A 57671-nucleotide genomic window follows, 5' to 3' on the forward strand; every position below is an offset into this window, starting at 1 on the left:
TAGAACCTTGATTTGCTCAATGGCTTGATAATAGGTCATACTCTAAAAAATTGTCCTTTGATAAAATTATGCGTGTGTTGTCCATTTTGGTAGACCATAATCCGCTCTACGTCTTGATTCCAATATTGAGCAACTTCTTCTATTGAATCAATCGAGATACTCAAGCCTTTGGTGCGACCTGTTCGCCGTCTATAAGCAGCCGTATAAATCAAGTATAGTTTTAAAGAAGATCTCCCCAAGGCTTTGTAATACCTTGTTTTATCGAGTTGTTCGGTGCCTGTTGTTGGGTGGTAATAAGCCAAAATTTTGCCCGTTTTATTATCATACAAAACCGCCCATTCAAAAGGCTTTTGTTGTAAAAATACTCGCTCCAAACGGCTAATTCCTCGTTGTGGGTTGTTCGGTGTTTTATGATCCATTGAATAGCGTTTAAAAGCATCTTTTTGATGGGGATATTTAATCGCTAAGTAGGTCAAAGAATCTCGACCTAGTTTGAATTGGTTGCTTACTGTTGGCATGTCTTAAGAGATTTGATTGGAAAAAATTGGTTGTAAACGGTCTTTAAATTTTCGAATAAGTTTGTCTTTTTGAGCTTGGCTCACTTCAGGTGGTGCTTGAGCAATTAGACTTCTAATTTTTCTCCAGGCTTTTTCTGTGACATTCATCGCATATTGAGGCGTTGTTCCATCCTTTAGAGCCTGTAAGGTGGCGGTATGTGATTTGTGAATGTGTTCCATCACCATTTGATAATAAGATAAGCTTCTATTTTGAGCACCAAATTGGGTGTACAGCTTCATAAAATCGTCTTTGGAATAATCCAAGGCTTTGGTCCAATTCTCTGAAGTAAAATAGTACTGGGGGGCATAAAGCTTGTTCAAATAGCCTCTCTTTAGCCCATTTTCTCGCTGTTTCTGGATCGCTTCGGCCACTATTCGAACCGCTGACAGCTCTGTTGGGGGAAGTTTGGAGACAAACCACTCGTTTAATATCTTCCATTGACGTTTAGGATTTTTGCCTTGTTTTTGATAATAATCGGAATCTTTAAAGGCTTCAATCTTTTGTTTTCTAAAGTGTTGTACAAAATCTCGAGTTAATCTCAAGTGGGATCTCAAAAAGTCAATGGCTTGTATTTGTTGAAGCGCATTGAAGTTTTTGCCGCCCCAAAGTGCCACTCGAGCTTGTTCGAACAGCTGTTGAGCAAAAAATTCTTCTTTATCCGTGGTTTTGGTCGGAATAAATACTTTTGGCGCAAAATTAACAGGCAAATTAGTTGGAACAGTAGGCAAGTTCAATTTGCTTCCTTGCTCTGTACTCTCATTAGCCAAAGAATTCAACTCTGCGACAGCAGAAGCCTTATTCACAATTGCAGCTGGTGTTTTATATTGTTTTAATGTATCCTTATTATCTAATATAGAATACATCTGCGGAAAAGATGGTACAGTATTAGTATTTATCGGGGTTCCAGGACTGTCCGATTGAGCCGCTTCTCCCGCCACTTCTGCCATTGTTTCGCCCCAAACCAAGATGTCTTTATTTACAACTAATTTGAAATAACCTCGCCCGTTAGGATCTTCATGCATCGGCTCTGGATAGTTCTTTCCTGTGTGCACAAAATTCACCTTTTGTGTCAAAATTTGAGCTTCTAAGAGCTTTTTAATACAATTTCGAACCGTACGACCACTGATTTGTAAAATAGGTCGAGCCGCTTGTTTATTAACCATCGAAGCCAAGTATTCGTTGTTCGTAAAACAGAAAAACTCTTGGCTATATACTGCCCATCCAAATACATTGGGCTGTTCTTTTTTCATGTCCTCCATCGTACGAGGCAGAATAGAAAGAATGGCTTGTAAAACATCGTGAACACTGGCTACCATGCCACCTCGTTTGTGTGTGCGCAGCCATTTTCGTTGATAGATTTCCATCAAGTCGTAGGCTTTTTCTAAGGTTGCCTTTCTGTCCAATAGATCATACATTGACCATTCATGAAATTTTGTTAACTGGGGTTCTCCAACCATTTGTGTGTTTGTTATAATGTATGGTTTAAAAATAGGGTGCCGCTCAGAGCCGCACCCATCGGCATATAAGTCGCCGTAACTCGCAAGTCATACTTGCTTCCTTGGGCTAGGGGAGGGGTCGAACCTCCATCGTATCCAACATCTATACACCTAGCTTAACTTCGTGTTTTGTTTCTTATATTGTTGTTATGCTTCTGCTTGTTTGAGATATTGAGCTTGATAGATTTCCAAGTCTACTTTTTTGAAATATAGACTGCCATTGCGTTTATATTGAAATGCCCTTACTTTTTCTTCTTTGTATAATCTTCGAATAGTAGGCACACCAATGTTTAAGAACTTAGCTGCTTCATGAATTTTTAAAACACTTTTGTTTTTAATGTCTAGATGATTTGCAATTTCTTTGTTTTGAATTTCAATACGAATACTTAGTGTTTCTACTAAATCATAAAGTCCTTGAATTTGTGCTTCTAAATTTTCCATTTTTTATTTGTTTTGAGTTTGGCAAAAATATTGCTAATTTTAGTTCCAATGCTTGGGTATAGGCAAAGCTCCGCCTAACCGTCTTTTGATGGTTAATTAGGTCTATAAGCCTTTTGGATAATATTGTGATTTTTTGAAGGCGCAAAGGAGTCGAACCTTTGATAAATAAGTAGCATCCCCATGAAACTTATTACCGTTTACCTGTACTAAACACGCCTTGACCATTTTGGATTTTCATCCACCCACAGAGAACCTTTTGTTCTCTAATACTTAGCTTCTTTTATTTATTTCGTGAAAAAGACATACTATATTTAATATTTTCTGCTATTATTTAATATTTTGTATCAAAAAAGTGCTTTTTATTTGTCTATTTGGTAATTATTATGTTACAAATGTAAATGTAAGATAATTAATAAGCAAGTTTTGGTAATATTTTTTTGTCTTTTTGGTAATATTTTTTTGTCTATTCGGTAATAATTACTCTGATGTTAGGAATTGAACGTGTGCAGGTACTTTATAAGGCTTTGGAACTCAATAGAAAAAGCTTTTGTGATAAGATAGGTATAGGATATCAAGCTTTAACTAATATGGAACGTAGAAAATCAGATCCATCATTTAAGCTTTTACAAAGTATAAAAGAAACATTTCCTCATGTAAATATTGATTGGTTATTATTAGGAACAGGTGAAATGTTTACATCAGATGAACCAGTAAAAACACCAGAGTACATTGATAAACTTTTGGCAAGTATGGAAGAGTCGAATAAGGCACTCCAGGATAATTCAAAGTTGTTAAGAGAAAAGGTATTGTTATTGGAAAAGGAATTGGAGCGATATGATGAGGAGCTGGCTAAATATAAAGAAAGAAAAGAAGCTTAGACAAATTAAATAAGAAGGGTAGAGCCCTCCATTATATACTATTTCATTACTAAGTTAGTATATAATTCGAAAATACTTAAATGAGCTGTATTGTAGTATTTGTCGGGTGTTTGGGATATAATTAGTTTTTGAGAAGTTAGTGAAAAAGTGAATTTTTTTCACATTGTATCCGTTGATATAATACAAATTTCTTCACAATTTAAAAACGTACAAAAATTAATGAGCCAAGCACATCTGGGCAAGGCATGGAAGACTATTTTGAAGAACACACTCAAACTCCTCGACAAGCAAGATGAGCTGATAGAGGAACAACAAAAAACAGTCAAGGAAACAAAGTCTAACCATGAACTAGACAAAGACTAAAAAGGTAAAAGGCAAACACATCGCTAAAAGTGTTTGCCTTTGTTATTTACCATTGAACACCATCGAGGGCATTATCAATCATTTTATTAGATAGGTGCAAATAGACCATCGTTGTTTCTATACTAGAGTGCTGTAGAATTTCCTTAAGAATATGAATAGGAACTTTAGAAGCCAAGTGAGTAGCGAAAGTATGCCGAGCAACATGCGTTGTTAGTTTTTTGTGAATGCCCGCTATTTGAGCAATTTTTTTTAGCGTACGATTGACATACTGGTTAGTATATTTAGGGAAAAAGAAACCATCAAAGTTTTGTGCTCGCTCCCAATACCGATTAATAATCTGTTCGGGTTTTTTATTGTGAATTTTATAAAGAGGTAAAATAAGGTGTTTGCCTGTTTTTTGTGCTTTTAGCTTGAGTGTATATCCTTGATTTTCTATTTCAATTTGGTGTGAATTTAGGTTTCTTACATCCGAAAAACGGAGCCCTGTATAACAAGAAAATAAGAACAAATCTAAAATAGGTTGGTAAAAGTATTCTTGTGGTTCAAAGGTGAGCTGTTCCAAAGTTAACAGATCCCTATTTGTTAATATTACTCGAGTTGTTTTTACTTTTTTTAGTGGAAATTTTAGATAAGGATTTTTACCACTAAAAACATCTTTTTTGATAGCCAAATAGATGTATCGTTTGAGGCGTTTGTGATGCCCATGAATGGTATTGGGATTGAGGTTTTTGGTCTTTAGAAAACGATCAAACTCAAGAATAGTACTATAAGTTAGTTCTGAAAACTGGACATCGGCTCTAAAGCTTTTCCAATAGTTTAAACTTTGGTGATGTGCTTTTTGAGTATTCGGTTTGATAACATTATCGTGTGTCAGTTCATATTCCCAAAAATGAGTAAAAGATTCTGCATCCTCATACTTGAGATAATTGCCTAATTGTTCTAAGGTAATAGAGCTATTTTTTTGCACTTGGTTGAGCGCATAATTTTCAATTGCTGTAATCTGTCGACGAAGTTCAGCATTAATCTGGAGTGCATTGGGATGATAAACACATTGCTTTTGTTTTTTGCTCCAGTGTTCGGGGGAGAGGTAAATATTGGTTGTAATGTATTTATTCTTGCCAGCCATATAAGCTTTGATTTGCACTAAACCAGTACCATCTTTACGCAGTTTTTTCTTTCTATTATAAACGAATGAGAATTGAATCATAAGTTAACTCTAGTATTTAGTGTATTAGTTTGGGTACAAAAATAGTACAAAAATGTGAGTATAAAGAATGCTATAGAAGGTTAAATAAGATAATTTAAAACCAACAAAAAGCGGCTACAACAAAGTCATAGCCGCAAGAAACGTCATAAAACACCATCCTAATTAGTAGCTCCATAGGGAATCGAACCCCAATTTGCAGATTCGTATTCTGCTGTCCTAATCCGTTAGACGATAGAGCTGTTTGAGTATAGAGTGTTTGTAAATTTGAAAATGAGTCAATAGGGAATACCTCATTATTAGTCCTTTTAACAAAGCGTTGTACTGACTCACTTCAAATTTTAGATACATTCCTCCTTTTTTAATGATTCTTTCATAACTTAACTCAAGCCTAGGAAGTTAGAATCTTGGTCTGTTGACTATTTTTTGCAAAAGAGTAATTTAGAATTGCAAACAATTGTTTTATTAAGAAGAATATTCTCCAAGTGAATAATCAACAGCCAAGATGGTAAAAATAATGACCCAAAACATAGCAACTAGTTTTGTATAGAAGTATCTGTATTCCGCTTGAAATTTTTTAGAGGGGTTAGCACCATACTTCTTTCAAGTGTGTACGTGATTTGATATAAGTAGAAGAACCAATTAGGAGCTCATACTTATCTTCTATAGAATTAAGAAATAATTATTAGACGCACAGACGGGACTCGAACCCATAGCCAAGGCTTATGAGACCTTGATGTTTGCCTTTACACCACCGTGCGTTGAGTAACGATATATTTTATTAACCTTGTGGAAAAGGCGGGAGTCGAACCCGCATCCTTCTCGTTGCAAACGAGATGCTCCGCCAATTGAGCTACTTCCCCGAATAAGTGCCTTTAGTGACTGAGTAGGTTTTGAATCTACAGCCTCTTATTTAGAGCAAGTGATGAGACTCGAACTCACAATCTTCTGGGTGGAAACCAGGTGCCCTAGCCATTGGGCCACACTTGCTGTTAGTCTATGTGTTGTACTCTAGATAGGATTCGAACCTATACTACAACGGGTTTAAGCCGTTTGCCTCTTCCATTGGGCTACTAGAGTAGTAGAGCAAGTAGTGAGGTTCGAACTCACAATCTTCTGATTGGCAACCAGATGCCTTAGCCAATTAGGCCATACTTGCTAAAATTGTACGGGTGACAGGGGTTGAACCTGCATCTCCTAAGTCCCAAACCTAGTGCTTTTGCCTTGTTAAGCTACTCCCGTAAATATTGGGTACCTTCAGTGAGAATCGAACTCACACTGTATAGGGTCTAAGCCTATTGCCTCTTCCATTTGGGCTATGAAGGTAAACGAACGATTTTTGAGCTTGCCTCAAAATCAAGGTCTAGTAGACCTTGAAGAGAGTGCACCGCAAAGCGGCAAAAAAAGTAAAAGGTTATCTGAAATTTGAAGTTTAAACAAATGAATGTATACCTATAAGTCGAACGATTTTTGAGCTTGCCTCAAAATCAAGGCCTAGTAGACCTTGAAGAGAGTGCACCGCAAAGCGGCAAAAAAAGTAAAAGGTTATCTGGAATTTGAAGTTTAAACAAATGAATGTATACCTATAAGTTGAACGATTTTTGAGCTTGTCTCAAAATCAAGGTCTGATAGTTATCATTATACGTCTATTTTGTTTTCAAACATCCTGTTTGTACGGGTGACAGGGGTCGAACCTGCATCTTCTAAGTCCCAAACCTAGCGCTTTTGCCTTGTTAAGCTACTCCCGTAAATTTAATTACAAAGTAAAGATCAGGCAGTAGGACTTGAACCTACAACCTCTGGAGTCAAAGTCCAGTGCTCTAGCCAATTGAGCTATACCTGAATAATTGGTTTTATGGTTTAATCTAAACTTGTTTTAGATCATCACATTGCAGGGGCAGTAGGACTTGAACCTACAACCTTTGGTTTTGGAGACCAGTGCTCTACCAGATTGAGCTATACCCCTAGTTTTTGCGGAAAGAGTGGGAATCGAACCCACACGAGTCGTTAACTCCGAACAGTTTTCAAGACTGTGGCCACCACCTATTGGCTTGTCTTTCCAGTTTGTTTTGTAGCGGAGGATACAGGAATCGAACCTGTGTTCCATAAGGAAACCTATCCTTAGCAGGGAAGTGCCTTGCCACTCGGCCAATCCTCCATAAAACAGGCAAACAGCCTGTCCGTTGTAACATCTAAAATTATCTTGGAAGACTATTCTTATGAAAAGAATCCCAATTTTTAGTTGCATTTTAGTGTTGCAACAAGCGATTGTCAATCGCTTTCGATCATAGAACTTTTTCTGATTTGGATTAATGGTTAATCCTTGTGTCTACTCCTTGTGTTTCTCCAAGACAGCAATAGTAGCACTTGTTTGGAGGTAAGTTTTCTTAAAAACTTACTCAGAATAGGGCATCTGACAGGATTCGAACCTGCGACGGACATATTGTCCAGTAGAGTCACAATCTACTTGCTTAAGCCTCTCGCACACAGATACCATTCTGGAGAATTACTAGCATTCGTCGTAGTGGCGACGGGATTCGAACCCGCGAACTCAATAACTTGGACTAGGTTGAAAGCCTAGCTGCTTTGACCACTTGCATACACCACCAATTTAAAAATCTTAATGAGTTGGATTATGTCGAATGCGTAATGATTTACTTCAGGTTATATGTTTTGAATGATTCATTTCTGTTCAAATAAAACTTGCCTCAAAACGACATAATTATTCCTACTATTTGAAAAACTGCTTGAATAAAGTTGTATGTTGTTCATTATTTCTTTTTTTGTAAAGATGGTAGGATTTGAACCTACAACCATCCCGTTAGAAGCGGGAAGCTCTAATCCATTGAGCTACATCTTTGTTTGTATAGAGCCGATAGAGGGACTTGAACCCACGACCTGTTGATTACAAATCAACTGCTCTAGCCAGCTGAGCTATATCGGCAGATATAAAAGTAAACCGAGTGGGACTCGAACCCACGCTCCTCTGATTAAAAGTCAGATGCTTTGCCAACTAAGCTACCGGTTTGTTTCTAAGTGTTCCTCGTTGTATACTTAGCCCCTAACAGGAGCTGTTGAAATTGAACGAGCTAGTGGTATTACTTAGACTTGAACTAAGGACCTCTGGTTTTTCAGACCAGCGCTCTTACCAACTGAGCTATAATACCGTTTATTGTGGCGGACTGGGTAGGGCTCGAACCTACGACTTTCTGATTAACAGTCAGACGCTCTAACCAACTGAGCTACCAATCCGTAGTTTTGTAAAGTAAACCGAGAGGGATTTGAACCCACGCTCCTCTGATTAAAAATCAGATGCTTTAGCCAACTAAGCTACCGGTTTGTTTCCTAATGTTCCTCGTTGTATCTAGATCAAATGATCGATTGGACAGTGAACGAGCTAGTGACACTACTTAGAATCGAACTAAGTGCCTTCTCCTTTTCTGGAGGTGCTCTTGCCATTAAGCTATAGCGTCATTTGAGTGGAAATGATAGGATTCGAACCTATGACTTCTTGGGTGTAAACCAAGTGCTCTAAACCAACTGAGCTACACTTCCTTTTTTTTATGAATACTTTATTTTAGGCAATAGAATTTTATGCTGATAAAAATGATTTTTCAGTTTGGTATTCATCTATAAAGTCTTTTTGTAGAAATGATAGGACTTGAACCTATGATCTTTTGAGTATCAGTCAAACGCTTTAACCAACTAAGCTACATCTCTATATGGTGCTTTATTGTGTTATTAATTTTAGCAACCAATTTTGGCGATGGAGACGAGATTCGAACTCGCAACCTTAGGATAGACAATCCTCTGCGCTACCGTTGCGCCACACCATCGTAAAAAATAAAAACGAATGTAAAAAAAATAAGAGTGTAACAAGCCCGCTTTGCGGTTCACTTCACTGAATACCATCAAAGGTATTCCCCCTTCGGGTTCGTGCCGTTCATGCCACACCATCGTAAAAAATAAAAACGAATGTAAAAATAAGAGTATAACAAGCCCGCTTTGCGGTTCACTTCACTGAATACCATCAAAGGTATTCCCCCTTCGGGTTCGTGCCGTTGTGGAGTACAATTGCGAATGAAGTAAGTTAATTCTGGAAGAGAATAAAAATAGTATTATTCGCAGTTGTAAGTCCACCTTAGTTCAACTACGAATTCAATACTACTAAAGGAGAGAATTATAGTTGATGTATGTTATTGTTGAAGGCTGCTAGTTGCCAAAAACTTAAGGTAGCATTGGGGCAATCTTGGCCTCCAAATCTAGCGTTACCTATAGGCATTTGCCCACTTTTTTGACTCGGCAGAGTCAAGCCTTCTTTGCTTAGCTCCATCTCGATAGCGTCATTGCGCTCACTAATGCGAGTGTCTAAGACTCGTTTTTGTAAATTGGCTAGCATAATTGTTGTTACAATCGATACTGAAGTTACAAATAGTGTTCTCATAATCTGATGGTTTTAGAGAATAATTGACAGGCAATTATTCTGGTTCTTAGGTTATTTTGACGTTTCTAATAAATATCTATGAAGCGGATGAAACTTATAGAGTTTTATTAGTGGGGCGAGAGGGATTCGAACCCCCGAAGTAATTAAACGCCTGATTTACAGTCAGGCTCCTTTGAGCCGCTTGGATATCTCCCCTTATTATTTGTTTGCCAGAGTTTGGACTTTTTGTTTGTTGCTGATAAAGACAGCTTTACGTTTATAAGATTTAGTTTTTATTATAAAACAGTCAACGCATTTTGAACAATAGAATCGTCGAACTAGGCAATCGTATAGAAAGAGTTCTATCCATTCATTCTTTTGTTATACCTATATTATAATGTCAAAGAATAATAAGTTTACACTTATTTGTTTTGCAAATAACAAGGATAACAGAATTCCAAACTTGTACTGAAAGTAAATTGAACTTAGTGAATCCGTAGTTTGCTATTTGCGCAACACTACGAACTTTTTAAGTCATTGAGCTTAGGAGCGCTCGTAGTGAAGGTGTAATCTATAATTATCAAAAGAACTAAAATCTGAACTATGAACTAGTTGGGCATTCTCACCATACCCTAGTCCCTTCTCTTGGCAATCTATGACTGCTTTCGAGGCATCCCAACTGCCTAAAATGCTTGGAAGCATCGGGGCATTGGTTGGACGAATATGTGATTGAATGAATACCATTATTATTATTTTAGTTTGTTTTTGATGACCTAAATTGTAGTTTATTTATGGTTTAATTTAGGTAGGCAATGTTTTTTTGTTGTGCTTTCATTGCGCCGTTCGAGGTATATAACTTTACGGAAGGCGTTATAGTTCCTTAAGCTGAAAAAAAAATTTACTTTTTTTTAGATTTTTATTTGGAGTTTAGTTTTAATAGTTTGATTTATAATGGTTTGTAGTTTTGTTTGTAAGTGAAGTTTTTTTTGGAAAAAATAAAAAAATGGATTAAAGTTCATTTTTTGAGAAAATAATAGCCTTCTTTTTTGTTGAATGGTTTTGGGATCAGGGATTTTTCAGTCTTTAAGGTGTTTTAACTAGAGGGACTTTTGAATAAAGCGTTAATTTGTCAAGAAATGTTATTATCTAAGATGTCATCAGTGTGTATTTGAGTGCTTGAATATTGCTTTATATAAATTATCCTAATGATTAGGATAAGAATAGGGAAAAGGTATATCACCAAAAGTGGAAAAAAGACTTTTCCAAATAACCACCAAATCAGATAGTAATAGATGTCCAAAGCTGTTGTAGTGATGTATGCCAATAAATGAAATAGAGGGCTTTTATAAGATAAGGTAAGGTGGCTTTTGTTAAGAACTAAATCTTTTAAGCGTATGAAAATTGTTAATAATAATAAGATATCCATCACAATTCTTAAAGTATCATTATAATGATAAAAGGAGTTGGAGAGGAGGGGAGAGTAATGAAGTTGTATGCTATAAGCAACGAGCAGTAATGAGATACATTCAAATATACTGATTAGTATTAAAAAGCGCATGGGAGAAGATTTATTAGAACAATATTGTTTTAAATAGCTGAATGGCATATAATTTTTTCTGAATGATTACTTATATTGTCTAATCAAGTCGTATCGTGTAGTTTTAGAAGATTTTAATAAAAAAAAACAAAAACCTCTTTATCTTTGATACAAGGTACCCGAATAAAATAAGAACCCCAATATTATAAGGTAAATAAGCAATGGAAGAAAAGAATACTTCAAATAATAAAAATAAACCTCTATCGTCTCAACCAGACGATATCGCTATAGGTAATTCAACAATTTCTAAATTGATTTCTAGAGGTGTTCATGAGTTAAAAGAACTGTTTAGTTTGCATTTGGATACAGACGAAGCAGGAACAATTGAAAGTATCCGAAAGAGCATCGAATTTAAGGGAGGTAATTTGTGGGGGCTAATTTTTGCAGCATTTATAGCTTCAATAGGTCTAAACATGAATTCAGGTGCTGTTGTAATTGGTGCCATGTTAATTTCTCCATTAATGGGACCAATTGTCGGGATTGGATATGCCTTAGCAACAAATGATTTTGATACTTTAAAGTATGCTTTACAGAACTTAGTGATTTTTATTGTGGGATCGATTTTATCCGCAGTAGTTTATTTTTCTGTTTCGCCAATTAAGTCGTTAACAGATCAGTTGGAGGCAAGAACATATCCTACATTCTATGATGTTATGATTGCTATATGCGGTGGTGCCATTGGGATTGTTGCTAGCTCTCGTTTTGACCGAGGAAATGCAATACCAGGAGTAGCCATTGCAACAGCTTTGATGCCTCCTTTGTGTACGGTTGGTTATGGGATCGCCACAGGACAGTGGGCATACGCAGGCGGTGCATTTTATCTGTTTTTTATCAACTCTGTATTTATTGCAGGGACTTCTCTTATTTTTGTTCGAGCCCTTCAATTTCCCAAAAAAGAGTTTTTAGATCCTGTTAGAGAGCAGCGTTATAAAATGATTTTAGTAATAATTGTTGTCTTTACAATTATACCTAGTCTTTGGACAGGGTACAATTTGGTACAACGAGAGTTATTTAATAGTAAGGCGGCTTTGTTTGAGCGTAAGGTGGAAGATTATCACTTGGAAAAAGGAGTTATCGTTGACCAGAAAACAGATTATAGACGAGATACTCCTGCAATTATCCTAATTACATCGGGTGGAATTCGAGAAAGCGATAAGGATAATTTACTACATGAAATGAATGAGGTAGGATTGGGCTATGCTAAATTAATATTCAGAGAAGGCAATCTTGATGTAGAAGTGTTGTTGGCAGAAGTACAGAGTCTTCAATCTAAATTTACAACTATTCGAGAGGAATATTCTGGTATGTTAAAGAAACTGTACGAAGACAATGAAATTGTTCTCAAGAATAAAACGGAACGCATTAAATTTTTGGAAGGAGAGCTGTCCAAATATCAAATTCAGAGCAAACGAACGACTAAGCCTGTAAATGATATTGCATTAGAGTTTTCGACTTTATATCCAGATGCTGTCGAAATTTCTTACAACGAATTGATTAAAATGAATACCGAATCTAGAACACTAGATACTTTACCTACTGTTGTGATCAATTGGGAGGGAAGAAGGATGAGAAGCGAGCAAAAAGAGCGCATTGCCAATTTCTTCCAAACACGGATGAAGTTAGATACGATTTCTGTTATTATTTACTAATTCATTATTCTAATGGACATAAAAAAAGTCAGTCTTCAATCCAAATTGGATAGCTTTCAAGAGCATTGGTCGCCTAAAATAGTAGGTGCGCTCAACAATCAATTGGTCAAAGTGGCAAAACTGAAAGGTGAATTTGTCATGCATCATCACGAGCAAGAAGATGAACTATTTTATGTTATTGATGGAAAACTTTTTATCGAGTTGGAAGATCAAACCATAGAATTGAATCAAGGTGAATTTGTTATCATACCAAAAGGAGTGCCACACAAGCCGTACGCTCCAGAGGAAGTTAGTATTTTGTTATTTGAACCTGCAACAACCTTAAATACAGGAAATCAACAGAATGAATTGACGGTTTCCGATTTAGACGAAATTTAGTTGTTTTTTGCTGTTATTTTGAATTATAAAAAAATATTGTGGAAGAATTTTTAGAAGCAGTAAGAAAGAGTATTGCGCAAGAAGAATTTGCTAAAATTACATTGAGTAAATCTGTGCCTAAATCAGCCGATTTAAAAAACATCTATGTCCGTCGAGTAGATCTGAAAGAGGGCTTTTATTTGTCTTTTACTTATCGTTATCATACACAAGATATTGTTAAGAATTATTCGCTAGATGAGGCTGTCGATATTTTGGACCAACACCTAGGCAAAGATTTTTTAACAGGTACTTTGTTGACTATTAAAGAAGATGTTGTTATCCAATTCAATAAAAAACGAAAAGTACGCCTGCAACGTCGTCAACCAACTACTCGTCAATTGCCAAAAAGAAGCCACAACAAACAGAAAAACTACTTGATAGAAGAGAGTAATCCTTTTTTGGAACGTTTGGGAGTTGCTGCGAATGGCAAAGTGTTAAAAGCTCACCAAGATAAGTATCGTCAAATCAATAAGTACATAGAAATAATGGATGCTTTGTTGGAGCAATCCAATGTGCCAGAACAGGCTCATATAGTAGATATGGGTTGCGGAAAAGGCTACTTGACGTTTGCTTTGTACGATTATATTCAACGACAACAGGGGAAACCACCCAAAATGGTTGGGATTGAACTTCGGGAGCATTTGACAGATTTTTGCAATCAACAGGCAAAAACCTTGGGGTGGAAACACATTGATTTTGTAGCGCAAGATATTTTTGAATATGACAATGATAAAATAGACGTGTTGATTGCTTTGCACGCTTGTGATATTGCAACCGATATTGCAATAGCCAAAGGTATTCAAGCCAATGCAGCGTTAATTGTGGTCGCTCCTTGCTGCCACAAACAGATTCGTAAAGCGATGAGCAGCCAAAATATATTGGACTCTATTCTTAAAAATGGTATCCTAGAAGAGCGACAAGCTGAAATCCTAACAGATGGAATTCGGGCTTTATTGCTAGAAGCAAATGGTTATCAAACGAAGGTATTTGAGTTTATATCTTCAGAGCATACAGCTAAAAATCTGATGATTACAGCCGTAAAACAACGTCAAATTGATATAGAGCTTCAACAAGAGCGATTGAACCAAGTTGCTGATCTCAAAGAACAGTTTGGTATCAAAATGCATTATTTAGAGAAGTTGTTGGGGTAGTTTTATTTAGTCATTCTTAATGGTAGAAAATTATGAACAAATTAAAATCAAAAGCAAAATGTTTTTATTGTGATAAGTTGTTTGCAGGGGGGGGAATTTCTAGGCATTTAAAAACTCATTTGGAGAAGCTTGAAGAGGAACAAAAAAGCAGGCATAAATCTTTTCATGTAAAAGTAGTAGGAGAGCAAAATTACTTTTTACACTTATTGATTCATGAGACGGCATTATTAGACAATTTGGATTTGTTTTTGAGACAAATTTGGGTGGAATGTTGTGGGCATTTAAGCTCTTTTCAAGTAAAAGGAAAAAGCAAAATGCCAGAAGATATATGGTCATCAATGGAAGATGACTATGAATATGGGCTTGATAAGCGTACTAAAATCGGAGGTTTATTTAAAAAAGGGCTGAAACTAGAGTACGAATATGATTTTGGTTCAACAACCTATCTTGAAATTCAGGTTATGAATGAGTATTTTGTAGAAAATAAGGATAAAATTCTGTTGTTAAGCCGCAATGAACCATTGCCAATTTTGTGTGAGCTTTGCGAAAAACAGCCAGCAACAGTTGCCTGTACAATGTGGCATGAAGATGAAACGGTATTTTGTGATTCTTGCAAAAAGAAGCATGCTCAAAAATGCAGCGATTTTGAAGATTATGGAGAAATGCCTATTGTCAACTCTCCACGATTTGGTGTCTGTGGTTATGAAGGGGGGAGTATCGATACCGAGAGAGATGGTATCTGGAAAAAATAGCTTTCTAGCTTATTTGAAGGGTGGTCAAATACGAAAGGCTCATTCCTAAGCACACTGATTTTATAGGGTGCGATTAGGAATGAGCCTTTTAGTTGATTACTTTATGATCCCTATTGCAAACCAGGGGGAAGTATTTGGGCTGCATTGATCAGTTCTTGCAATTTTAAAACCGCTTCAGTATGTTGAGGACAGAATTCATCCAGCAGCTCGATACTAGGGCGATTCATGCGTTCTAACTGTTCCTGTTCGGATAAGGTGCTATCAATCTCCAAAACTACTTTCAAATCTTCTTGTATAAACATGCCTGTAAACTGATCAATTTGGTTGGTTGTCCGCTCACCAATACATTTGGATACTGTTTGAACAATACTCATAAAACCAGCCAATTTAATTTTGATCTGATACAACTCAGAAGTAGATAAATTTTTTAAATCATATTCCTTGGGAAGTTTGTTGATATATAAAATTCCTTTATTAATTTTTTTTAAGAATTCTGCTCCATAAGTATCCAAACAACTACACCGAGCCTGCTCTTGGTCGGTTAAAAAAGCAACAGTTTCAGGGCGTAATTGATCCACCACTCGGTTTTTGCAACTACTAAAAATGAAAAAAGTAAAAAAAAGTAAAAATAAAATGGAGCAATTAAAATTTTGCATAATAGACTGATTCGAAGTACTTCAATGGTAAATGACAATGATAAAGATACAAAGAATTATAGAGAGAAAACAAGTCCAAATTATTTTGGGTGTATCAGAGGGCATATTTATGGATGTTAATTAAAGTATTTCAGAATTTAATTTTGTTTTAACATTAAAAACCTTGACTTCTTAAAATAATAGTTTAATTTTGTGGCATAGTTAAGTATATAAGTTGTTTTTGTTTCCACTTAATTGTTTTGCTTTTTCTACAAAAAAAGAGATATTAAGAAGGCATATTTGGATAGAAAACAATTATTACATTGAAAAAATAAAAGCCTCCAAATAGAATTTGGTACTTGAATTTATAAGAAGATGAATAGCAATTGTTAAGCTGTATTATTCGACTAAAAATTTTCAGAAGACTTCTTTAAGTTAATGTTAAGAAGCAGAAAAAAATAAATTTCATCGATTAAAAATAGACACTAGTCGATTGCTTTTAAAATCAGGAACTTTATTCATGTAGAATGGCATTGTTCTTTATGTCACATAGATTATAACTGATAATTAATTTTTATTGTGACTATAATTATTTTGAAAATAATTTTTTATTAAAAATATAAATTTTAACTTTAAACAACACTAAAATTATGAAAGGGTCAATCAAAAGCTTAAGAAACTTTATGGTAATCATGGCTTTGGTTCTTTTAGCTATGAACACGCAAGCGCAACTAGTTGCTTACAATACTGAAACCTTGGAAGCAGCTTATGTAGCAGCTACCAAAACCGAACAGGTAGAAAATGCTGTGTTTACAAATACTGGTGCTACAATTATTAGCGAATACCAAGAAGGAGCTGCTATTATCAAGCTAGAAAATAAATACGGATTGGTAAACAAACAAGGTTACGAAATTTGTCAACCAATTTATGACGAGATCCATTTGTACAACGGCGGTTATGCTGCTGTAAAGAAACATGGAAAATGGACGTTTGTTAACAAGCAAGGCAAAAAATTAACTCCTTTGCGTTACGAGTGGGTAGGTGGTTTCAACGATGGTTTGGCTGCTGTATTCAAAGATGGAAAATGGGGATTGTTGAATGAGCAAGGATTTGAGGTTGTTCCAACAGCTTTTGATGCTGTAAAAGTAGACCAAGATGGTCGTATCTGGGTACAAAAAAACGAGACTTGGAAGCCATTTAATGCTAAGAAGAATATTGATGAAGCTTTTGTAACAGCTTCTTAAGGACTCCATAGTTTGTTGAAAATAGGCAGTAGTAGCACAGCTAACTACTAAAAAATATTACACTGGATTTTTACCAACGAATCATAACCAACGTAAGTGGGCGATTAGCAAGAACCGAGCTAATCGCCCTTTCTTATTTTACAATAGTTAGTTGAGTTGCTGCTAATTTATAAAGCTGTATTGTTTAACTGTTTGAATAAGACAAAGGAATAGATAGCAGCAAAAATAAGAGGGATAACCATCAAGGCAACAACACTCATCAACGCCCAATTATTAGGCAAAAAGAAAAGTAGAATAAATCCAATAAGAGCTGCGCCAATCCATAAACGTCCTCCTAGTTGATGTGTTTTTTTCCATACTTCTTCATTTTCTAATGTCCAAGGAGTACGAATTCCCATAAAGTGGTTTTGGCGAATGCTCCCCATGTAATTGCCAAACAATAGCATGAAAAATATAAAGCAGTACCCTAGAAGCCGCTCAATAGGTATTTCTGTGTTGCCAGAGCTTACTAGTAAAATAGCAAATACTAGTGCCGATAAAAACAATTGTAGTGTAAGTCGTAATCGATAGTATTTTTTGCCCATCTTTGTGATACTTGCTTCTTTTGCAGTAATTTTAGGCAAGAAAAGTAGGAGTAAGTAAATCGGTAGATTAATTAACAAAACAATCCAACCCAACGAAGATTTAGAACCATAACGATCTATCTCTCCTTCAAAATTCCAGTGCATGGGAACTTGCTCTGGCAAATCGTTCCATATTACAAATAGATAGATAATAGGGGCTACTGTTATTAGTAATAATAAAAGCTCTTTAGGTAAACTAGCGGGATGGTTGGATGGTGTATTTTTCATAATTTTAATAGGATTGGTGATATTACAGGCTAACTTTTAATCGTTGCTAAAATAATAAGTAGGGGAGGTCTGTTATTTGTTATCTTTAAACTGCATCAACCACTGAATGACCTCTTCAAAAACACTCATGTTTAAAGAGTAGGAAATAAATTGACCTTGGCGAATTCCAATGACTAGGTCGGCTCTTTTTAGTAGATCTAAATGATGTGAAATACTAGGTTTGGAGATATTGAAGTGTGCTGCAATTTCTCCTGCTGTTAAATCTTTTTCTTTTAATAATTCTAGAATTTGGCGCCTAGTAGAGTCATTTAGAGCTTTAAAAAGGTTATTCATTGAGTTTTGATTAGTTATTTAGATAAATGTCTAATTATTAAACGAGAAAAGTAGAAAAAAGTTTTGCTTAGATGCGTTATTTTAATCATCGCTTATAAGCTACATTGCTATTGTGTGGTTGAGAAATAGTCTAATAATTAGACCAAATTAGTTCATCAAAGGAATTGAGCAAAGGAGAAGGCTTTTCGGTACTTTTTTGTAGAATAATCTCAAAACCAAGCATTTCATCTTCTATTAAGTCTTGGTTAGGATTAAATAATTGCCGAACGTCAACATTATAAATACCGTTTTCTAACTTGACGTGTAATGCTGCTAAGTCAGAATCGGGTAGCGTTTCATCTTCAAATTGAGCCGCCAAAGTAATGGATTCGTAGTTAATGAGATATAGTTTAGAATTGCTGACTTTAATTTTTCCTCGAAATGTTTTGAATGCATGGTTTGCGGTTGCTTGATCGCAAATACGCACTGTCCATAGATTTGGAACACTAGTGCCCCAAAACAACAGGTGCCCTTTTTGAGATTCGCGAATAATACGCATCTCAACGTCTTCAAACTCCCAATCTTCATCAATAAAAGAATCGTATAAATCTGTATTGATAAGACCTAAAAAGCTGGCATCGTCTGATATTTCAAAAAGTTGATTCACTAGAAAAGCTAGAAATTATTTGGCTTGCGCATTGGCTTGTTCGTGTATCTTGCCAATTAAATCATATACTTCATTGAAAGGAAGGTTACCCAATGCTTTTAGAATGATATTGACTTCATCAAAATTGAGTTCTAGTTTTATGTTCTTGTTATCCATGGCTACTTGAGTATATTAGGTTTTGCGACTAATTTGAAAATTTATGAATTAACTGCTTTTAGGAGGCAAGAGTTGAAAACGTTTTTGAAAATCTTTTAAAACAGGATTCAATTTTAAAAAGTGCACATACTTATCTCGATCTGTTTGTGGGATCACTTTTTGAGGTTTTGGAGCTTCTATTTTTGTTGCGTCAATTTCTACTTCAAAACTCAACTCCTTTTTTTGAAACGTTTGAATCAGCAATTGGCGAACAGGACGATCTCTAAAAATGGCATCTTTGGCTCGGTTTCCAGCCGTAAGCACTTTAATAGTTCCTAGTTCTGCATCTAAAATAGATAATTTTGCTGTTTTGAACAAAATCTGAGTGGATTGAGATTCAATTTTTGACCAATAACTTTCCCAGATTTTTTCCAAATTTTCTTGTGTAAAAGGCATGGCAGCCTCTTGAGGTTTGTGGTATTCTTCTTTCACCTCGTTCAATACCTTCGACAAAAAATTGCTTCCTTTTTTTAAAGCCAATTTTTCTGCAAAATTATTGGATGTTGTTGATTTTGTCGCATCAACAGCAGGTTCATTATCTGATTTTAGTTCTGCTTTAGCCTCTTCTGTCTCTGTAGTCGTGGTATTTTTGAGAGAGGCAATGGGCGTTTCATTGACTTCTTGCTCAATAGGTTCTGGTTGATAATTAGGCACAACTTCTTGAACTGCTACCATTTTACTATCGTCTAGTGTTTTTTTTTCAGAGGGAGTAGTTACCGTTTGAATGGCTCTAGGCTCCATCGCACGTTGAATGTAAGCCATTTTGATCAAAGTCATTTCAACATGAAGACGATGATTACGAGACATTTTATAATTAACATCACAATCGTTTGCTAGGCTTAATGCGGATAGTATTAAAGCAGTAGGAGCTAGGTTGGCTTGTTGTTGATAACGCTCTTTTATATTGCCACTAACTTCTAATAGTTCTATTGTTCTAGGGTCTTTACAAACTAATAAATTACGCAAATGTTCTGATAAACCATTAATAAAAATATCCCCATCAAAACCTTTTCTAGAAATTTGGTCAAAAAGCAATAGTAACTGACTGGCATCTTCTATCAATATGGCCTCTACGACTTTAAAATAATAGTCATAGTCTAGGATATTGAGATTTTCGATAACATCTTGATAGACTATGTTGTTGCCCGAAAAGCTTACAATTCTATCAAAAATAGATAAAGCATCTCTTAACGCTCCATCTGCTTTTTGCGCAATAACGTGTAGTGCCTCTTCTTCGGCTTCAATTCCTTCTTCTTTACAAATCTTTTGCAAGTGATTGGTCATGTCAGCAACTTGAATTCGATTAAAATCAAAGATTTGGCATCGAGACAAAATGGTTGGTATAATTTTGTGTTTTTCAGTTGTTGCTAGGATGAAAATGGCATAAGAAGGGGGTTCTTCCAAAGTTTTCAAAAAAGCATTAAAAGCTTGTTGCGAAAGCATGTGCACCTCATCTATGATATAGATTTTATACCGACCACTTTGAGGGGCGAAACGAACTTGCTCAATAAGCGCACGAATATGCTCAACACTATTGTTAGAAGCGGCATCTAACTCAGAGATGTTTAGAGAGGCATTTTGATTAAACGATTCGCAAGATTCGCAGGTATCGCAAGGTTCCATGTCGTTGGTAGGCGTTTGGCAATTGAGTACTTTTGCCAAAATACGAGCACAGGTCGTTTTTCCCACACCTCGAGGGCCACAAAACAAAAATGCCTGTGCCAGATGATTGCTCTGAATGGCATTCTTAAGTGTTTGTGAAACGTGTTGTTGTCCAACAACATTGTCAAAACGAATGGGTCTATATTTTCTTGCGGATACTACGAAATTACTCATGCTACAAATATACTAATCTGATTGATGAGTTCCAAGTTTTGAATTGAATTAGCCGAAGGTATTTAAAGATCTTGAACTTAGAAAGCTGTTATAATAGTAGTTTAAGTGATAATTTTTTTTGATTAGCAGATTGCTATAATATGGATTTCGTTTCTTTTCTTGTATCTTCCCTCTTTGTTTTGTATAATCCATTATTACACTAGACACCCCAATCTTGTAGCATTTACTCCATTTATCAGGTGTGTTCATATAAATCCAGATACATGAAACAATCTTTCTATTTCACTTGCTTCTTATACATAGGTGTTTTTTTGTTGCTAACTGCTTGTGAGGACTCCTCGTCTTCAGATAAGGGAACAACAACGACAGCAACCTTATCTGACGATACGATAGAGACGATTCAAACGCCAACACTTCCTCCCGTTATGGATACGGTGAGTACCGATACCATATCGTTAGATACGATTAAGAAGGTACAAAAAATGGTGCGCCCAACAAGAGAGCCAGCTAAAATTAAATTCGAAACGACTTCTTATACCTATGACACCATTCAACAAGGCGAAATAGTTGAATATAGCTTCAAGTTTAAAAATGTAGGAGAACGTCCGCTGGCTATTAAGGATGTAAAAGGCTCTTGCGGTTGCACGATAGGAAGCTATCCTTTTTTGGATATAGCACCCCAAGAAGAAAGTACTATTAAAGCACGTTTTGACAGTAAAGGAAAAAAAGGTCCTCAGTTTACAACCATCACAGTTTATAGCAATGCCAACCCTCAAGGAGATGTGTTGTCGTTAAAAGGGGTTGTTTTGAAGGAGTAATTCTTTTAGGGGGCAATACCTATGAATTAGTAGTTAGCTTTGTTACTCCCTACGGTCGTGAGCTCGCATAGCTCGGTTCGTTGCTACTTCGTGGTTTTTACGAAGTGATGACTGATACATCCTAATCATTTGAAGTTTGCTAGTATATTTGTAACTTGTTGTTAGTCATAGAAAAATGATGCTATAGGGTTAACTCTTTTATAAGATTTTATAAAACTTTCAAACTATGAAAATAACAACTTTACTAACTGGAATAATTGCTTTCTTTTTGGTTGCCTCATGTGGCAAAGCAACTCCCGAAACGGAGACCAAACGATGGGAGGCATCCCAAGAAACAATCAACACCTTGAGTGCTAAGTATCCAGGGTTTAAACCTGCCTTAAAAGAAGCCTTGGAGGCTGCTAAACTAAAATGGGAAGCGGCTACTCAAATTAGTAGCGAAGAAAAACAAATAGAAGCAATGAGAATCGCTAATAAAACAGCTCGACCTCTATTTGTTGTAGAATTGAATAAGATGCCAGAGAAAATGGAAGCTTTAAAGGATCTTGTAACGGAGGCAACACAGGCTGGTGGAGTCGATCAAGCAGATAGTCAAGCTTTGGCAACGGCTTGTAGAGAAGCTGATTTTTCTTTGGGCAAAGCAGAGAAAATCCTCAAAAATGGTACGGCTGCTACTGTTGAAGCTGCCAATGCTATTGTAAGTGGTGCGTCTAAAGAACTAGAATCAGCTACTAAGCGTGTCAAAAAAGTGATGGCAACGGTCAAAGAGAAGCAATCAGAGGCAGAGGCGACAGCAGATTCTATTTTGACACAAGAAACGACGGAAAAGGCTATAAAATGTGCTTATTGTGGGAGTATGAATGCGCATGATGCGCTAAAATGTAGTAGTTGTGGAGCCCCCGTGGAAAAATAATTGTTCCTCAAAAAAATTTAGGTTTGTTTAGGATAATAGAATTTGTTTCTATTATCCTATTTTTACATTCGTGAAAAAGACAAATACACATATCGTCAAAGAGAAAGCGTATGAATTGGGATTTTCTTTTGTTGGAGTATCCAAAGCTAGAGAATTAACCCAAGAAGCAAAGCGGTTGGAGCAATGGCTGAATCAAGGAATGCATGGGGAAATGCATTATATGGCGAACCATTTCGAAAAAAGAATAGACCCCCGAAAATTGGTAGAGGGAGCCAAAACGGTTGTTACTTTATTGTACAACTATCATCAAACCGAAACACAAACAGATCCGACTGCCCCCAAAATCTCACAATATGCTTATGGCAAAGATTATCATAAGATTATTAAACAAAAATTGCGTCATCTAATGGAATATATCCACGAAGAAATTGGTGCTGTAGAAGGGCGTTGTTTTGTGGATTCGGCTCCTGTTTTGGAACGAGATTGGGCAAAACATAGCGGTGCTGGTTGGGTTGGCAAAAATACGTTGTTGATCACAAAAGGGCAAGGCTCTTATTTTTTCTTGGCGGAGTTAATTATTGATTTAGAATTAGAAGAAGATGGACCTATCAAAGATTATTGTGGTCGTTGTACACGTTGTATTGATGCTTGCCCCACAGATGCCATTCATCCCGATGGGTATTGGGTAGATGGTAGCAAGTGCATCTCTTATTTTACCATTGAGCTAAAGGAAGAACTGCCTGTTGATATGCGTGGCAAATTTGATAATTGGATGTTTGGTTGTGATGTTTGTCAACAAGTTTGCCCTTGGAATCGATTTGCCCAACAACATACAGAGCCTGCTTTTGAACCACATCCCGATTTGTTGTCTATGACCAAACAAGATTGGGAAGAAATTACAGAGGATGTTTTTCGAAAGGTATTTCAAAAGTCAGCGGTCAAACGAACCAAGTTTTCGGGGTTGGTACGAAATATTAATTTCTTGAAGGACGAAGAGTAAACTCTTGCTTATTTTTGTGCTTTTTCTCGAATCAAAGGCAACAAACAGGCAATTATTTCTTGTTCTGATACAGTTGTTTTTTCTGTATAAATCAAAATATCAACAAACGCATTATTGTCTCTAAATTCGATGCGTACATCAGGAAAGGGAATTTTTTCTTGAACCAGAATGCTTAGGTCTGGAAAGTTATCACAATTATCCACTTTGACCAGTCGTTGGGCATCAGCTGCTTCTTTGGTAATAATATAGTTGGCTTGACGTTTAAATGGCGTGATACCTACTGAAAAATCTTCAAAGGGAATGTCTCTGGCTAAGACAACTTTGATATCGGGAAAAGTTACTTTATTGGCTATTCGAACAGTCATGGTGGCGTCTGGAATATCGTCATCGACAAAAACAAAGTTTTGTGCTTGTATGGCTGATGTACTAAGAATGCAAAAAAGCAGGGCTGTAAATAAGTGAAAGGTTGTTGACATAAAAATAAATGATCTAATTTGTTATTTTCTGTACTTCAAATATCTATCCAAAATTGGAAAAAAAGAGACCATTTCTGTTGGTCCTTGTAATTTAACGTATTTTTGTAACAATAATACTCCGTTGATTTTTTAGTTTTTCTACGAACCCGCAGACTCACGAAGTAAAAATATAAAAAAGCATCTTGCATTAGGTTGATTATTAGTTTTTTAGTATAAAGGTTGACGAAAGTGCATCTTACTAATAATCAACTGCGAAGCACTCATGCAATACCACGAAGTAGCAGCGCAGCTAAACTAATACGATTTTTCAACGGAGTAATGTAACAAAGTACCTGTTCTTAATTATGATGATAGCTCTGTTGAATAATAGAGCCTTGGTAGATTACCTTGCGCATAACAAGATGACCAATTTCACAACAATTATAAAATACACAATTATGAAAGCAATTAGAATTATAAGTACATTTCTGTTCCTAGTTTATTTGGGAGCGTGTACGCCAACAAATACAACTGATGATGCTTCAAATGACACAGCGGCAACAACTCACTTAGAAACGGAAACAGTTAAGGTGGAGTTGATTGATACGATTGAATATAACGAGGATGGCAAACTTAAAATGATGTATCAAATAGACAAACATACAGGAGCAAAGTATGGTAGTTATAAAGAATACGATGTTGCTACTTCTACATTGTTAGCAGAACGTAACTACAAAAATAATAAATTAGAAGGAGTAGAGAAGATTTACTTTCCTAGTGGTCAAATAGATGGAGAACTAAACTACAAGGATGGTATCCATGATGGTACGTTTAAGTATTATTATGAGGATGGAACATTAAAGCAACAAGGGAATTATGTACAAGGAAATATTGAAGGAATTTTAAATTCCTATTATCCAACAGGAGCGTTAAAAGAAGAAGTGACGCACGTGGATGGTTTAACACAGGGTATTTTTAAGGAATACAACGAAAATGGAACCATAAAAACAGAAGGAGAATACACTAGCAAAAGCGGTCAAGAAAACCTAGAAACAGGTTTACTGAAAATATACGATGAGAATGGAGTGCTAGAAAGAAAAATGATTTGCAAAGAGGGGCAATGTTGTACCATTTGGACGATAGAGGATGGTGATCTAGAACCAACTACTAAGTTGTGTAAGGCTATTCTCAAAAGTCAATCGGCTTCCTAAGCTATTGAGGTAACATAGGACACTATCATAGGAGTTGGAGATTGGGAGAATATAGTCCTCATCTCCAATTTTTTTTAGATTAACTCAAAAAATGTGCGTCTAACTAATTTTTCAGATAAAGACTTACTTTGGTACAACCAAGGTGGAAAATCTTGTATTATAAAGAATAAAAGTGCTCCATTCTTGAGCCTAATCACGTAGTTTTTAGTCAAAAAATCCATTTTTTAGTTGGAGTTATTTAATTTTAACCGTCCCTTTTAGTTGATAATGCGATGGTTAGATTTATTCACCCCTTATTATTGATTAAAAAATGAACCTCTTTGGCAATAAGTATTGTTATCCTGTTGTTAAGGGTAGTAGTTCGTTGATTTTTTACTTTTTTACCAAAAAGATAAAAAAGCACATTTATATTAGTTTGATAATCAAGTTTTTAGTACAAAATGCAGTAAAACTGTAACTTGTTGATTATCAACTGCGCAGCACTCACGAAGTAAAATAATAAAGTTTTTCAACGAACTATTGTAAGGGGATAAATCCAAATTTAAGACCACCAGACTACTTTTTGATAGAAAGGTAGAAGGTATTAGACGAATTATTATGAGACAATTAATGAAAATCCTCTTGGGGGGTGTGCTAGCATGTAGCTTGTATTCTTGCCAAACAAAAGTAGTGACAGTACGGTATGAAGGGCGTGTTGTAGAGCGGTATCAGGTGTTGACGAAATCAAATGTGCGACATGGTTATTATAAAGTTTATCATGAGAATGGTAATATAGCTTTGGAGCATACCTACGATCATGGCTCGCTAAATGGTGCGGAAAAAATTTACCATGAAGATGGTTCTTTGTCAGGAAACTTATTGCTTGAAAATGGAAGCTATGAAGGTCCTTTTATTTACTATCACCCTGAAGGTACTGTCAAGCAGAAAGGGTATTATGAAAAAGATGCGCTGTATGGAGAGTTGTGTTCTTATTATGTAGATGGGACGTTAAAGGAGTGTGTAACGATGAAAGATAACATGGAGCAAGGACCATTTAGAGAGTATGCTCCCAATGGGGTTTTGACTCGAAGAGGAAGTTATACATCTATTCTAGGAGATGAAGAAGGTTTAGAAGAAGGCGTGCTTTATGAGTACGATTCAGAAACAAGAAAATTGCTGACCAAAAAGCGTTGTAAAGAAGGCTTTTGCTGTACTATTTGGGAGCGTGGCAAAGGCTACTTGAGACCAAGCACAAGCATTTGCGATGAAATAATGAATGGAACAGATGAAAAATCTAGTGTGTTAGGCAGCGAATAATAGGATGGTACGTTTTCTAGGAACATGCCCTTGTGGTAGGGCGTGATTTTGGAATTAAATTACCTATTCTATAGAACCAATATTTCTACACATTTATATTATCAACAAATCGTAATAAGTTGCAAATTCTAGTTAATCAGTTCAAGGAAACTATCCTGTTAGTCTGATTATTTTTCTATTTTTAGCTTTTTATTGGATAGAATAATTTCATCTTGTCTACAATTTTAGTTGATTGGTTTGAATTAACATTACTTTGTGGTAAAATCGTATTAGTTTATTTACTTCATGAACTTCGTTTTATGAATGTTGGGTAGTTGATTATCAATAGAATCTAATTTTATTGTGTTGTTTTTATTGATAATCAGATTTACGTAAATTAACTAAACGAAGCAACCTCACCAGTAGCAGCAAAGCTAACTAAGCTTGCGCCCTCATGAGTAATCCACAAAGTATTTACCTAAGTGAAGCTTGTTTGTAAATGGATTAGTGTTTTGGAAACTAAGCCACTTTTAAGCACTTCTACAAATAACATTTTTTATGAAATATTGGTTCACGGCACTCTTTAGTATTATCTACGTAGGAATTAACGCCCAAATTGGGGGCAACAGTACTTATGAGTTTTTGAGAATTCCTAATTCTGCTCGCTTAACCTCTGTTGGCGGAAGTTTAATTACGGTTAGAGATGCCGATTTAAATTTAGCATACCACAATCCAGCAGCCTTAAATCCATTGATGCACCGTAGGGTTGCATTTAGTCAAAGTGTCTATATGGGAGGTATTACGCATGGGTATTTGGCCTATGGGCATCATATTGATCAAGGAAAAGTTCCTGTGATGGTGCATGCAGGCTTGCAGTACATTAGTTACGGCAAGTTTCAAAATAGAGATGTAACGGGAACCTATACAGGTGAAACTAGCGCTGCCGAATATGCGATTAATTTAGGAGCAGGTTATCAGATTAGTAAATTTTTATCTGTTGGGGCCAATGCCAAAACTATTTTGTCTTATTTGGGAAGTTATAACTCTACAGGAATTGCTTTTGATGCTGCCGCAATGTTCTCTGATACGGCTAAGAATATCAATTTAACGGTAGCTTTTAAAAATATGGGAACACAGTTTTCAACTTATGCCCGAAACGGGAATATGGAACCATTGCCATTTGACTTGCAAATTGGTTTTGCACATCGGTTGAAGTATATTCCGTTGCGTTTTTCGGTTATTATGCACAATCTACACCGTTGGGGAATTGTATACGACGATCCTAGCAATCAAGATAATCAAGCTCTATTTACTGGAAATGGAACAGAACAACCTGATAATTCTGCTATCAAGGTAGTTGATGATATCTTTAGGCATTTTATTTTTAACATTGAATTGTTGTTTGGTAAAAAAGGTAAACCCGAAGTTTTTAGAGTAGCAGCAGGGTACAATCATATGCGTCGAGGAGAATTGATGACTTCTGGTGTGAGTGACCTTTCTGGGTTTTCTTTTGGTTGTGGGCTTCGCATCAAACAATTCCAAATTGATTATGGTTTTGGTGCATATCATTTTGCAGGAGCAGCGCATCACTTTAGCTTGTCTATCAACTTGGATGAGATTCTAAAAGGAGCTTGGAAAAAGCGTTAAAAACGCAGTAGTAGATTGGGTTAAAAGATAGCCATTTAGCAACGATCTACTAAGCATTTTTTTTTATCAAATTAATAATTAACCGAATGATAATTTCTCTTTGGTTGGGCAAACTTTGGGCAACAGCTAAAGCGAGTGCAACCAAAGTATTATCGTTAATTTTTCTAGTATTATCAGGAGTAAGATGGAAGTTGTTTTGCTCCAAGAACCAAACAAAAATAAAAGAACCAATGCGTTTGTTGCCATCACTAAAGGCATGTCCTTTGATAATAGAATAAAGCAATTGTGCCGCCTGTTCTTCTATACTAGGATAGGCTAATTGACCAAAGACTGTTTGAGAAATACTACCTAGAATACCACGAAAAGAATCATCTTTTTCATTCCCAAACAAAAGACTGGCTTCCCCTTTTTGAATTAAATTTTTTTTCAATTCCTCTATCGCATTTTTGACAGTTGGATAATGAATAACATGGATAATATCTGGATTGAGGTTGTCTGTAGAAAGAGCATCTGAGTCGTATTGATTCAGTAGCTCAAACGATTTGGAATAATGACTAATAATAGAAAGCAATCCGTCTGTCAGTTGTTGTTGAGTTTCGACCAACTCAATAGATAAATCTTCTACTTGTTGTTTTAGACTAGCAATCTTACGTTGTTGTTGTTCCAATAATCGGTTATTGATGCTATAACCTTGTAGTAAGTATTCTCTAAGGCGTTTCGTTGCCCATTGCCTAAATTCTACCCCTGTTTTAGATTTGACGCGATAGCCAACAGATATAATGACATCTAGGTTGTAATAATCCACCTTTCGGCGTACCTTTCTTTGCCCTTCGATTTGAACTTGGCGAATTTCTCGCCAAGTTGCCGCTCGTTCAAGTTCCCCTTCTACGTAAATATTTTTGATGTGCGCTCCTATGGTTCGGCGAGCTTTGCCAAACAAGTCCATCATTTGCTGCTGGGTGACCCAAATTGTCTCTTCCTTTCCATCTAGGATGACTTGAAATTCTACTTCTCCAGTAGATGGTTTGAAAATAACTAATTCGCTGGACAACATAAGGAAGTATTGAGAGAATAGTATAGAATGAAAAGGAATGCTCAAAGGAGCACTCCTTATATTTTAGAGGAACTATTTTAAAAATAAAGTATTATTATTTACTTCATTTAGATAGATAGAATAAATCAGGAGAATTGCTATTAGATGAAAAATCATTAAGGCAATTAAGACAATCATTGTGTTTTTATCTAACTTATTATTATCTTCCATTTTATGTTCTTTCATAATGTCTTAGTTTTAAAATTGAAAGGCAATATATAATTATTGTGCACATTCTACTTCACAAGTGCCACCGCAAAGTCCTGAGATATACTTATAATTACATTGTGCAGATGGACAAGTTGATATACATTGATGATATCTATTTTGGCAGCCCGATTGAGCTGTCGCTCGCATAACAGCACAACTTACTGCTGTTGTTGTTGCTGACAATGCTCCTGCAACAGCCCATATAATCACAGGAATGGGTACACGAGCATTACTAGTTATCTCAATATCAATGTCTACAGTACCCGAATTTGTTACCAATTGCCCAGTTAAATGATCCTTTGTTTCTACTACATTGTTTAAGTAAACGTCTTGGTTGTCAAAAATTTTGGTGTAGACATAAGAATTATCGGATGTTCTATAAATATCAATTTTGTCAATGTGATTTTGAGTAATATCAATGTGAAGGTTTTGGGCAAGTGTGCCATCAATGAGTAATTGCCCCGTTGCTCCATCAGACAAGTTGCCAATGGAAAAATTGCCAGAAACAGTTTGACTGGGGGCATGAATAGAACTACCCGAATAATGAATACGTTGTTGATGGTTGCTAGATCTAAAGCTAGCAGGACGGCTTATCTTTTTCCAATTTTCTTGAGCGATTGTTGGGGTGGTGGATACTTCTTTTTCACAGGAAAATAGGAGTAAAGAGACCATTAACACAAAAATAAAAGGCATACTTTTTTAAGTTTTTGAGGTGATAAATAATCACAGTGTTTGTAATGAAAAAAATGAATACATAACACTTTGTTAGACAGTGATGAAGGTAGCTCAAAAAACTTATATTAAAAAATATTTAAGAAGAAAAAGTCGAGAAAATCATATCCAATTTGCGCATTTCTGGTCGCTTTTTTTGCCCAGGAGCATGAATAAAACCATCCAAAATAATAACACGATTATTGGCAGGGTCTTTAATCATATATGTTACAAAAGAGCCTCCCATAAAGTCATTTACCATACCCCACAAGCCCCTAGCTTGTAACGCTTCTTTTTTGTCAAATGTCATTTCTTGATAATAAATTGGCAAGACCCGATCATCGATTTGCATGTATGAATTTTCGATGTGCGTGGAGAAATAAACTTTTGTCAATTGATTTCTAATCCTTTTGTGATTTTCAGGGCTAAGTGCTGTTGAATCAGCGAGTGGCAGTGTGTAGATAAAGATATTGCTACTTGTTTTGTTGGTTTCTCTTCTTAACCAAATAGAGTTACTATCAATGTTTGCTAGAGCAAATTCTTTGGGTATTTTTAAGTCAATCTTAAACGTCTCGTAGATCGCATTGGTTGCATCTGTATTAGAGCCAGGAGCATAGATTTGTTGAATGAACAATTCCGTATCCGCTTTATTGAATTGCTTCATTACCTCCTGATAGTCTTTTTTTACAGTTTTGAGTAATTCTTCTCTAGTAGGACCAAACCAATAAATGACAGTCTGCCCTTGCGCCCAACGATCTCTATGAATGGCAATTCTATAATTGGACTGTTTTTTTGCTTTTTCAACATTTTCAGGACCAATTGCTTTTCGAATTTCAGCACTTGCAGGATCATTCATATCGTCCAAAGCGCCCATTATAATAATAGCACGATGTGTTTTTAGAATTTTCCCTTCTTTAAATTGTTTGGGAGTTTTATAACGCAAATCATAAATTGGTTCAGGCTGTGGAGTAACAGGATACAAGGCTTCGAAATAATTTCTAAAGGTATCTCCAATCGTTGTTGTCCAAGTATACTCATCGGCAACGACCATTATGTTGTCTACTTTTCCATAAGCGCTAGGTGTAATCGCAATGCTTGTGCGTTGTTCTTGTGTACAACTGAAAAGTAAACTAATTAAGATGATGGTGGTTATGATAAAGCTTAAATGATGCTGCATTAGATTAAATGGTTTGAATAGTTGTCATCGAAATAGTCTGTTATCTATCTAGATGCAGATAAAACAATAAAAGTTGCTCTAATTTCTAAATTGCTGCAAAATTAACGATAATATAACGACTAAATCAAGATTCATACTATAAATTTTTATTGGATTGTTACTCGGTTTTATTTCAGAGCTTAAAAAGAGTAACTTGTTGGAGTTTTTGGCGCTTGTTGGGTCACATTATAGACCTCAAAAACAAAAAAAATAGAAAAAAGATGTTTCTTTAGAAACAAAATGATTTATTTTTTAAATTTTAAACAACTTGTTGAAACATTTTTTTGCAAAAAGAGTATAAGAAACTTGCAAACTGAAAAATGTTAGCTTATATTTGTATCACACTTGACAATAATCAAAATTAAAACAAAATGTTTTAGAACATTTTCTTTTTTGAAAAACAAAATTAGAAACACAATGGCAAAAAAAAGCACTTCTGGAGACGACAATAAATTAAAAGCATTACAAACAACTTTAGATCGTTTAAAGAAAACTTATGGAAAAGGAGCAGTAATGCGTTTGGGAGATCATCAAGTTGAAAAGGTTGAAACCATTTCTACAGGTTCGGTAGCCTTAGATGTAGCTTTAGGTACAAGTGGATTTCCAAAAGGACGTGTTGTAGAAATATATGGTCCAGAGTCATCAGGTAAAACAACAATTGCTTTGCATGCAATCGCTGAATGTCAAAAAAATGGTGGCATTGCTGCGTTTATTGATGCAGAGCATGCTTTTGATCGTTTTTATGCAGAAGGTCTTGGTATTGATGTTGACGAGTTAATTTTTGCACAACCTGACCATGGTGAACAAGCATTGGAAATTGCTGAAAGTTTAATCCGTTCTGGGGCAATTGATATTTTGGTAGTGGATTCTGTTGCTGCTTTGGTTCCTCGTAGCGAAATAGAGGGGGAAATGGGAGACTCTAAAATGGGATTGCAAGCTCGTTTGATGTCACAAGCAATGCGTAAATTAACTTCTGTTATTAGCAAAACAAATTGTTGTTGTATTTTTATCAACCAATTGCGTGAAAAAATTGGGGTGATGTTCGGAAATCCTGAAACAACTACTGGTGGTAATGCTTTGAAATTCTATGCTTCTCAACGTTTGGACATTCGCCGTTCTGGTGGTGCAATCAAAGATAGAGAAGGAAAAGTAATCGGAAACCATGTCAAAGTGAAAATTGTTAAGAATAAATTAGCTCCTCCATTCCAAGTAGCAGAATTTGATATTATGTATGGAGAAGGAATTTCTAAGAGTGGTGAAATTGTAGATTTGGGAACGGAATTTAATATTCTTTCTAAAAGTGGTGCTTGGTATGGTTATGGCGATGGTAAGATTGCTCAAGGTAGAGAAGCTGCTAAGCAGTTTATGTTAGATAATCCTGAAGTAGCAGAAGAGATCGAAGCTAAAATCCGCGCTAAATTAACAGGAATAGAATTTGAAGAAGAAAATACAGAAGTGGAAGCTGCTGATGCATAATACTCAGCACGTAATCCTATCTGTATAGGTTATTATAAAATAAGATGCATGCCTCTTAACAATTGTTGAGGGGCATTTTTTGTAGTATGGTATTCTACAAACTTTATCTAAATATCTTTAGTATACCACAATGCGACATCTGCTAATTATCTCTTCAAGGAGACTTTACAGAGGACAGAGAAACTTTAGAGAATTACTTTTACATTATTAAGAAAAAGAGTTGTATTTGTACAGTAGATATAGTAATTTACTAAGAAAACTTGTTCTGTCTTAAATCGCACTGCCACAATATGTTGTATAAGATAATTTTAATTTTATTTCTGCTTGTCAACCTTTTTGTTAATTGTCTGGGACAAGTTGATGTTGCTAAAATTCTCAAAAATGAAGGCGTTACTGGATTAGAAAATCTAATAATACAAAAGCCTTCTTATCAATGGGAAGCCAAGGATTTCCATCAAATTTATTTGTTTTTTAAGCAGGTAGGCTATGAGGATAGACAGCAATTGTATTCGATTTTAGGGGAGCGATTATTAGGACCGAGTTTAAGTATGTCTATTAATAGACAGTTTTTAGATGGGGAGGAAATGATGCAGAGTTTTGCTTTGTTAGAGGATTATAGGGTACAACTGAAAGAGGCTGAAAAGTGGAATGATTGGGCTTTTATTACACAGATTCTAGCAGAAAATGCCTATTATCACCTAGATGCATTTTCTCAAATTGGGCGGTATTATGATGAATTGATGTCTGTATGGGATTGGGTAGATAAAAAGAAACAAAGATACTATGCTGTCTTAGCTGGAAATCATTTTATGGCTGTAGAGCAAAATTATGAGAGAGCAGCTACTTACTTTCTAAAAGTCATAAATTCTACAGCGTTTACTAAAAAAGAAAAGCTAAATATCTATAGCAGTTTGTCTGAGCTGTATTTAAGGAAAAAAGATTTTAACCGAGCTTTGGAATACGGAAGTATTGTGCTAAAATCGGAAATGCATGATTCGATTAAATATTTACAGCAGTTGACTCGTTCGGGGAATATTTATAAAGAATTAGGAAATTTTAGAGCAGCGGAAGATTGTTTTTTGACAGCGAAAGACTTGTTGCCTAAAGAAGAAAAACTAGCCTATGATCCTTATGCTAAAATCAATTATTCGTATGTCTATAGTGGGTTGTTAGAAATTCAATTAGAACGAAAAAAATTGAAAAAGGCAGTTCCTTATGTTGAGATGCTAGAGAAGCATTTGCCCTATTTTGTCGCACAAGGACAGGGAGCTTTTTTAGTCTTAAACCCTCTAATGCAATATTATACCATTAAAAACGATACTACAAGTTACTTGTATTTAGAGAAAATTCTAAAAGAGAATGAGAATAGAGTTCCTTTTGCATTTATGGCAAAAACGCTTACTATTAGAGGGGATTATTGGTTTCAACGAAAGAATCTAACCCTTGCTTTGAATTTATACAATCGTGCTTTAGATTTATTAAAAAATACAAGTACTAATGAATTAGTAGTATATACACAAGATGAACCACAAGCGTTAGAGACATTGACTAAAAAATTGGATTTGTTGCATTGGCAACGTCAATATAATAATAGCATAGCGACAGAAGAGGATTTTTATAGAACTACACAACAAGCAAGAGGTCTATTGGATCAGATTCGTCAAAGTTTGACGACAAAAAGTGCCAAGCAAAAGCTATTGGATAATGCTCCAAAAATTTATGAATACTCTTTGGAAGCAATTGGTAGACTGTACAAGGATTCTAAAGATATAGCATATTTGAGAGAAATGTTTACCCTTATAGAAAAGAGTAAGGCGATTCTTTTGTCAGAGGCACTAAATGAAAATCTAGCACAGAGTTTTGGAGGAGTGCCCGATACGTTGCGTACAGAAGAACGGAATTTAGCAAATGATATTAAAATTTATGAGTCTAAATTATTAGATGCGCAACGGAAAGATAAAACAATTGCTATTGCGGCTTTTCAAGATATTTTACTTCGAAAACGAGCAGAGTTGGATCAACTAAAAAAGCATTTAGAAGCATCGTATCCTAAATATTATGAATTGAAATTTCAAGATAGGGTTGTTTCGGTTGAAGCTGTTCAAGAAATTTTAGCGGACAAGCAGGCAACTTTTGTCTCTTACTTTGTCGGGGAAAGAAACTTGTATATGTTGAGTTTGACAAGTGATCAGATAAATATTCAAATAGAAACATTAGTAGGAGATAACCGAAACAGTTTTTCAAAAGATTTACTGACTTTAAAAAGGCGATTATCTAATATTTTGGATGTTCAATCTTACTCAAAGAAAAAGTTTGATGATTTTTGTACTCAAAGTCATCGTTTGTATCAATTGTTGTTGAGTAAAGTTGTAAATAGTTCTAAAAAGATCATTATTTCAGCAGATGGTTTGTTGCATTACATTCCTTTTGAGACATTGTTGATGGAAAAAGTCAATGTGGAAACAGTTGATTTTAAAGATTTGCCTTATTTGTTGAAAAAATATGAGGTTAGTTATCAGTATACGGCCTCGCTATGGTTAGAATTATTAAAGAAAGAAGTTATTGTTAAATCTGATCGAAAAGGAATCTTAGGAATGGCGGCTACTTATCAACAGCCTGTTACAAATATACCACAAGATCGGATGGTTTTACGTCAGAATTTGGTAGAATTGGAAGGTGCGAAAAACGAAGTTCTTTTTTTAAAACAAACATTTAAAGGAAAATTTTGGTTAGAAACCTCTGCTACAGAGGCTAACTTTAAACAATCTTCGGGAAATTATTCTATTGTTCATTTGGCTCTACATGGTTTGGTGAATAATAAATTGCCGATGAAGTCGGGATTAGTGTTTACAGAAAATGGAGATACCATAGAAGATAATATTTTATTTGCTTACGAATTGTCAAGTTTGGATTTAAACACGGATTTGTTAGTGCTTTCTGCTTGTTCGACAGGTGATGGTATTTACCAAAAGGGAGAGGGAGTACTGAGCTTAGGGCGTGGTTTTATGTATGCTGGTGCTGCCAGTATTTTAACAACACTTTGGCAAATTAACGATCAATCGACACAAACCATCATGCAATATTTTTATCAAAACTTACATAAGGGGATGGAAAAAGATGTTGCACTACAGCAAGCAAAATTGAGTTATCTGGCGGCGGCAGATGGTCCGATTGGTCACCCTGTATTTTGGGCAGCTTATGTGCTAATTGGAGATACAGGAGTTGTCGCTATTGATTCTAAAACTACTTCTGCTTGGTGGTGGGGGTTGATAGGCTTTATAGTTGTATTGATAGTAATGGGGGGCTTACGTAAAAAAGCATTGGCAGAATAAATGTGGTAAGTATGGAGTATTCTAATAAATAAAAAAATATGGGGCTATTTGATTGGTTCAAAAATAAAAAAAAAGAAGGGAAAATGACCGAAAAAGATTTTTCAATAGAACAGTCTGAGTCCTCTATTTTGTTGTCTATGCCGATGTTTAATGGGGTGGACTCGTATAATTTGCAAGCTGTAATAGACGATTTAAAAAGTTATTGGAAGTTAGACGTGTCGGACGTTAATGGAGATGCAAAGACTGCTACGATGAGTATTGATGGTGTATTGGTGGCTTTGGCTAGTATGCCAGCGCCAATTCCTGCCAAAGATATTGAGGATATTGCTCCTCACAATTATTTATGGAAAAACGCTGAAGAAGATTGTCGAAATCATCAAAGCCATGCGATTGTGACGGTGCTTTCGAGTAAAAATGTAGCTATCTTGGAGCGTTACAAGATGTTGACAAAACTAAATGCTTCGATATTAAGGACTTCTGGAGCTATTGGAATTTATCAAGGAACTCAAACACTTTTGTTACCAAAAGATTTGTACTTAGATTTTGCCAATTTCTTGTTAGAAGAAGAGCTTCCTATTCAATTATGGGTTTATATTGGTTTGATTGGGAGTCAAGATGGAAGTAGTGTGTATACATTTGGTTTAAAAGATTTTCAAAAAAGAGAAATAGAAGTTCTAGATAGCAAGCTAGAAAAAATGGATCTATATGATTTTCTATTGTCCATTGTTAATTATGTTGTCGCACAGGATGTTGTGCTACAAGACGGGGAAACAATAGGATTTTCAGCCGAGCAAAAAATAGCAATCCGTGTTTCTGAAGGACGATTTTTAGAAGGAAATACCATAAAACTAGAACTTTAATGGAAAGAGAAGCATTATTAGACAGCCAAGAAAAAACTTCTAAAGGAAGTTGGATGCCTCTGTTATGGGGCGTTGGAAGTGTTTTGTTGGGAATGCTAAGCTTTATGCTGTCGTTGGGAATGCAATTGAATAAGTACCTTCTGAAGATTGCAATAGAACGAGATGCCGACTTGTCATTTAGTGCAATGTCAACAAGTGTGGGCTTGAAAATTTTTATCTTGATGGTTGCTTTAGGTGGACTTTGGGGAGGATGGAAATATCACAAAACAGGGGATAAAAGTATGAGGATCGTTGTTCTATTTGGTATCGCTTTAGCCGTATTGGCTATTGTATTTTTATTGGTACCAATTTATAACTATCTGTAACAGCCGTTGCAATTTATAATCAAACGACGTTCGATCTCAGAGAGTATCACATCAAACTTAGATAAACAAAATGTATGGTAATGGATTGGATATTAAAGCCAAATACTGAAAAAGCGTTTAAAACGTAAGTTTGTTCAGTATTTGGCAATAGGAAGGTGGAAAGATTTTGTTTAAAAACCTTCGTATACATCTTTGGGAATACGACCATCAGGTTTGGTATCGGTATCCAAGCCCTCTTCTTCATTCCATCCACGGAAGCCCTCTCCAACACGCTCTCCATCAACATACTTGATAACAAAAGCATATTCAAACCCTGAGTTGTTTAATACGTAAGAAAGTGCGTTAAGAGCATCGGATTTTCTTTTAAAACCGTCAATGTTTTCCTCGTTGGTTTCTTTGCTAACCACTAAGATTCGTTTCAGACCACTGCTAATTTTTTCTGTTGATAAACGACCAATTTCTTTTAAAACTTCGTATTTATCAGCTCTAAATTTACGGACAGCAGATACTTGAATTTTGTACACAACCGATGGAGGGGCAATTGGACTAGGAGGGTAAGGTCCAGGGAAAATAGGCAGTTCTTTAATGTCTTCTTGTTTGACGATTTGAGGCTCATGATAAGGCTGAGGAATTCCATCTTCGTCATAGTATAACTTTCGATAATCTCCCAATCCTGCAATAGCATCTAACTCATAGAAAATTTTTAAGGTGTCTCCTGTGTATTCAATCCCTAAATTAGGGTCAATGGGATCGACAGGCAATTGATAAGCATTGCTATTAGAGTTGTAATGTGCTGCCATGATGTAATAACGGATGTCTTGTGGATCTACTCTTGGAGGCAGAACAATATCTGTCCGAGCGATTAATTCAACATCATTACTAATATTCTCTGATTGGCTTCCTGTTGTGAATGGGAAACTAGCTACTTGAAAATTTTCTTTTTCGATGGAGATAATGTAAGAAGTATTAGGCTCTAAATTTTTGAACTCATATTCTCCAACCGCCAGTATACGTTCGTCAATCAATTCTTCATCGCCCAAGTTTGTTTTTTGAAAAAGCTTAATGTTAAGATCTTTCAATAGACCTCGTTCGGGATAATCCGAATCTCGAATAGCACCAGATATTGCCAGCTCTATATTTTCAATACCAAAGTAAAAAATATCATCATCTGTTGTTGTAGAACGTTCTGGCTCAAATGGACGATTAGAAACTAGATATCCTCCACCATGTGCTTCACTGATTGTATAATATAGATCATCTGCTGCCGAATTGACAGGAAAGCCTAAATTTTGGGCAACTTCCCACTGTAGCTTTTCCCCCTTAGATTTGAAGATGTCCAAACCACCAGCACTCACACGACCATTAGAACTAAAATAAAGGGTTCCTGTTGGTTTGTGATAAAAAGGGCTAATCTCGTCTCCAATACTATTGACATTTCTCCCTAAATTTTTAGGCAAAGTAAAGCTTTTGATATTGCTGTTTACGGGACGAGTTGTATACCACAAGTCCAAGCCACCTTTTCCACCTTTTCGATTGGAAGCAAAGTATAAAATTTCTTGATTATCTGAGGTGACAACCACAGGATGGGTGGTATTGGCATCGTCAGGATTGATATAGTCTGGCAAGATCGTTGGAGCAGACCATTGCCCACCTCCCAAGTTCTCCATTAAATAAATGGCACATTGAGGTTTGCCGTCAATAATATCACACTGAGTAAAGTAAAAACGATTGCCGTCTTGTGTAAATGAACCATTGCCAAAATGTGTACGTTCCATTTTGCCAACAAAAATAGAAGGAACTTGAGGACGCACCCAACCATCTGCTTGTTTGACAGTCCTATGAATCTTTGCTACTCCTTTGATTGTAGAAGAAAAATAGAGCACATCATTCGCAAAAGGGATGGGGGCAAATTCAGTTTTAGCACTGTTTACCTTAGGACTCAAATGCTCGATTGTAACGGCAGGATTGGTATATTGTTGTGCTTTTAAGGCATAGTTGCAACCTTTTAGCTCATTTTCAACAAATTCTCGGTATAGCTCTTTATCGTCTCCTTGATAACTTAACAAAAAGCTGTTAAATGCCTCTTTTGCTTTATTAGCAGCGCCTGTTTGTTTGAGAGCCAAGGCATATTTGTACCCAGGCTTGTCATATTTAGGATTGTTATTATCATCTTTTACAACTTCCAACGATTTGACAGCATTTTCGTAATCTCTTAAATCGAGGAAACATCGACCAGCTTTGAAGCTGTATTCAGGCTTATCTTTTTTTTCTTCATAAACGCCTCGATAGTATACTGCCGCACGGTACAAATCGCCACTTTTTTCAAAATCTGCAGCCATTTTAGCTCGTTTTCTCCAAGGAAGTTGATTCTGTGCATTCATACTTGGAGCAAGCAAAAAAGCAATAAGCAAAGTAAAATGTGTTATTTTCATTCTGTAAATTCTTTGTTGGGAAGACAAGTAATGGGAGTTCTTGAAAATCATTGGTTGCCCGATAAAACAACTACAATAAAAGCGTTCTATCCATGTTGATAACAGCACATGCCCTAACTTTGAACGTTTCAGATTTTAGGTAAACCCCGAATGAAAAAACAAGGTTGTCTCTAAAATCTGAAACACTAACAATTATTCTATTAATATGTAAGGGATTGTTTCTTTTTAGTCTTTGAGTAGGTGTTTCAATTAAAAACCTTCATAATCCTCGTTCAGACTTTCTTCTTCTTCAAAGGTTTCGGAAGTTCCGTCCTCTGGTTCATCCCAGCCACGGAAACCTTCGCCAACTCGTTCGCCATTAACCACTTTAATAACAAAAGCATTTTCAAAACGTGTATTATTAATAATATAAGAAAGGGTATTTAATGCTTCTCCTTTGGATTTGAACCCTTCTAGACCATCGTCTGTAAGTTCGCTAGGAACAACCATCACTCGGCGAATACCATCGTGAATATCTTCAAAAGCTAATTTCCCAACCGACTCTAAATCCTCGTATTTGTAACTTTTGTAACGGCGAACCGCTGCGACTTGGATAATATAAACAGTGCCTTCTGGAGCAGCTTCTTCTGGATAGATTTTTTCAACAGGTGTTTCAATGAATGGTTCTTCTTCAAATACTGGTTCATCTTCAACCGTAGAACTGATGTCTCCCATATAAGGCAGTAACTCGCCATCGGGACCATCGTAGTAAACTTTACTCTCAGTAGATAAATCAGCGACATCTTCTTTTATTTGATTGTATATCTCTAAGTAAGGTCCTTCGTATGCTTCTCCAGTTACTGGATCAATTGGTTCGCTAGGAAAAGAGTACGGATTGTCACGAGAATCATATTCAGGAGGCACAATGCGGAATTTGACAGCATCCCAATCTACTTCTTCTGGTTCTACGGTAGGAACTTCTAGAGCAACGTCTTTGATAACATCTTCAGAATGAACAAACTCACTTGTGTTGATGTCGAAGCTAGCTAAGTTATAACCTTCTTTAGAAATTTCAACCGTATATTGTTTTTTAGGCGCTAATTTGAAACGATATTCAGCGATTGATAACATACGCTCTTCAACCAATTCATCTTCGTTAAAAAGTTTGATATTAACTTCAGAAAGGGCTCCATTGTCAGGGTAGTTCGCATCCGTAATCATTCCACTGATGGTTACAACAATTTTGTTTTCACCAAAGTAAAAAATATCGTCGTCAGTTGTTGCTGATTTTTTCGGTGCCAACAAACGGTTGGAGACAAAATACCCACCGCCATGTGCCTCGCTTACAGTATAGTAAAGGTCATCGGCAGAAGAATTTAGAGGAAATCCTAAATTTTGAGCCACTTCCCATTGTAATTTCTCTCCTTTCGATTTGAAAATATCCAAGCCTCCAGCACTTACACGACCATCCGAGCTAAAGTAAAGAATACCTTCCGCTTTGTCATAATGCGGTGTAATTTCATCGCCAGGAGTATTGATATTTCTACCCAAGTTTTTAGGTAACGTAAAGTTATTGCTAGAACTCCCAACAGCACGTGTGGTAAACCAAATGTCCAAACCTCCACGCCCGCCTTCGCGGTCTGAAACAAAGTACAAGATCTCTTTGTCATCTGTGGTCACTACAAAAGGATGCGTTGTATTGGCACCCGCTTCGTTGATATAATCAGGAAGCAAAATAGGCTCTGACCATTCGTCGTCACTGATTTTGTTCATCACATAGATGGCACAAGAAGGTTTTCTGTCTGGTAAATCGCATTGTGTAAAGTAAAAATGCTCGTTGTCTTCTGTAAAGGTACCATTCCCAAAATGAGGTTTTGCCATTTTTCCTTCAAATATTTGAGGAACTTGAGGACGAGACCAGTTTTCGCCATTTTTTTGACTGCGGTATACTTTTGCAGATCCTGTTGCCAAAGAAGAAAAATAAAGGATATTATCATCAAAAGGAATCGGAGCAAACTCAGTTTTGTTACTATTTATTTTAGCATCTAACAACTCTATTTTAATCGCAGCATTAGTATGTGTTTTTTCATTTAAAGCAAAATCACAACCTTTTATTTCGTTTTCACAAGCTTCTTTTAGGGCTTTGTAATCTTCATTATCGGATGCATAACTCTTAATGAATTTATCAAAAGCAACTTTTGCCTTTTCTGCTTGCCCTGTTTGTTTTAAAGCTAACGCATATTTGTATCCAGGCTTGTCATAAGTATCGTTTTGATCCTTGACAGGTTCCAATGCTTTGACAGTGTTGGCATAGTCTCTCAATGCATAGTAGCAATTACCAGCTTTGTAAGTGTATTCTGGTTTATCACTTTTTTCAGCGTAAATGCCTTCATAATATACTGCTGCTTGGTAGTAGTCGCCTTGTTTTTCAAAGTCTTGAGCCATTTTGAGGCGTTTTTTCCAAGGAAGCGTTTTTTGAGCATTTGTAAGCCCAACAAACATAGCAGATAAGAGCAGGGTAATATATAATTTTCTCATTCTGTTGCTTAAGTTTTAAAAAGAATCAACAAGTGAAAGTGTGTTAATTGGTTTGTTTAATATTCTATAAATGAGGCTGTTCGGGAGGGTGTTGAAAAACTTCAAGTTGCAAAGGTTTGGTTTTGAATTTGTTTTAACTTGTCTAGTAGTTTAAGATAAGAATAGAGTTACTTAACCCTCAAAAAGTCCTATTAATACCCAAAACAAGACCTTACTCATAAGCCCTTGGCTAAAAAGAATCTAAAATTTTAACAAACTCTACCGATAATTGTCCTCAATATAGCTTCAATTCTCCAAAAAACACAACCTATAAATTTAGATAGTAAGTGTATGATTGTAATAAATGATTGTTTATGGATGAATAAATTATGCATCTAATTGGTCGAAAAAACTCGCAAGAGACCATTCTAAATAGGTTCCGTACTTGATTATTTGCTAAAATTTATAGTCATTTTATAAGTCATTTATTGTAAGCATCCACCTATTGGGAAAGAAAGCAAAAATACTTAGCTTACTCTTTTTCATTACAAAAGTAAGGCTTATTTATTGTATTTGCGAAATGATTGATTTGTTATTCTATTCGCAAAGGACAAAATACTTGAATTTAAAATGATTTACAATAATATTTTATTGTGTTTGACCGAGTAGTTTAATTTTTTTTTAAGTTTGTACACTCAATAAGCGGTGTTTTTTCTCTTAATCCAACTCAGCAATCTATTTATATTCATGTTGTAATGCACAGTTTATGCCAAAAAAAGCCGGCAAAGGAAGAGAGCAAAAAATCTGTATAATTGGAAATCGAAAACAGAAAGATTAATATAATATATACGAACTAGATTTATGAAAGGAATTATCTTAGCAGGAGGCTTGGGAACACGTCTTTACCCTTTGACACTAGCAGTAAGCAAACAATTGATGCCAGTGTACGACAAACCAATGATTTATTACCCATTGTCTACCTTGATGTCGGCAGGCATTCGAGAGATTTTAATTATTTCTACGCAGTATGACTTACCCAACTTCCAAAAGTTATTGGGTAATGGCTCTCAAATAGGCTGTCGGATTAGTTATCAAGAACAAATTATTCCTAATGGTCTGGCGCAAGCATTTGTACTAGGGGAACAATTTATTGGGAATGATAGTGTGTCTTTGATCTTGGGAGATAATATCTTCTATGGTAGCAATCTCAACGAATTATTAAAGCAGAGCAATCAACCAGATGGAGGAATTGTTTTTGCATATCAAGTCGCCGACCCTGAACGATATGGTGTCGTTGCTTTTGATGATGATAATATGGCCTATTCTATCGAAGAAAAACCCAAACAACCTAAGTCTAACTATGCTATCCCTGGACTGTATTTCTATGATAATTCTGTTATCGAAGTCGCTAAAAACTTGAAACCAAGTGCTAGAGGAGAATATGAGATCACAGATGTTAACAAGCATTATTTAAATAAAGGGAAATTAAAAGTAATGCCACTAGGACGTGGTGTGGCATGGTTGGACACAGGAACACATAAATCGTTGATGCAAGCAGGGCAATTTATAGAGGTAATTGAGGAACGCCAAGGTTTAAAAATTGGTTGTATAGAAGAAGTCGCTTATCGACAAGGTTTTATCAATGAAGAACTGTTGGAACAAGCTGCTGATAAATACAAAAAAAGTGGTTATGGTCAGTACTTGTATAAAGTGTTGGAGTGGGGAAGGTAGCAGAATTTGAGGCTAAATTTGTGAAGAGATGTTCCTTAAAAAGGACTTGTTTTTTTCATAAAAAATAAGCATCTTTACAAGAACAATATTTGAAGAAATATTGTTACAAAAAGTGATCGAGAAAAGAGAGCATGTGTCTACCTCAAAAACAATCTTTTGTGGAATGTTTCAGTAGGTTGATTAATAGGAGGTTGAAGGGGGAAATGCTGGATAATAACCCAACAATAAATAACCGTGTCAAGTCGCTTCTTTGATTTTTTGGTTGATAAAATCAAAAATTGTAGAAAGTGCCCCAAACAAAGACTCAGAACATTTAGAAAGCCTACAAAATTTGTCTATCTTGCCCCGATGAAATTCTAATAAAATTTGTTAATTTTGCGATAAGACAATATTTAACTCTGTAGAGAGTCGATTTATATGCAACAAAAAAAGATTAAATGGATATTTTAAAACAAAGATTTCAAGCTAAGGCATTTGCTTTATTCAAAGCAAATAAAGATATGCTTAAAGAACATGGAGATTTAGTAATCGATAAAGTTTCTATCCGCCAAATGTTTGGTGGTATGCGTGGTATGAAGAGTATGATTTGGGAAACATCAGAGTTGGATGCTTACGAAGGGATTCGATTCAGAGGTTACTCTATCCGTCAATTACGCAAAGCATTGCCCAAAGCCGAGGGTTGTAAAGAACCATTGCCAGAAGGTTTATTTTGGCTGATGCTCGTTGGAGATATCCCTACAGATAAAGAAGTTAAATGGGTAACGGAAGAATGGAAAAAACGTTCTAATGTTCCAGAACATACGTTCAGAATGTTGGATTCTTTGCCAACAACAACGCATCCAATGACACAATTTAGTTCGGCAATCTTGTCGATGCAAACAGAAAGTATTTTTGCTAAGCGTTATGCTGAAGGCATTAGCAAGCAAGATTATTGGGATGCGTATTACGAAGATACGATGAACTTAATCGCTTGTTTGCCACGTATTGCGGCTTATATTTATCGTCGTACATATTTTGATAACAAGCACATCGAACCAAATCCAGAGTTGGACTGGGGAGCAAATTTTGCGCACATGTTGGGCGTAAGTGATAATCCTGATTTTCTGAGCTTGATGCGTCTGTACTTGACTATTCACGCAGATCATGAAGGTGGAAATGCTTCGGCACATACAACACATTTAGTAGGATCTACTTTAAGTGATCCTTATTATTCTTTGTCTGGCGGTATGAATGCTTTGGCTGGACCATTGCATGGTTTGGCTAACCAAGAAGTTATTAAGTGGATTCTTCAAATGGTTGACGATTTAGGGACAGATACACCTAGTTCAGACCAAATTGCAGACTACATCCACAAAACTTTGGCAGAAGGAAAAGTGATCCCTGGCTATGGACATGCTGTGTTGCGCCAACCAGACCCACGCTATATGGCACAACGTGTTTTTGCTGAAGATTACATCAATGACGACCCAATCGTAAAAATAGTTTGGAAGTTGTTTGACATCGTTCCACCATTATTGCAAGATTTGGGTAAGGTGAAAAATCCTTGGCCTAATGTTGATGCTCATTCTGGTGCTTTGTTGATGCATTATGGATTAAAAGACTTTAGCTTCTATACTGTATTGTTTGGGGTGTCTCGTGCAATGGGAGTATTGGCATCTGGTGTATGGTCTAGAGCATTGGGTATGCCTTTGGAGCGACCTAAGTCCTTGACTTCTTTGGCTGTTAAGAACTTTATAGAAAAAGAAGCTACTAGCAGCACTCCAAAAGAGTAAGCGATATAAAGACAAAAGACAGAACCTGTCATCTCAGCCATCTACTAAAATAGATGGCTGTTTTTTGTTTTTAGTAGTAATTTGAGGTAATACGAAATGGAATAATTTATGTCGCCATAAAATAGCTCGCTATTTTTCGGCTTTTTGTCTTAATTAGAAAAAATATCTATCTTTTATTTTATACGACACCCTTTATTCAATTTCATACTTGTATTAAACGAATGTCAAATATCCTGTTAAAAACGTTAAAGTTTTCTAAATAGCTCATCTATTTAGCTTGAAAACAAGTATCTTAATGTGCTAGACATGTTCATAAGAGGAGCGTGTCAAATCCCTTAAACATCAAAGTAGGAGGACAAAATATGCAAAATAGTAACTATCAATCCCTAATTGAGAAAATCGACCAATTTACTCGCAAATATTATATGAACAACCTTATTAGAGGGAGTTTGTATAGCATTGGTGTTTTATTAGTAGCATTTATTAGCTTTTCATTGCTAGAGTATTATTACTTTACAGCTACAACCTCTTCAATGCAGCTTCGTAAAGTACTATTTTACTCTTTCTTAGGAATCAGTATTATAACGTTGGGAGCGTTGGTGTTTCGACCATTGTTGCAATATTTTAAATTAGGAGCTGTTATTTCTCACGAACAAGCTGCTAAAATTATTGGTCGTCACTTTGGAAATGTAAAAGATAAGTTACTGAATGTATTACAACTAAAAGAACAAATGAATTATGCGGACTCTGCATTGGTGGAGGCTAGTATTAATCAGAAAATTCAGACGTTAAAGCCTGTCCCTTTCACAGCTGCCATTGACTTGAAAGAAAACAAACGTTATTTGCGCTATGCGTTGCCTCCGTTATTGTTGTTGTTGTTATTATTGTTTTCATCTAATATTTTGGAAGAAAGTGCTGGTCGTATTATTAATAACAATAAAGAGTTTGAAAAAGCAGCCCTATTTAGTTTTATTGTTGAAGATAAAGAGCGAAAAGTGGTGCAATACAACAATTATGACTTAGAGGTGCATGTCGATGGAGAAGCACTCCCCAATGAGGTGTTTATTGAGGTTGATAATTATAAATATAAATTAGAGAAAAAAAGCCCCAATACATTTAAATATACATTTGTAGAATTACGCAAAGACACTAAATTTAATTTAACTGCCAATGGAGTGATTTCTAAAAGTTATGATATTGATGTCTTAGAAAAACCCCAAGTAGCGGATTTTGATATTAATTTAAATTATCCTTCTTATACTGGGCGCAAAAATGAATCAATTACGGGGATTGGAGACTTGGTAGTACCTGTGGGGACAAATATTGATTGGTTGTTTAAATCTATTAATACCAATACTCTGAATGTTCAATTTCCAGGAGAAAAGGAAAAAACAGAAACTACTCAAGTGGGCGAAGCTGCTTTTTCTATTAAAAAGCGTGTGTTAAAAGAGGGAACCTATAAAATATTTATTGGCAATAAAGAATTGCCAACAGGTGATTCTATTTCTTATTCTCTGACGTTAATTCCTGATATGTACCCATCAATAGACGTACAATCTAATCGAGATAGCTTGAACGATAAGATTGTTTACTTTGTAGGGGAGGCGTCAGATGATTATGGTTTGAGAGCATTAAATTTTAATTACAAAATTGAGCGCCAAGATCAGGTTGTTAAGGAAGATAAAATGTCAATGGCAATCACAAAAGGCAAGCAAACAACGTACGATCATATCCTTAATGTAAAAGATTTAAACCTAAGACCTGGAGATAAATTGAGCTACTATTTTCAAGCATTTGATAACGATGGTGTCAGTGGTAGCAAATCGGTAAAAACTCCTGTGATGTACTATGAAATGCCTACCGTAGAGGAATTGAAAGAAAACGAGACGACGAACAATGCTGAGATTAAGAATGAATTGGAGGATGCCATTAAGAAAATGAAGAAATTAGGCGATGATGTTAAGCGAGTGCAAAATAGAATTCTGCAAAAGAAAGATATGAATTGGCAAGATCGTCGAGAATTGGAGAAACTTATCAAGGAGAGAGAGGCGATTGAAGAGGAAATTCAAGAAGCAAAAGACAACTTTGATGAAAATATTCAAAAACAGGAGGAGTATCAGAAAGTAAGCAAAGAAATTGCAGAAAAACAGGAGATGCTTCAAAAGTTGTTTGATGAGGTAATGAATGATGAAATGAAGGAGTTGTTCCAGGAAATGGAAGAAATGTTGAATGAAATGGATCAAGAAAAACTCAAAGAGCAACTGGATGAAATTAAAATGAGTGAGGAAGAAATGGAAAAGGAGTTGGACCGTATGTTGGAGTTGTTTAAGAAAATGGAGGTCGAAAAGGCAATGGAAGATGCGGTTAATGAATTGGACTCTTTAGCTAAAGAACAAGAGGAGTTGAGCAAACAAGCAGAAGAGAATGCTTCTGAAAACGAAAAAATAGAAGAAAATCAAGAAGATAAGAAAGATGGTGGAGATAAAAAGGATGGTGACGGAGACAAAAAGCAAGAGGATAAGAAAGATGGTGCAGATAAAAAGAAAATGAGCCAAGAGGAGTTGGAGAAGAAGCAGGAAGAAATCAATAAGAAGTTTGATCAAATAATGGAGAAGGTAAAAGAGGCGAAGGAGAAAAACGAAGAATTAGAAAGTCCTATGGACATGGATAGCGAGGAAATGGATCAGCAAGAGCAAGATGTTCAGGAAAATCTTCAGAATAGTAGCCAACAACTTCAAAAGAAGAACAATAAAAAAGCGTCAAAATCTCAAAAAAATGCTGCTCAGAAGATGAAGGAAATGTCTAAGGAGATGAAAGAAATGATGCAAATGAATCAGATGCAGCAGATGCAACAAGATGTTAAAAGTATGCGCCAGTTGTTGGAGAATTTGGTAGACATGTCTTTTGAACAGGAAGATTTGATTGATGACGTTAATATTACAATAGCTAATACGCCAACCTATGTAAAATTAGTGCAAAAGCAGGATAAGTTGAAAGATGACTTCCGTCATATTGAAGATAGCTTGCAGGCTTTGAGTAAACGTGTTTACCAAATTGAGGCGTTTGTTACTGAAAAAGTGACAGAAGTAAAGAAAACGCTCAAAAAGAGTGTTGAAACATTGGAAGAACGCCAAAAACGTACGGCTGTTGTACAACAACAGTATACAATGACTGGGGTCAATGATTTGGCTTTGATGCTAAATGAAGCAATGGACCAAATGCAACAACAAATGGCGCAGCAGATGCCTGGAACACAAGTTTGTGAAAAACCTGGGCAGGGAAAACCTGGTGGACAGGGGCAAGGTATGGGCAAAGATGGCAAAAAGCCAGGAATGGGGGGCTTGAGACAAATGCAAGAGCAGCTGAATAAGCAAATGGAAAAAATGAAGGAGATGATGAAGCAGGGAAAAATGCCTGGTGGAAAACAATTTGCGCAAATGGCTGCCAAACAAGCTGCCATCCGAAAAGCGTTGCAGGATGCGAAAAAGAAAGGTCAGAAAAAAGGGAAAGGTGGTGGAAAAGAATTGCAAGAAATGATAGATGCTATGGATAAGGTAGAAACGGATTTGGTCAACAAACGTTTGCCTAACGATATGCAAAAACGTCAAAAAGATATTTTAACCCGTTTGCTACAAGCAGAAAATGCAGAACGTGAACGTGAATTGGATGAAAAAAGAAAAGCAGAACGCCCAGATAAATATGTTCCTAAAATGCCACCAGCATTGGAGGAGTATCTAAAAAAGCGTCAAGGTCAAGTAGAAATGTTTAAAACTGTTTCACCTTCTTTGAAACCTTATTACAAAAATCTCGTAGAAAAGTATTTTAGAGCATTAAATTAAAATCAATTACTGTGTAATGGATTTAATATTGAAGAATTAGGGAGCTTTAATATTATTGGATTTAACTAAAATTTGCCGCCATTTGGAGACAAATAAACAATTTTCCAACCATGCACAATTGTTGATGATTAAAAAACTAAAAACCAACATTTTCTAATGACTGAACTTGCACTTAACTTAACCCTTGATTCTCATCCTAAAAATATCGCAGAGGTAGAACCTTATGTGACTCAAGTAGTTCAAAAATATGAGATCAATCAAGAGTTATATGGTAATATGCTAATCACTCTAACAGAAGCCGTGAGCAATGCTATTATACATGGAAACAGTGCCAAAGCAGCAAAAAAAGTTTTTGTTTCTACCAACTGTTCCAATCAAAAAATTTGCTTTACGGTTCAAGATGAGGGGTCTGGATTTAATCCCGATACTTTGCCTGATCCAACTGCCCCCGAAAATATACTTACTCCTGGAGGACGTGGTGTGTTTTTGATGAGACAACTTTCAGATGCCGTTACTTTTAGTGACGATGGGCGTTTAGTAACCTTAGAATTTTCTTTGCAGTAGAAATATAGGTGCATCAAACTTAGGTGTTTGACACTGAATCCCGACTAAGTTAAAAAACTTAGTCGGGATTGTTTTGGTTTGGGCAGCCTCTAAAATTTTAGATTATAAAAAATAGATATGGAACTTACCTTTCATTCCGAAGGAATTGATTTTGAGTTGGAGGACTCTACTATAATTCAAACATGGCTAAAACAGGTCATTAAAAATGAAAATTGGATCTTGGCAAATGTTGCTTATATCTTTTGTAGCGATGCTTATTTGTATAAAATGAATGTAGAACACCTACAACATGATACCTATACAGATGTCATTACTTTTCAATATAATGAGGACTTTGTAGAAGGGGATGTTTTTATTAGTGTTGAAAGAACGACAGAAAATGCTGGAATCTTTGGCGTTACTCCTAACCGTGAATTACATCGTGTGATGGTACATGGATTGTTGCATTTGATGGGGTACAAAGACAAAGAACCCAAGGACAAAGCATTGATGACAGAGAAAGAAAATCAATATTTGGAGCTATTGGATACTATTTTGGTGTCGAATTAGTTGTTCTTAATAATACCTTATTGGATTGGGTTTAATGATAAAAAAAACAGTGAAGTTTTTGACCTCACTGTTTTTTTATGATTGACAACTTGTTGATAGCAATAGAGCAGAATGAACTTTTTAAGATAAACCTCTTATGCTAACATAGACTAATAGGTAGTTATTAATGAATGAGTTATATTCCAAAGGCATAATAATAAGCACCTGGAACCTCTTCATAAACTCCTTCTAGCATGACCCCACCACTTTTTTGAGCTAAAATTTTGGTAAATTCTTCAACAGAGTGAATCGTTTTTCCATCAATATGTGTGACAATAAAGCCATCTTTCATTTGAGTTTGTTTACTTAGTTTGCCAGCATGAATTTTTCGAATTTTCACCCCTCCATCAATACCTAATTTTTCGGCTAAGTCAGCACTAATATTTTCTACTTCAGCACCAATAGTTTTTATGGTTGTTCTACTTGATTTATCCAAGAGCTTTGTATTTCCGTCCCTATTGTTCAAAATCACATCAATAGTTTGGGTATTGCCATTTCGATCAATCGAAAGCTGGATAGATTCTCCAGGGCGATGTCGAGCGACAATTTCTTGCAAATCAGAACTTGTCTTAACTTGAATCCCATTTACGGCTGTAATAACATCTCCAATTTGTACATTTGCTTTAGCGGCAGCACTGTTTTTTAAAAGGCTATCGACATAGACTCCTTGTGTTAAATTCAACTCTTTTTCTTTGGCAAAGTTCCCATCGATGGTACGAATCATAATTCCTAAGACTCCTCTCTGAACAACTCCATATTCAATAAGGTCTTGCACGACCTTAGATACAATGTTGGCAGGAATGGCAAACCCATATCCAGCAAAAGAACCTGTAGGACTAGCAATAGCTGTGTTAATGCCAACCAAACCTCCTTCAAGATTAACAAGGGCACCACCACTATTTCCTGGATTAATAGCTGCATCTGTTTGAATAAAATTTTCAACAGCGTATTTATCTTTTAAGATATTAATACTTCTTCCTTTTGCGCTAACGATGCCTGCTGTAACTGTTGAATTTAAACCCATCGGGTTGCCAACAGCAAGTACCCATTGTCCTGTTTTGACTTGGTCTGAGTTGACAAAGGGAACACTAGGCAAGTCTTTTTCCTTTATCTGTAAGAGTGCTAAGTCAGTAGAAGGATCTGTTCCAATGATTGTTGCTTTATAGGTTCTGTTATCATGCAAGGTGACTTCTACATCATCAGCATTTGCAATCACATGATTGTTGGTGACAATATAGCCTTCTTGATTAATGATCACCCCAGAACCTGTACCAACTCTAGTTGGAGCTTGATTTGATCTAGGGTGAGTAGGAGGGTTTCTAAATCTAGGGTTAGGACCAAAAAATTGCTCTAGATTATTGCCAAAAAGATCTTGAAGTGGTGCGGGGATCTCTTGAAACGATGAATTTCGACTGGGATAAATCTGCGTTGATTTAATATGCACCACAGCATCCAATACTTTTTCAGCAGTAGCATTAAAATCTAAAGGTATGACATTGCCTGCATCGTCCATTGAGTAAACGGCATTTTTGCTAGCGGTATGATTGATGTGTTCTATTTTGACCGTTTTGTTAGAATGGTTAGCATTGAGATATGAAAAAATACTAACTGTAGATAGGCTGATTACCAAAGCAATCAAACCTGAAAAAATAAGATTTTTTTTCATGATTGCAATTTTTTATTACTTGAATGTTATGTGAAAATAGTAGTATGTAAGCTATTTTAGTTTGTTGATTATGAGAGAGTAAACTAAAATTCTATCATTTAATAAATTAATAATAGCACCTATTTCTTACATAGAGAGTGGGCATTGCTATTCATTCATAATGTATTATGAGCATAAAAATGCCAGACAGCATGGAGGCGCTGTCTGGTTATATTGGTAATAATCTAAGAAATTTCAATTTGACGGGCAGGTTTCTTTTTAGCTTCCTCTTTTTTAGGTAAGGTTAAGCTTAAAATTCCGTCTTGATAAGTTGCTTTTATATTGCTATCGTCAACTACTCTATTATTTAGATTAAACGAGCGTTGGAAGGATTGGTAACAAAACTCTTTACGAGTGAAGTTTTCCCCTTCTGTGGCTTCATTTTCGTGTTCGACTTCGCTTTTAATGGTCAAGGTGTTATTGTCCAATTCTATATGAAAATCTTCTTTTTTCATACCAGGGGCAGCCACTTCTACACAATATTCATCTGTTGTTTCTTTAATGTTTACAGAAGGCAATGTGGTGCGGTTGTTGGCAAAATTTCGATTTGACCAATTAAATAATGAATTCCAATCGTCGTCAAAAAATTTAGAGACAGTTGGTAGCAAATTACTTTTTACTGGTAACATAACTAAAAATTTAATGTTTTAACTAATTGAATGTCACTTAGTATTTTTCAAGTGCTGTGCCAATTGATTTTTGGTGTCATAATGGCATTTCTGTGTTCTGGTGAAATGACAATATGTCTTGTTTTTTAAAATTTTGTCATTCGATTTATCTTAAAGAGACTTGATCAACAAAAAGGACGTTATTCTTTTGTCAAAACTGAAAGACAATGCGACAAAACGTAATTTCTTTGGTATCTTAGCGCCTTCTTATAAGATGTTTAATTGTAGAATAGTTGGCTAGGTTGAGCGTACATTGACTTAGCAAATGCATTCAGAACCATTGTAAAATATCCAATACCAAATCGCTTGGCGACTCCGAACAAAATGAAACTATCAGTTATTATTGTTAGTTACAAAGTACCTTATTTTTTAGAGCAGACTTTATTGTCTGTTCAAAAGGCTGCTCAACATGTCGAAACAGAAGTCATTGTTGTGGATAACAACTCTAGGGACAACTCTGTGAGTATGGTTCAAGAAAAATTTCCTTGGGTTCGGTTAATTGCCAATACACAAAATACAGGATTTGCTACGGCAAATAATCAAGGGATAGAAATAGCAAAAGGAGCGTATATTTTATTTTTAAACCCTGATACAGTTGTTCGAGAAGATACCTTTGAGCAAGTAATTGACTTTATGAGCGAAAACCCTCAGATTGGTGGGTTAGGGGTCAAAATGATTGATGGAACGGGAGTTTTCTTGCCAGAATCCAAACGAGGTTTTCCGTCGCCAGAAGTAGCATTTTATAAAACCTTTGGGTTTTCCAAGTTATTTCCAAAGTCGAAGCGTTTTAATCGGTATCATTTGGGCTATTTAGACAAGGATGAAAATCATGAAATAGATGTATTGTCAGGTGCCTTTATGCTCGTTCCAAAGAAAGTATTGGATGAGGTTGGGTATTGGGATGAAGCGTTTTTTATGTATGGGGAAGATATTGATTTGTCGTATCGAATTATCAAAGGTGGGTATAAAAATTATTATTACTCAGATACAACAATAATTCATTACAAAGGAGAAAGCACTAAAAAAGGAAGTTTGAATTACGTAAAAACTTTCTATGAGGCAATGATCATCTTTACTCAAAAGCATTTTCAAGGCTCTAAAGCGGGGTTGTTTATCTTGATGCTTCAATTTGCAATTTATTTCAGGGCTTTCTTGACCTTGCTATCTAATTTTCTTAAACGAGGTTCTTTATTTGTCTTGGATGCTCTAGTAGCTTATGGTGGTTTGATTGTTATCAAGGATATTTGGGCGCACATTCGATTCCAAGATGCTAGTTATTATGATAGTAATCCAACATTGATTTATTTCAATTTCCCTTTTTATGTTCTAATGTGGATTGGTGGAATTTATTTGAGAGGGGGGTATGACAAACATGCTAGGACAAAACATGTTTTGACAGGAGTATTGTTGGGTATGGTTGCTATCACCTCCATTTATGCTTTATTCCCTCAAGAGCTTCGTTCTTCTAGAATGTTAATCTTATTGGGAACTCTTTGGACGATTATAGCCGCTTATTTGAATCGAAGTTTGGTTTCTTTGTTGCAAAATAACACGATTTTTTGGAGTACTTCTCAACAGCGAAATGTTGTAATTGTAGGGGACGAGCAGGAAAGCAAGCGTGTGTTAAATTTACTCTATCAAGCGCATGTAGATTTTAATTTTATAGGGACGGTTGGTACAACTGGAGAGGCTAATTTAGCAGCGTTATTAGGAGATGTCAACGACTTGGAGTCATTGACTCATTTTTATAAGGTCAATGAACTGATTTTCTGTGGAAAGAACATTAGTTTTGAACAAATTATCTATTGGATGACTCGATTAGGACCAGGTATGAATTACAAAATTGTGCCTCAAAATAGCACTTACATCATTGGTTCGAACTCAAAAAATAGCGCAGGAGACTTGTATGCAGTAGATATTAATTTTAATATTGCAAACTCTATTCAACAACGAAACAAACAGCTCTTAGATATCGTTTATAGTTTATTTTTCCTTGTTTTGTCTCCCATTCTTTTTCTTTTTATAAAGAATCGATTAGGCTTCTTTCGTAATATAATTTTGGTATTAACAAGAAAAAAAACATGGGTAGGGTATGTGCCGAATTCAAACAATTCAAAATTACCGCAATTGCTCCATGCTATTTTGACACCTATAGACACACTTAAAATAAAACCGACAGAGGAACAAACTCTTCATCGAATTAATTTGTTCTATGCAAAGGATTATACTAGTAGTGCCGATTTTAGTATAATAATACAGGCTTGGCGAGAATTAGGACGTCAAGAAATACCTGTTTACGCTCCTAAGAAAACTTAAGGAAATTGAATGTATGAATGCCACAACTTTCTATGAAAATATATTTGAGCTGTCTCCACAGTATCCTTTAACAGTGTTGGAATTTCTGAAAACCGAACTGCAATTGGGCAAGAAGTATGTTGTCATGGATGTTCATACGCATAATGGTCAGTTGAGCAAATTGCTACACAAACACGTTCATTTGGTCTGTTCTGTTTCCTCGGATCCCCAATATCATGTCTATTTAAAAGACAAGCTTCGAGATAAAACTAATTTTTTGAGCTTAAATGCCTTGCCTATTCTGACCAATATAGAGGAAGATTCAATTGATTGTTTGTGCATTGATGAGACGTTTAATAAATACGATGCTCTTCGCATGGGGATCGAGTTTGAGCGTATTTTAAGATTAAACAGCTATGTACTTGTCTTGCAGAATAAATTATTAGGCATTCCTAAAACATTTACCAATGCGTATCTTACCTTCTTAAAACATTATCACAATGAGGAGGGGATATTAGCAAAACTTCCAGATAAAAATCGTTTGGAAGAATTTTATAGTAATGGTTTTGCTCAACAGAAATTTAAAAATCAACAGTGGCTTGATTGGTCTATGTTAAAGCAGTACTACCAAATGACTTTGGAGAAAGAACAATTAGAGATGCCTCCTAAGGCTTTAGAGGAATTGGAACAACTGTTTAGGCAGTTTGAGCAAGAAGGGCAAGTACATTTGGAATATCAAACTTATCTTTATTATGGTTTGTTTAACCATTCTGTCCCCGAAATATCGCTGCGTAAGAGTATATTTTTTAATGTTTTGCGTCCTTTTGCTTTTGTTTTTTATATTTTAGTAAAAGCCAATATTTATTTTTGGAGAGCTTTGTACAAGATAAAAGAAAAACTATTTCCGACATCTGATTCCACACAACGATAGAATTTTAAAGAACTTCTATAAGAAACCAAGCATTTGAGCTGTGTCAAAATGAGGAAATACAGTTTCTACATGTTGATGCTTCATTTGCTTTTGTAGTATTTCACTTAAAATAGTTCTGTAATCTGTTGTGATTTCTAAATCTACATGGTTGTTTAATTGATGGCTTGACAATCCAGGCCATTTCCCATACATTTTTCCACCCTTTACTTGTCCACCTAAAATTAATGCAAGCCCTCCATAGCCATGGTCTGTCCCTCCACTACGATTTGATTTTAATCTTCGACCAAATTCACTCATAACAACGATGGTTAGTTTAGAGTGATATTTCGTCATGTCATTATAAAAAGCTGCCAATGCGTTTGAAAGCCCTTCTAGGCGCAGAGGAAAATGGTAGGCTTGATTTTCGTGATGATCCCAGCCATCATACTCTACGGTAGCAAAATGAACGCCTGTATCTAGCTTGATTAAGTGCGCTAAATTTTTTAAGGAATTTGCAAAGTCTTTGATAGCCCACGTACTAGGATAATCGGCTCCATGTTCTGGATGATAAGGAGGGTGTTCGGTTTGTTTTTTCTGTAGCATTTGAATCGTGGAAAGTGTTTGTTGACCAGCTTGATGTAGCATGGTATCTCCTTGGTAAAATTCGGTTAATACTTCTTGCAAAATAGGTTCACCAATTAGTTTGAATTCTTGAATAGAATCAATTGAAATGGCTTGAGAGTAGCCTTTTAAGGCAGGAGATAGACCATTGTTTCCAACCGAGACAGCAGGCAAAGTTCCTGTGTTTGAAATGGTTTCAAAATAACGAGTCATCCAGCCTTGGGCACTACTGTTGTTTTTAGACAAGCCTTGTTCAATCAGTTTAGTTGCCTCAAAATGACTCCTAGTGCCATTTAATAATCCTACAGCATGAACAATAGCCATATCGCCATTATCGTATAGCTCCTTCAAGGCGCTTGCCTTTGGATGAATATTAAAGTCAAGTCCTCCCAAGCCATTTTTTAGTGTCAATGTCGCATTTTCTGGAACTTGTAAGCTCTTTAGCCTAGCATTGGCATAATGATGATCACCCATTGGAGCAACAAAATTTAGCGCATCACATCCTCCCTTTAAAAAAACAAAGACAAAAATCTCATCTTTTGGATTGTTGAGGTGCAAAGGATTGTAAGCAAAGCTTTGTACGCCTGGAATGCTAGATAAAGCGACACTAGCACCCAAGCCTTTTAGGAAATTTCTTCTATTTATCATCATAATTAACGGTATTGAAATTGAGGTGACATCAAAATAAGAGCAATGAGATGAGCAAAGCGATATTGGCGATCTTCTTTACCATAAGTACGTGGCGAATCATCTTCTGTTTGATCTTCTGTTAGTAGAATACGAATGAGTCGCTGTTCTT

General features: G+C 35.8%; 47 protein-coding genes and 26 tRNA genes (1 of these 73 running past the window's edge). 24 read left to right on the forward strand and 49 right to left on the reverse strand.

Translation table 11 applies throughout. The features are described from left to right. Positions 1–35 precede the first annotated feature (35 nt). The 3 genes from CG11_RS12075 to CG11_RS12085 form a co-directional block, all read right to left on the reverse strand. Positions 36–518 carry a hypothetical protein gene (locus CG11_RS12075; RefSeq protein ID WP_052596550.1) on the reverse strand — a complete coding sequence of 161 codons (483 nt, stop codon included), beginning with the start codon at positions 516–518 and terminating at the stop codon, positions 36–38. A gap of 3 nt (positions 519–521) precedes the next feature. Further along, complete coding sequence (locus CG11_RS12080; protein WP_052596552.1) at positions 522–2015, reverse strand: hypothetical protein; 1494 nt, start codon at positions 2013–2015, stop codon at positions 522–524. 186 nt (positions 2016–2201) lie between these two features. Then, positions 2202–2495, reverse strand: coding sequence for a helix-turn-helix domain-containing protein (locus tag CG11_RS12085; protein WP_052596554.1), 294 nt, complete (start codon positions 2493–2495; stop codon positions 2202–2204). 485 nt (positions 2496–2980) lie between these two features. On the opposite strand from CG11_RS12085, the gene CG11_RS12090 reads away from it, so the two are divergent. Beyond that, positions 2981–3373, forward strand: a complete 393-nt coding sequence (locus CG11_RS12090; RefSeq protein ID WP_052596556.1) for a helix-turn-helix domain-containing protein — start codon at positions 2981–2983, stop codon at positions 3371–3373. Between the two features lie 219 nt (positions 3374–3592). Further along, positions 3593–3736 carry a hypothetical protein gene (locus tag CG11_RS30170; protein ID WP_156039753.1) on the forward strand — a complete coding sequence of 48 codons (144 nt, stop codon included), beginning with the start codon at positions 3593–3595 and terminating at the stop codon, positions 3734–3736. A 46-nt stretch (positions 3737–3782) separates the two neighbouring features. On the opposite strand, the gene CG11_RS12095 is transcribed toward CG11_RS30170, so the two are convergent. From CG11_RS12095 to CG11_RS12220, 29 genes are all read right to left on the reverse strand, one after another. After that, entirely contained in the window at positions 3783–4943 is a 1161-nt protein-coding gene (locus CG11_RS12095; protein ID WP_052596558.1) for a site-specific integrase, read from the reverse strand. A gap of 166 nt (positions 4944–5109) precedes the next feature. Beyond that, positions 5110–5182: transfer RNA gene (locus CG11_RS30175), tRNA-Arg, on the reverse strand. A 447-nt stretch (positions 5183–5629) separates the two neighbouring features. Continuing rightward, a tRNA-Met gene (locus tag CG11_RS12100) sits at positions 5630–5701 on the reverse strand. Positions 5702–5730: 29 nt separating this feature from the next. Beyond that, a tRNA-Ala gene (locus tag CG11_RS12105) sits at positions 5731–5803 on the reverse strand. A 54-nt stretch (positions 5804–5857) separates the two neighbouring features. Further along, positions 5858–5930, reverse strand: a tRNA-Gly gene (locus CG11_RS12110). 17 nt (positions 5931–5947) lie between these two features. Beyond that, positions 5948–6020, reverse strand: a tRNA-Leu gene (locus CG11_RS12115). A gap of 5 nt (positions 6021–6025) precedes the next feature. Next, a tRNA-Gly gene (locus tag CG11_RS12120) sits at positions 6026–6099 on the reverse strand. A gap of 8 nt (positions 6100–6107) precedes the next feature. Next, positions 6108–6182, reverse strand: a tRNA-Pro gene (locus CG11_RS12125). 10 nt (positions 6183–6192) lie between these two features. Continuing rightward, positions 6193–6266, reverse strand: a tRNA-Leu gene (locus tag CG11_RS12130). Positions 6267–6613: 347 nt separating this feature from the next. After that, positions 6614–6688, reverse strand: a tRNA-Pro gene (locus tag CG11_RS12135). Between the two features lie 21 nt (positions 6689–6709). Beyond that, a tRNA-Gln gene (locus CG11_RS12140) sits at positions 6710–6783 on the reverse strand. Positions 6784–6832: 49 nt separating this feature from the next. After that, positions 6833–6906: transfer RNA gene (locus tag CG11_RS12145), tRNA-Trp, on the reverse strand. An 8-nt stretch (positions 6907–6914) separates the two neighbouring features. Beyond that, positions 6915–7001: transfer RNA gene (locus CG11_RS30180), tRNA-Ser, on the reverse strand. 14 nt (positions 7002–7015) lie between these two features. Further along, positions 7016–7098 (reverse strand) — tRNA-Ser (locus CG11_RS12150). 250 nt (positions 7099–7348) lie between these two features. Beyond that, a tRNA-His gene (locus CG11_RS30185) sits at positions 7349–7434 on the reverse strand. 28 nt (positions 7435–7462) lie between these two features. Continuing rightward, a tRNA-Glu gene (locus CG11_RS12155) sits at positions 7463–7548 on the reverse strand. Positions 7549–7726: 178 nt separating this feature from the next. Continuing rightward, positions 7727–7800 (reverse strand) — tRNA-Arg (locus CG11_RS12160). A 10-nt stretch (positions 7801–7810) separates the two neighbouring features. Continuing rightward, positions 7811–7884 (reverse strand) — tRNA-Thr (locus CG11_RS12165). An 11-nt stretch (positions 7885–7895) separates the two neighbouring features. Then, a tRNA-Lys gene (locus CG11_RS12170) sits at positions 7896–7968 on the reverse strand. Between the two features lie 65 nt (positions 7969–8033). Next, positions 8034–8107: transfer RNA gene (locus CG11_RS12175), tRNA-Phe, on the reverse strand. Between the two features lie 8 nt (positions 8108–8115). Next, a tRNA-Asn gene (locus tag CG11_RS12180) sits at positions 8116–8192 on the reverse strand. A gap of 14 nt (positions 8193–8206) precedes the next feature. Then, positions 8207–8280, reverse strand: a tRNA-Lys gene (locus CG11_RS12185). A gap of 61 nt (positions 8281–8341) precedes the next feature. Beyond that, a tRNA-Ser gene (locus tag CG11_RS12190) sits at positions 8342–8413 on the reverse strand. A 7-nt stretch (positions 8414–8420) separates the two neighbouring features. Then, positions 8421–8495: transfer RNA gene (locus CG11_RS12195), tRNA-Val, on the reverse strand. A 91-nt stretch (positions 8496–8586) separates the two neighbouring features. Continuing rightward, a tRNA-Ile gene (locus CG11_RS12200) sits at positions 8587–8660 on the reverse strand. Positions 8661–8701: 41 nt separating this feature from the next. Then, a tRNA-Asp gene (locus CG11_RS12205) sits at positions 8702–8776 on the reverse strand. A 344-nt stretch (positions 8777–9120) separates the two neighbouring features. Beyond that, on the reverse strand, positions 9121–9384 hold the full coding sequence (locus CG11_RS12210) for a hypothetical protein (RefSeq protein WP_052596560.1): 264 nt from the start codon (positions 9382–9384) through the stop codon (positions 9121–9123). A 111-nt stretch (positions 9385–9495) separates the two neighbouring features. Next, positions 9496–9579: transfer RNA gene (locus tag CG11_RS12215), tRNA-Tyr, on the reverse strand. A gap of 327 nt (positions 9580–9906) precedes the next feature. Continuing rightward, entirely contained in the window at positions 9907–10107 is a 201-nt protein-coding gene (locus CG11_RS12220; protein WP_052596566.1) for a hypothetical protein, read from the reverse strand. A gap of 1014 nt (positions 10108–11121) precedes the next feature. On the opposite strand from CG11_RS12220, the gene CG11_RS12225 reads away from it, so the two are divergent. The 4 genes from CG11_RS12225 to CG11_RS12240 are packed head-to-tail and all read left to right on the forward strand — an operon-like array spanning position 11122 to position 14929. Beyond that, entirely contained in the window at positions 11122–12609 is a 1488-nt protein-coding gene (locus CG11_RS12225; RefSeq protein ID WP_052596568.1) for a DUF389 domain-containing protein, read from the forward strand. A gap of 12 nt (positions 12610–12621) precedes the next feature. After that, on the forward strand, positions 12622–12987 hold the full coding sequence (locus tag CG11_RS12230; RefSeq protein WP_197043834.1) for a cupin domain-containing protein: 366 nt from the start codon (positions 12622–12624) through the stop codon (positions 12985–12987). A gap of 38 nt (positions 12988–13025) precedes the next feature. After that, entirely contained in the window at positions 13026–14177 is a 1152-nt protein-coding gene (locus CG11_RS12235) for an SAM-dependent methyltransferase (protein WP_081909539.1), read from the forward strand. 32 nt (positions 14178–14209) lie between these two features. Beyond that, positions 14210–14929, forward strand: a complete 720-nt coding sequence (locus CG11_RS12240; protein WP_052596574.1) for a hypothetical protein — start codon at positions 14210–14212, stop codon at positions 14927–14929. A gap of 110 nt (positions 14930–15039) precedes the next feature. Here the strand turns inward: CG11_RS12240 and CG11_RS12245 are convergent, their stop codons facing one another. After that, the gene (locus tag CG11_RS12245; protein ID WP_156039754.1) at positions 15040–15507 is read right to left on the reverse strand and encodes a hypothetical protein; all 468 of its coding nucleotides are present in this window, start codon (positions 15505–15507) and stop codon (positions 15040–15042) included. Positions 15508–16214: 707 nt separating this feature from the next. Between CG11_RS12245 and CG11_RS12250 the strand changes: the two genes are divergently transcribed. Beyond that, entirely contained in the window at positions 16215–16808 is a 594-nt protein-coding gene (locus CG11_RS12250) for a WG repeat-containing protein (RefSeq protein ID WP_052596578.1), read from the forward strand. 167 nt (positions 16809–16975) lie between these two features. Here the strand turns inward: CG11_RS12250 and CG11_RS12255 are convergent, their stop codons facing one another. From CG11_RS12255 to CG11_RS12270, 5 genes are all read right to left on the reverse strand, one after another. Beyond that, positions 16976–17659 carry an SdpI family protein gene (locus tag CG11_RS12255; protein WP_052596580.1) on the reverse strand — a complete coding sequence of 228 codons (684 nt, stop codon included), beginning with the start codon at positions 17657–17659 and terminating at the stop codon, positions 16976–16978. Between the two features lie 72 nt (positions 17660–17731). Continuing rightward, positions 17732–17992, reverse strand: a complete 261-nt coding sequence (locus CG11_RS12260) for an autorepressor SdpR family transcription factor (protein ID WP_052596582.1) — start codon at positions 17990–17992, stop codon at positions 17732–17734. A gap of 130 nt (positions 17993–18122) precedes the next feature. After that, positions 18123–18638: a hypothetical protein gene (locus CG11_RS12265; protein ID WP_052596585.1), complete on the reverse strand. Its 516-nt coding sequence runs from the start codon at positions 18636–18638 to the stop codon at positions 18123–18125. Between the two features lie 15 nt (positions 18639–18653). Further along, positions 18654–18794 carry a hypothetical protein gene (locus CG11_RS30380; protein ID WP_197043835.1) on the reverse strand — a complete coding sequence of 47 codons (141 nt, stop codon included), beginning with the start codon at positions 18792–18794 and terminating at the stop codon, positions 18654–18656. Between the two features lie 48 nt (positions 18795–18842). Continuing rightward, entirely contained in the window at positions 18843–20669 is a 1827-nt protein-coding gene (locus CG11_RS12270) for a DNA polymerase III subunit gamma/tau (protein WP_052596587.1), read from the reverse strand. 263 nt (positions 20670–20932) lie between these two features. On the opposite strand from CG11_RS12270, the gene CG11_RS12275 reads away from it, so the two are divergent. The 3 genes from CG11_RS12275 (at position 20933) to queG (ending at position 23400) form a co-directional block, all read left to right on the forward strand. Then, positions 20933–21487 (forward strand): DUF1573 domain-containing protein, encoded by a 555-nt coding sequence (locus CG11_RS12275; protein WP_052596588.1) that lies wholly within the window; start codon positions 20933–20935, stop codon positions 21485–21487. A gap of 226 nt (positions 21488–21713) precedes the next feature. Further along, the gene (locus CG11_RS12280) at positions 21714–22400 is read left to right on the forward strand and encodes a hypothetical protein (RefSeq protein ID WP_052596589.1); all 687 of its coding nucleotides are present in this window, start codon (positions 21714–21716) and stop codon (positions 22398–22400) included. Between the two features lie 70 nt (positions 22401–22470). Further along, positions 22471–23400 (forward strand): tRNA epoxyqueuosine(34) reductase QueG, encoded by a 930-nt coding sequence (queG, locus tag CG11_RS12285; protein WP_052596591.1) that lies wholly within the window; start codon positions 22471–22473, stop codon positions 23398–23400. 8 nt (positions 23401–23408) lie between these two features. Here queG and CG11_RS12290 read toward each other — a convergent pair whose 3' ends face one another. Continuing rightward, on the reverse strand, positions 23409–23876 hold the full coding sequence (locus CG11_RS12290; protein ID WP_052596594.1) for a hypothetical protein: 468 nt from the start codon (positions 23874–23876) through the stop codon (positions 23409–23411). 437 nt (positions 23877–24313) lie between these two features. On the opposite strand from CG11_RS12290, the gene CG11_RS12295 reads away from it, so the two are divergent. The 3 genes from CG11_RS12295 (at position 24314) to porQ (ending at position 27988) form a co-directional block, all read left to right on the forward strand. Continuing rightward, entirely contained in the window at positions 24314–25066 is a 753-nt protein-coding gene (locus CG11_RS12295; RefSeq protein WP_197043836.1) for a toxin-antitoxin system YwqK family antitoxin, read from the forward strand. A gap of 597 nt (positions 25067–25663) precedes the next feature. Further along, the gene (locus CG11_RS12300) at positions 25664–26362 is read left to right on the forward strand and encodes a toxin-antitoxin system YwqK family antitoxin (RefSeq protein ID WP_052596596.1); all 699 of its coding nucleotides are present in this window, start codon (positions 25664–25666) and stop codon (positions 26360–26362) included. Between the two features lie 537 nt (positions 26363–26899). Then, entirely contained in the window at positions 26900–27988 is a 1089-nt protein-coding gene (porQ, locus tag CG11_RS12305; RefSeq protein ID WP_052596598.1) for a type IX secretion system protein PorQ, read from the forward strand. Between the two features lie 49 nt (positions 27989–28037). Here porQ and rhuM read toward each other — a convergent pair whose 3' ends face one another. The 4 genes from rhuM to CG11_RS12320 all read right to left on the reverse strand — a co-directional run bounded on the left by rhuM (position 28038) and on the right by CG11_RS12320 (position 31179). After that, a complete protein-coding gene (gene rhuM / locus CG11_RS12310; protein WP_052596599.1) occupies positions 28038–29042 on the reverse strand; it encodes a virulence protein RhuM/Fic/DOC family protein in 1005 nt (334 codons plus the stop codon). Positions 29043–29114: 72 nt separating this feature from the next. Beyond that, positions 29115–29267: a hypothetical protein gene (locus tag CG11_RS30190; RefSeq protein ID WP_156039755.1), complete on the reverse strand. Its 153-nt coding sequence runs from the start codon at positions 29265–29267 to the stop codon at positions 29115–29117. Positions 29268–29303: 36 nt separating this feature from the next. Beyond that, complete coding sequence (locus tag CG11_RS12315; protein ID WP_052596601.1) at positions 29304–29984, reverse strand: hypothetical protein; 681 nt, start codon at positions 29982–29984, stop codon at positions 29304–29306. A gap of 118 nt (positions 29985–30102) precedes the next feature. After that, positions 30103–31179, reverse strand: a complete 1077-nt coding sequence (locus CG11_RS12320) for a DUF4837 family protein (RefSeq protein ID WP_052596602.1) — start codon at positions 31177–31179, stop codon at positions 30103–30105. Positions 31180–31635: 456 nt separating this feature from the next. On the opposite strand from CG11_RS12320, the gene recA reads away from it, so the two are divergent. The 4 genes from recA (at position 31636) to CG11_RS12340 (ending at position 37251) form a co-directional block, all read left to right on the forward strand. After that, entirely contained in the window at positions 31636–32694 is a 1059-nt protein-coding gene (gene recA, locus CG11_RS12325) for a recombinase RecA (protein WP_052596604.1), read from the forward strand. 290 nt (positions 32695–32984) lie between these two features. After that, on the forward strand, positions 32985–36026 hold the full coding sequence (locus tag CG11_RS12330; RefSeq protein ID WP_052596605.1) for a CHAT domain-containing protein: 3042 nt from the start codon (positions 32985–32987) through the stop codon (positions 36024–36026). A gap of 83 nt (positions 36027–36109) precedes the next feature. Further along, a complete protein-coding gene (locus CG11_RS12335; protein ID WP_368667158.1) occupies positions 36110–36886 on the forward strand; it encodes a DUF4261 domain-containing protein in 777 nt (258 codons plus the stop codon). Continuing rightward, positions 36886–37251, forward strand: coding sequence for an LPXTG cell wall anchor domain-containing protein (locus CG11_RS12340; protein WP_052596607.1), 366 nt, complete (start codon positions 36886–36888; stop codon positions 37249–37251). The genes CG11_RS12335 and CG11_RS12340 overlap by 1 nt, the downstream gene beginning before the upstream one ends. Before the next feature lie 170 nt (positions 37252–37421). Here CG11_RS12340 and CG11_RS12345 read toward each other — a convergent pair whose 3' ends face one another. Continuing rightward, positions 37422–39683 carry a tol-pal system YbgF family protein gene (locus CG11_RS12345; RefSeq protein ID WP_052596608.1) on the reverse strand — a complete coding sequence of 754 codons (2262 nt, stop codon included), beginning with the start codon at positions 39681–39683 and terminating at the stop codon, positions 37422–37424. Positions 39684–39932: 249 nt separating this feature from the next. Continuing rightward, entirely contained in the window at positions 39933–42200 is a 2268-nt protein-coding gene (locus CG11_RS12350; protein ID WP_052596610.1) for a hypothetical protein, read from the reverse strand. 840 nt (positions 42201–43040) lie between these two features. Here CG11_RS12350 and rfbA point away from each other — a divergent pair. The 5 genes from rfbA to ybeY all read left to right on the forward strand — a co-directional run bounded on the left by rfbA (position 43041) and on the right by ybeY (position 50634). Further along, positions 43041–43910: a glucose-1-phosphate thymidylyltransferase RfbA gene (gene rfbA, locus CG11_RS12355; RefSeq protein WP_052596611.1), complete on the forward strand. Its 870-nt coding sequence runs from the start codon at positions 43041–43043 to the stop codon at positions 43908–43910. A 437-nt stretch (positions 43911–44347) separates the two neighbouring features. Then, a complete protein-coding gene (locus CG11_RS12360) occupies positions 44348–45682 on the forward strand; it encodes a citrate (Si)-synthase (protein ID WP_052596613.1) in 1335 nt (444 codons plus the stop codon). 362 nt (positions 45683–46044) lie between these two features. After that, positions 46045–49521, forward strand: a complete 3477-nt coding sequence (locus tag CG11_RS12365) for a DUF4175 family protein (protein ID WP_052596614.1) — start codon at positions 46045–46047, stop codon at positions 49519–49521. A gap of 156 nt (positions 49522–49677) precedes the next feature. Continuing rightward, a complete protein-coding gene (locus CG11_RS12370) occupies positions 49678–50085 on the forward strand; it encodes an ATP-binding protein (RefSeq protein WP_052596616.1) in 408 nt (135 codons plus the stop codon). Positions 50086–50202: 117 nt separating this feature from the next. Beyond that, the gene (ybeY, locus tag CG11_RS12375) at positions 50203–50634 is read left to right on the forward strand and encodes an rRNA maturation RNase YbeY (protein ID WP_052596618.1); all 432 of its coding nucleotides are present in this window, start codon (positions 50203–50205) and stop codon (positions 50632–50634) included. Positions 50635–50809: 175 nt separating this feature from the next. On the opposite strand, the gene CG11_RS12380 is transcribed toward ybeY, so the two are convergent. Then, positions 50810–52339, reverse strand: coding sequence for a Do family serine endopeptidase (locus CG11_RS12380; RefSeq protein WP_197043838.1), 1530 nt, complete (start codon positions 52337–52339; stop codon positions 50810–50812). A 224-nt stretch (positions 52340–52563) separates the two neighbouring features. Next, the gene (locus tag CG11_RS12385; protein ID WP_052596622.1) at positions 52564–53007 is read right to left on the reverse strand and encodes an Hsp20/alpha crystallin family protein; all 444 of its coding nucleotides are present in this window, start codon (positions 53005–53007) and stop codon (positions 52564–52566) included. A 363-nt stretch (positions 53008–53370) separates the two neighbouring features. On the opposite strand from CG11_RS12385, the gene CG11_RS12390 reads away from it, so the two are divergent. Further along, positions 53371–55362, forward strand: coding sequence for a glycosyltransferase family 2 protein (locus CG11_RS12390; RefSeq protein WP_052596624.1), 1992 nt, complete (start codon positions 53371–53373; stop codon positions 55360–55362). Between the two features lie 13 nt (positions 55363–55375). Beyond that, positions 55376–56272, forward strand: a complete 897-nt coding sequence (locus tag CG11_RS12395; RefSeq protein ID WP_052596627.1) for a hypothetical protein — start codon at positions 55376–55378, stop codon at positions 56270–56272. A gap of 15 nt (positions 56273–56287) precedes the next feature. Here the strand turns inward: CG11_RS12395 and CG11_RS12400 are convergent, their stop codons facing one another. Both CG11_RS12400 and CG11_RS12405 read right to left on the reverse strand, forming a co-directional pair. Continuing rightward, complete coding sequence (locus tag CG11_RS12400) at positions 56288–57523, reverse strand: DUF1501 domain-containing protein (RefSeq protein WP_052596631.1); 1236 nt, start codon at positions 57521–57523, stop codon at positions 56288–56290. Between the two features lie 2 nt (positions 57524–57525). After that, a protein-coding gene (locus tag CG11_RS12405; RefSeq protein WP_052596632.1) for a DUF1800 domain-containing protein crosses the window boundary here: on the reverse strand, positions 57526–57671 show its 3' portion. 1390 nt of this gene lie beyond the right edge of the window; the window shows 146 of its 1536 coding nt (coding positions 1391–1536); its start codon lies off the right edge, out of view — the gene reads right to left on this strand; its stop codon occupies positions 57526–57528.

The organism is Aureispira sp. CCB-QB1, from assembly GCF_000724545.1.
GTDB lineage: Bacteria > Bacteroidota > Bacteroidia > Chitinophagales > Saprospiraceae > Aureispira.

Coding starts and splice junctions, on each gene's coding strand:
- CG11_RS12075 (WP_052596550.1), bottom strand. CDS start 518: ATGCCAACAGTAAGCAACCAATTCAAACTAGGTCGAGATTCTTTGACC.
- CG11_RS12080 (WP_052596552.1), bottom strand. CDS start 2,015: ATGGTTGGAGAACCCCAGTTAACAAAATTTCATGAATGGTCAATGTAT.
- CG11_RS12085 (WP_052596554.1), bottom strand. CDS start 2,495: ATGGAAAATTTAGAAGCACAAATTCAAGGACTTTATGATTTAGTAGAA.
- CG11_RS12090 (WP_052596556.1), top strand. CDS start 2,981: ATGTTAGGAATTGAACGTGTGCAGGTACTTTATAAGGCTTTGGAACTC.
- CG11_RS30170 (WP_156039753.1), top strand. CDS start 3,593: ATGAGCCAAGCACATCTGGGCAAGGCATGGAAGACTATTTTGAAGAAC.
- CG11_RS12095 (WP_052596558.1), bottom strand. CDS start 4,943: ATGATTCAATTCTCATTCGTTTATAATAGAAAGAAAAAACTGCGTAAA.
- CG11_RS12210 (WP_052596560.1), bottom strand. CDS start 9,384: ATGAGAACACTATTTGTAACTTCAGTATCGATTGTAACAACAATTATG.
- CG11_RS12220 (WP_052596566.1), bottom strand. CDS start 10,107: ATGGTATTCATTCAATCACATATTCGTCCAACCAATGCCCCGATGCTT.
- CG11_RS12225 (WP_052596568.1), top strand. CDS start 11,122: ATGGAAGAAAAGAATACTTCAAATAATAAAAATAAACCTCTATCGTCT.
- CG11_RS12230 (WP_197043834.1), top strand. CDS start 12,622: ATGGACATAAAAAAAGTCAGTCTTCAATCCAAATTGGATAGCTTTCAA.
- CG11_RS12240 (WP_052596574.1), top strand. CDS start 14,210: ATGAACAAATTAAAATCAAAAGCAAAATGTTTTTATTGTGATAAGTTG.
- CG11_RS12250 (WP_052596578.1), top strand. CDS start 16,215: ATGAAAGGGTCAATCAAAAGCTTAAGAAACTTTATGGTAATCATGGCT.
- CG11_RS12255 (WP_052596580.1), bottom strand. CDS start 17,659: ATGAAAAATACACCATCCAACCATCCCGCTAGTTTACCTAAAGAGCTT.
- CG11_RS12260 (WP_052596582.1), bottom strand. CDS start 17,992: ATGAATAACCTTTTTAAAGCTCTAAATGACTCTACTAGGCGCCAAATT.
- CG11_RS30380 (WP_197043835.1), bottom strand. CDS start 18,794: ATGGATAACAAGAACATAAAACTAGAACTCAATTTTGATGAAGTCAAT.
- CG11_RS12270 (WP_052596587.1), bottom strand. CDS start 20,669: ATGAGTAATTTCGTAGTATCCGCAAGAAAATATAGACCCATTCGTTTT.
- CG11_RS12275 (WP_052596588.1), top strand. CDS start 20,933: ATGAAACAATCTTTCTATTTCACTTGCTTCTTATACATAGGTGTTTTT.
- CG11_RS12280 (WP_052596589.1), top strand. CDS start 21,714: ATGAAAATAACAACTTTACTAACTGGAATAATTGCTTTCTTTTTGGTT.
- CG11_RS12290 (WP_052596594.1), bottom strand. CDS start 23,876: ATGTCAACAACCTTTCACTTATTTACAGCCCTGCTTTTTTGCATTCTT.
- CG11_RS12295 (WP_197043836.1), top strand. CDS start 24,314: ATGAAAGCAATTAGAATTATAAGTACATTTCTGTTCCTAGTTTATTTG.
- CG11_RS12300 (WP_052596596.1), top strand. CDS start 25,664: ATGAGACAATTAATGAAAATCCTCTTGGGGGGTGTGCTAGCATGTAGC.
- porQ (WP_052596598.1), top strand. CDS start 26,900: ATGAAATATTGGTTCACGGCACTCTTTAGTATTATCTACGTAGGAATT.
- rhuM (WP_052596599.1), bottom strand. CDS start 29,042: ATGTTGTCCAGCGAATTAGTTATTTTCAAACCATCTACTGGAGAAGTA.
- CG11_RS30190 (WP_156039755.1), bottom strand. CDS start 29,267: ATGAAAGAACATAAAATGGAAGATAATAATAAGTTAGATAAAAACACA.
- CG11_RS12315 (WP_052596601.1), bottom strand. CDS start 29,984: ATGCCTTTTATTTTTGTGTTAATGGTCTCTTTACTCCTATTTTCCTGT.
- CG11_RS12320 (WP_052596602.1), bottom strand. CDS start 31,179: ATGCAGCATCATTTAAGCTTTATCATAACCACCATCATCTTAATTAGT.
- recA (WP_052596604.1), top strand. CDS start 31,636: ATGGCAAAAAAAAGCACTTCTGGAGACGACAATAAATTAAAAGCATTA.
- CG11_RS12330 (WP_052596605.1), top strand. CDS start 32,985: ATGTTGTATAAGATAATTTTAATTTTATTTCTGCTTGTCAACCTTTTT.
- CG11_RS12335 (WP_368667158.1), top strand. CDS start 36,110: ATGACCGAAAAAGATTTTTCAATAGAACAGTCTGAGTCCTCTATTTTG.
- CG11_RS12340 (WP_052596607.1), top strand. CDS start 36,886: ATGGAAAGAGAAGCATTATTAGACAGCCAAGAAAAAACTTCTAAAGGA.
- CG11_RS12345 (WP_052596608.1), bottom strand. CDS start 39,683: ATGAAAATAACACATTTTACTTTGCTTATTGCTTTTTTGCTTGCTCCA.
- CG11_RS12350 (WP_052596610.1), bottom strand. CDS start 42,200: ATGAGAAAATTATATATTACCCTGCTCTTATCTGCTATGTTTGTTGGG.
- rfbA (WP_052596611.1), top strand. CDS start 43,041: ATGAAAGGAATTATCTTAGCAGGAGGCTTGGGAACACGTCTTTACCCT.
- CG11_RS12360 (WP_052596613.1), top strand. CDS start 44,348: ATGGATATTTTAAAACAAAGATTTCAAGCTAAGGCATTTGCTTTATTC.
- CG11_RS12365 (WP_052596614.1), top strand. CDS start 46,045: ATGCAAAATAGTAACTATCAATCCCTAATTGAGAAAATCGACCAATTT.
- CG11_RS12370 (WP_052596616.1), top strand. CDS start 49,678: ATGACTGAACTTGCACTTAACTTAACCCTTGATTCTCATCCTAAAAAT.
- ybeY (WP_052596618.1), top strand. CDS start 50,203: ATGGAACTTACCTTTCATTCCGAAGGAATTGATTTTGAGTTGGAGGAC.
- CG11_RS12380 (WP_197043838.1), bottom strand. CDS start 52,339: ATGAAAAAAAATCTTATTTTTTCAGGTTTGATTGCTTTGGTAATCAGC.
- CG11_RS12385 (WP_052596622.1), bottom strand. CDS start 53,007: ATGTTACCAGTAAAAAGTAATTTGCTACCAACTGTCTCTAAATTTTTT.
- CG11_RS12390 (WP_052596624.1), top strand. CDS start 53,371: ATGAAACTATCAGTTATTATTGTTAGTTACAAAGTACCTTATTTTTTA.
- CG11_RS12395 (WP_052596627.1), top strand. CDS start 55,376: ATGAATGCCACAACTTTCTATGAAAATATATTTGAGCTGTCTCCACAG.
- CG11_RS12400 (WP_052596631.1), bottom strand. CDS start 57,523: ATGATGATAAATAGAAGAAATTTCCTAAAAGGCTTGGGTGCTAGTGTC.